Source organism: Luteimonas changyuni (assembly GCF_039548395.1).
Taxonomy (GTDB): Bacteria; Pseudomonadota; Gammaproteobacteria; order Xanthomonadales; family Xanthomonadaceae; genus Luteimonas.
The window spans coordinates 1-56820 of sequence record NZ_JBCLUZ010000020.1; the positions used below are offsets into that span (position 1 = coordinate 1).

Here is a 56820-nt window from a genome sequence, read left to right on the forward strand (position 1 = left end):
GTGGTGTTTTTTTTTGGGTGGGGTATGTTGTGTTCCTGGGGCGCGCCTCCCCCCCCCCCCCCCCCCCCTCCCCCACAAAAGCCGCTCCCACAAGGGCTGCTCCCACAAGGGCCGCTACTACAAAGGCCGCTCCCGCAAAGGCAGCGGCAGCGCGGGGTGGCGATGCTCTTCATCGTGCTGATGCTGGGCGTGGCGGTGGGCACGTCGACGCTGCTGATCTGGCACGCGGTGCGTAGCACGCAGGAGCAGCAGCTCACCATCCATGCCAGCACGCCGGCGCAGGCCAGCGCGTGGCGCGGGGTGGAGGTGCTGCGGCGCTGGCTGGATGCGGTGGACGAGAGCGCGCTGGACGGCTGGGCCGATGCCGGCGGCGTGGTGCCGGTGGCTTTTGGTGGCGCCGGTGATCCGGGCTTCAGCGCGGGGCTGACGTCGGTGCGCAAGGACGGCAGCGCGTGGCGCGTGGAGGCGGCGGTGACCGGCCTGGCGGCCGAGGGCGGCGCGGCGCAGTCGCGGGCCACGGTGGAGGTGGTGTACGAGATCGAGCCCGGCGAAGCCGGCGGCGGTGGCGGCGGCAGCGCGCCGGCGGGCGTGGTCTCGGCGATCAACATCCACCGCGACCTGCGGCTGACCGGCAGCATCAAGGTGACCGGTGCGGAGAACGCGGTGTTCAACGTCGACGGCGATGCGCTGCTGGACAGCGCATCGATCACCGGTATCGACACCCTGCGCGCCACCGGCGACATCACCGTGGGCAGCAACATCCACGTGCGCAACATCCATTCCAACGGCGACGTGGTGCTGCGCGGCAGCGCCAGCGGCACCCAGGTGCGGGCGCGCGGCGGGGCCACGGTGTCAGGCGGTTCGAGCCCGGTGGCACTGCGCGCGAACGGGCCGGTGCTGTTCACCGGCGGCGCCGGCGACCTGGTCGAATCGAAGACCGGGGTGACGGTGACCGGCGGCGGCGTCAACATCACCTCGGTGCGCTCGGAGGGGCCGGTGAACTGGACCGGTGGCGGCGGCGGTGCCAATCGGGTGCATGCCAACGGGCGGGTGGATTACAGCGGCGGCAATCGCTCGACCGTGCTGCGTTCGCGCGCGGCGGTGGCGCTGCCTGCGGGAGAGGTCAGCGAGGTCGCGGCCAACGGACGGGTGACGCACGGGGCCTACGGGAAAGTGGGATCGATCACCGCCATCGGCGACGTGGACATGGGCAAGGCCGGTGCCGGGCGGGTGCGCACGCAGGGCACGACGCGCGTGAGCGGCTATGGCGGGATCGACGCGCTGGAAGGGCAGCGCGACCTGGTGGTGTCGGGCTGGGTGTCGATCGCGGGGGTCATCGGCGGTGCCGTCAGCGGCAACGGCCGCGACAGCGTGGCCAAGACCGTGCGGGTGCAGCCGGGCTACACGGTGCCGATCGCGCCGGTGGAGCCGGTGGTGGTGGATGAGGTGCCCGAGGTGGTGATGCCGTCTTCGCAGGTGGATGCATGGCCGCTGCGCGAGCTGGCGAACTATGTGTTCGAGGTGGTGGGTGACCAGCGCCGGGTGACGGTGGCGAACGTGGCCGGGATCCCCGACGGGCAGTACGTGCTGGGCATCAAGGCGGTGAGCAAACAGCGCTATCCGGACTGGCTGTGCAGGAACGAGGACCTGGACCGGACGAGCGGCGTGTGCAGCGTGCCGGTGGCCACGATCTGCCAGGGGTATTCGCCGCAGAACGGCTGCATCGGCGGCAGCGGGGGCCGCTGGGAGATCAACGGCAAGAGCATGGCGCGCGGGGTGGCGTGGTTCGACGGCGACCTGACGGTCGGCAACGGCGTGTACGTGAACACCTTCATCGCCACCGGCAACATCGCCACCAGCGGTTCGCACCGCAATATGTCGCCCAACTACGCGGGCTTTGCCGTGAGCTGCGCCAACGCGACGCCGCCGGGCGGGTCTGCCGCGCCGGACTTCGCGCAGCTGGTGCCGGTGAACCTGTGCAATCTCGCCGGCGGCACGATGACCGGCGCGCCGGTGGCGAACATCGCCTACCTGGCCGGCGGTACGGCGCCCGGCAGCGGCGGGTTCTCGGGTGGCGACATCACCCTGGGCGCGTCGACGCGGGCGGACGGATCGGTGCTGGCCGGCAACGTGCTGACCACCGGCGGCAGCACCACCATCAGCGGCGCGATCGTGTCGGCCGCGCAGGGCGGCGGCAGTGATGTGAGCATGGGCGGCAGCACGACGCTGGACCTGTCGGGCGGCTCGGAGGATTACGATCCGGGCGGGCTGCCCTGCAGGATCGTGGAGTGTGCGGAAGACGCGGGCACGGATCCGGAAGCGCGGCGGACGCAGGTGTTGTGGACGCGGTATCGCTGATCAGCCCGCGAAAAACCTGTAGGAGCCGCTATAGCGGCGACGCGCTACCGCACTTGGCTTACTGACAGCAATCACGGCAAACCGTGGAGGCGGGCGTGCTGTTGCCTTAGGTGACACGGCGGGGAGGAGGGCGGCGGGAACCTAGTGCGCCGGTGGCCGGACCAGAACGGGGAGTGCGCTTCGTCGGATCATGGCGCTTCTTCACCGGGAAGTGGGGAGATACATCGCTCGAAAATCGACTCCAACGGCTTGTATTGGCACTCAACCGCTGCAATGCACGCGGTTATCCATTCGTCCCGCTCGACTTGGTTCCAGTCAACCGACTTGCCATTGAGCACCAGCAGATGTTCAAAAAAAAGGCGCAGTGCCCGTCCGTTGCCGTCACGGAATGGATGGATCAGATTCAGTTCGCCAAAACACTCGGCGATGAGGTTGAGCGCAATCGGCCATGGGTTGCTTTGGATGTCGATGCCATCCAAAGCTTCCATAACCTTGTTAGCCTCCGGGACGATGCGGTCGGCCGTACAGAAGCGTGTTCTGCCCTTCGAAATGTCCACGCTCCGAACCTCGCCTGCCCAGCTGTAGACGTCGCCGAACAGCTGGTGATGCAATTGGCAAAGATAGGTGAGGTTGAACGGCGGTGCGCCGATCTCAATGCGTTCAAGCGCTACGGCCGCGAACTCGGCTTCCGCATCTGCGAGGCGGGTGGCGTCTCGAATACCCAAGGTGTTGCGCAGCACCGTGGTGCCTGGCCAACAGTACGGGTCGTTCGATACGCCGTATTTGTCGCGCATCAGAGGCCGGACGCGTTTCGATATTTCTCGAGAAGTTCCGCCTTGCTGGGAAGTGGTCGAGTCGAACCTTTGGAGGCGATCGGGTGGGTGATGCCTTCCAGCCGCTGGCTCGCCGCAAAGTTCTCCCTGCGGTGCTGCACATACCAGCTACGGGCGGTTTCCGGTTTGATGGTTTTCATAAGGGCCGGCATGCATGATGACCGGCTTCGAGTATAGCGATTGACACCTGAATTTGCTGTGGGAGCTGCGGTCTTGGCGGTGATGGCGCGCTTGCCGGCACGAATCGCGGCTGTAGCCGCTCCCACAGGGCTTCGGGTCAGTGGGTGCCAAATTCTTGCGTGCCGCCCGCGGTGGCGGCATTCCATCCGGCAGCGATGGGTCTCAGGCCGCCTTCTGCGCCAGCGGCTGGATGCGTTCGAGATCTTCGCGCAGGACATCACGTGCGCATTGGGTGTCATACCTGGCCTGACCGCGCAGCCAGTAGCCGTCGGTGAGGCCGAAATAACGGCACAGGCGCAGGTCGGTGTCGGCGGTGATGGCGCGCTTGCTGGCCACGATGTCGCCGATGCGCTGGGGCGGCACGCCGATGTCCTTGGACAGGCGGTAGCGGGTGACGCCCAAGGGCTCCATGAACTCGTGCAGCAGGATTTCGCCGGGATGGATGGGGGGAAGGGTCTTGGTCATGACGGAAGCCTCAGTGGTAGTCGACAATTTCGACATCGATGGTGTCCGTGCCCTTATGCCTGATCGCGGCTATAGCCGCTCCCACAGGGGGGGGCGGCGCAGATACAGGGCTTGGGCCGTGCCGCAGGGCTTCGGCGCTTCTGCAGGTGGTGGGTCGCAGCTATAGCTGCTCCTACAGGTGGCTGGGTCAGTCGATCAGGTGGCTGGGGCAGTGGATCAGGTGGCTGGGTCAGTCGATGCCGAGTTTCTTGAGCTTGTAGCGCAGGGCGCGGAAGGTGATGCCGAGCGCGGCCGCGGCCTTGGTCTTGTTGTACTTGCTTTCCTGCAGCGCCTGCTGGATGGCGGCGCGTTCGATCTCTTCTATATAAGAAGGCAGGGCGCTGGAGGCGGTCTCGCGCGGGTTCATCGCGGCCGGGGATTGCGAATGGGCGCCGCTGCCCGCCATCGGCGGCAGCCGGCCGGGCGAGTGGATGTTGTTGTTGCCGCCCGGCAGCCGCAGGTCGGCGGCGGTGATGTGGTCGCTGTCGGCCAGGGCCATGGCGCGTTCGAGCACGTTCTCGAGCTCGCGCACGTTGCCGGGAAAGGCATAGCCGTCCAGCGCGGCCAGCGCCTCGGGGCCGAGCTTCGGCGCGCTGCGGTGCATGGCCTGCGCCAGGCGCGCGAAGATCGCGTCGGACAGCAGCGGCAGGTCGCCGTCGCGGTCGCGCAGGGCCGGCACGTGCAGTTCGATCACGTTGATGCGGTAGTACAGGTCGTGGCGGAAGCTGCCGGCATTCACCAGGGTGTTGAGGTCCTTGTGGGTGGCCGAGAGGATGCGCACGTCGACGTCGATCTCGGTCTGGGCGCCGACCGGGCGCACCTTCTTCTCCTGGATCGCGCGCAGCAGTTTGACCTGCATGGCCAGCGGCAGTTCGGCCACTTCGTCCAGGAACAGGGTGCCGCCGTCGGCGCTCTGGAACAGGCCGGGCTTGTCGGCATGCGCGCCGGTGAAGCTGCCCTTCCTGTGGCCGAAGAACTCGCTTTCCATCAGCTCGGTGGGGATGGCGCCGCAGTTGACCGGCACGAAGGGGCCGCCGGCGCGGGCGCCCTGGGCGTGGATGGTGCGCGCCACCAGCTCCTTGCCGGTGCCGGACTCGCCGCTGATGTGCACCGGCGCCTGGCTGCGCGAGACCTTGGCGATGGTTTCGCGCAGGGCGACCATCGCCGGCGAGCCGCCGAGCAGGCGGCCGGCCTCTTCGGGCTGGGCGGCGCGGCGGGCGTTGAGCTCAAGCGCCTGGCGCACCAGGCCGCGCAGCACGTTGATGTCCACGGGCTTTGAGACGAAGTCGAAGGCGCCGGCCTTCAGCGCTTCCACCGCGGCCTCGACGTTGCCGTAGGCGGTGATCATGGCCACGGGGGTTTCGGGGAAGCGGGTGGTGATGTCGCTGATCAGCTCCAGGCCGGAGCCGTCGGGCAGGCGCATGTCGGTCAGGCAGAGGTCGTACTTGCCGCGGGCCAGCAGCTCCTGCGCGGCGGCAAGGGTGGCGGCGGTATCGGTGCGCAGGCCCATGCGGCCCAGGGTCAGGACAAGGAGTTCACGGATGTCGTGCTCGTCGTCGACGATGAGGGCGCTGCGGGCGTCTGTCATGGGGATTTCTGCGTGCCTGTCCGTGGTGACCAATTTTGGCACTTTTCACCATAGTGTGACGAGTGTCAAAAGGTACAAGATCAGCCCAGCATGGCGGAGCCGTTGCGCAGGGTGATCCGGAAGCAGGCGCCGCCGCCGGGGAGGGACACGTATTCCAGGCGGCCGTCGTTGGCGCGGCAGAGCTCGTGGGCGATGTAGAGGCCCAGGCCGGTGCCGTGCTCGGAGGTGGTGAAGAAGGGCCGGAACAGCTGGTGGGCCACGGCGTCGGGGATGCCGGGGCCGCGGTCGGTGATCTCGATCACCGGGCTGCCATCGAGGATGTCGGCGTTGATGGTGATGCGGGCGGCCTCGCCGGGCTGGTGGCCGTGGCGCACGGCGTTGTTGGTCAGCGACGTCAGCACCTGCTGCAGGTGGCGCGGGTCGACCATGGCCGGCACCTCCGGGCGCTGGCCGGCCTGGCGCAGGCTGGCGTTTTCTTCCGGGCAGGTCTGGCGGTAGTCGTCGATGAAGGCGCGCACCTGGCCCACCAGGTCCACCTGCTCGGGCTGGGCGCGCTCGCGGCGGGCCAGGCTCAGCACGCTTTCGACGATGGCGTTGGTGCGCATGCACTGCTGGTGGACGATCTGCAGCAGGCGGCGGTCGCTGTCGCCGATGTCGCGCGATTCCTCCAGCAGCTGGGTGGCATAGCTGATCGCGGCCAGCGGGTTGCGGATCTCGTGGGCGAGGCTGGCGGAGAAGCGGCCCATGGCGGCCAGGGTGAGCGACTCGGCGCGGCGCGAGACCAGCGAGGTGTCGTCGAGGAAGATCAGGGTGGTGTCGTCGGTGGCCAGCAGGCGGGCGAAGCGCGGCAGCACTTCGTTGCCGTCCTCGCCGATGGTCAGCGGGGTGTCGTCGGACTGGCCGCTGCGGCGCCATTCGGCCACGCGCATGGCCAGTTGCGGGGAGATCTTCGGCAGGGTGCGCGCGGGACCCTCCGGCTCGGGGCCGGATTCGCCCAGCAGGATGCGCGCGGCCTCGTTGGCCATGCGGATGCGGCCGCTGCCATCGACCATCAGCACGCCCACGCGCATGCGGCGGATGATCAGCTCGTTGATTTCGGCGAGGTTGGCGGCCTCGGCCCCGCGCTTGTCGGCCAGGGTGCGGGTTTCGCGCATGTCGCGGCCGAGGAAGTTGGTCAGCGAGGCCATCGCCAGGTAGCTGACCGAGAACATCAGCACTTCGGCCAGCGGGCGCTCGCGGATCGGGCTGCCGCCCACCACCACCACCATGTACTGCGCCACCAGCGCGCCCGAGGCCAGCGCGGCCGCGGCCAGACCCAGGTGCAGCGGCAGCAGCAGGGCGGCCGCGCCGACGTTGAACAGCAGCATCATCGCGATGCCGGGTCCGGCGTGGGGCAGGGCGTGGGTGGCCAGGGTGGCGGCGGCGATGTCGATGATCACGCCGAAAATCACCTGCGCCGGCAGCGGGATCGATTCGCGGCCCGACAGCAGCAGCAGTACGGCCGAGGCCACGAGGTAGGTGGCGGCCACCGCCACGGCCAGGGCCGGATCCCGCGCTTCGCCGCCGAATACGCCCTGCAGCGGGCCGAAAACGGCCAGCGCCAGCAGCGCGGCCTCAAGCGTCCGGTACAGGGCCAGGAGGTACAGCTCGCGCCTCATGGCGCGATCGGTGGGGGTCGTGGGCACTCGGGCGGGCTCCGTGGGCGTTGGCGCACTATAATGGTCGGCGCTGTGTCCCACTTTCCCACGACGGACCCCACATGAACTTCCACGAGTACCAGGCGAAGCAGCTCTTCGCCGATTACGGCATTGCCGTCCCGGCCGGGCGCGTCGCCCGGACCCCTGAAGAGGCGGTTGATGCCGCCAAGGCCATCGGCGGCGATTTCTGGGTGGTCAAGGCCCAGATCCACGCCGGCGGCCGCGGCAAGGCCGGCGGCGTCAAGCTCTGCCGCTCGCTCGACGAGGTGCGCGAGCACGCCAAGGGCATGCTCGGCAAGAAGATGGCGACCTACCAGACCGCCGGCATCGAACTGCCGATCGACTCGGTGCTGGTCACCATGGCCACCGACATCGACAAGGAGCTGTACCTGTCGGTGCTGGTGGACCGTTCGACCCAGACCGTGACCTTCATCGCCTCCAGCGAAGGCGGCATGGACATCGAACAGGTGGCCGCCGAGACGCCGGAGAAGATCCAGTCGCTCAACGTCAACTTCATCCAGGGCCTGCAGCCCTACCAGTGCCGCGACATGGGCTTCGCCCTGGGCCTGACCGGCAAGCAGGTCAACCAGCTCTCCAAGATCATGCTGGGCCTGTACAAGCTGTTCAACGAGAAGGACCTGGCGCTGGTCGAGCTCAACCCGCTGGCCATCCTCACCGACGGCAACCTGGCCGTGCTTGACGGCAAGGTCGACTCCGACGACAACGCCGGCTTCCGCCACCCGGAACTGGTCGCCATGCGCGACATCCGCCAGGAAGACGAGACCGAGGTCAAGGCCAGCCAGCACGACCTGAACTACGTGACCATGGACGGCAACATCGGCTGCATGGTCAACGGCGCGGGCCTGGCGATGGCCACCATGGACGTGATCCAGCTGGAAGGCGGCTCGCCCGCGAACTTCCTCGACGTCGGCGGCGGCGCCACCAAGGAGCGCGTGACCGAGGCGTTCAAGCTGATCCTGTCGTCGGACGACGTGAAGGCGATCTTCGTCAACATCTTCGGCGGCATCGTGCGCTGCGACATGATCGCCGAAGGCATCATCGCCGCGGTCAAGGAAGTCGACGTCAAGGTGCCGGTGATCGTGCGCCTCGAGGGCACGAACGTGGACGCGGGCAAGGAGCTCCTGAAGAACTCCGGCCTGGCCATCACCGCCGCCGACAACATCAACGACGGCGCCCGCAAGGCCGTTGAAGCCGCCAAGGCCGCCTGAGCCGTCGCTGACCCCCCACATATCCCCCGCCCCCTGTAGGAGCAGCTATAGCTGCGACCGCAGGTGGTCCGAAGCCCAGGCAGGTCGCAGCTATAGCTGCTCCTACAAGGCGAGGGCCGAGGGCCGGGAAAGAGACACATCGAGGAATCCAATGAGCGTTCTGATCAACAAGAACACCAAGGTGATCGTGCAGGGCTTCACCGGCACGCAGGGCACCTTCCACGCCGAGCAGATGCTCGAATACGGCACCAAGGTCGTCGGCGGCGTGACCCCCGGCAAGGGCGGCACCGAGCACCTGGGCCTGCCGGTGTTCAACACCGTGGCCGATGCCGTGGGCGAGACCGGCGCCAATGCGTCGGTGATCTACGTGCCGCCGCCGTTCGCGGCCGACGCGATCCTCGAGGCCGCGGATGCCGGCATCGAGGTCATCGTGTGCATCACCGAGGGCATCCCGGTGCTGGACATGCTGCGCGTCAAGAAGACCCTGGTCACCACTTACCCGGACACCGTGCTGGTGGGCCCGAACTGCCCCGGCGTGATCACCCCCGGCGAGTGCAAGATCGGCATCATGCCGGGCCACATCCACATGCCGGGCAAGATCGCGATCGTCTCGCGCTCGGGCACGCTGACCTATGAAGCGGTCAAGCAGACCACCGACGCCGGCCTCGGCCAGTCGACGGTGATCGGCATCGGCGGCGACCCGATCAACGGCCTGAACTTCATCGACTGCCTGAAGCTGTTCCAGGACGATGCGCAGACCGAGGGCATCATCATGGTCGGCGAGATCGGCGGTTCGGCCGAGGAAGAAGCGGCCGAGTTCATCGCCGAGTACGTGACCAAGCCGGTGGTGGGCTTCATCGCCGGTGCGTCGGCGCCGAAGGGCAAGCGCATGGGCCACGCCGGTGCGATCGCCTCGGGCGACTCGGGCACGGCCGAAGGCAAGTTCGCCGCGATGGAGAAGGCCGGTGTGACCACCGTGCGTTCGCCTGGCGACCTGGGTGCCGCGATCGCGAAGCGCCTCGCCAGCTGACCCCGCCCCCCTGTGGGAGCGGCTATAGCCGCGATGATGCTGCAAATGGCAGCGATTGCTGCTCCTGCAAAAGAAGAAGGCTGCCCTTGCGGGTGGCCTTCTTTTTTGGTTCTTCTCCCGACTGAGTGGGGTTCGGACGGTTGCTCCGGGAGGGAGTGCGCTGCCCGCCGTGGAGGCAGGGGGGATGCCCAGCCGGAATATGCGCATCCTGCTCCCAGTTCCGGCCGCCGGCCATCCATGGCCGGCGCCCGGCCGCTGGGAGCAGGACGCGGAGACGGCCGGCGCAGCACACCCCCTGTGCACGGGACGGGCCAGCGCGCATCCCAACGGAGCGTCTCCCGACCCGACCCGACCCAACCGTCACGCCTTCCTTCTTCGTGGCGGGTTGACAGCCGTTGACGCAATGCGCATGATCAATGCGCATTCGATGGAGATGCACGATGCGCATTCGAGACGACTACGCCGGTTTCGGCAAGCGCGCCACCAACGTCAGCATCAATGAGGGCCTGCTGGAGGCCGCCAAGACCCTGGGCATCAACCTGTCCGCCACGCTGGAGAAGGCGCTTGACGCCGAGGTCCGGGCGCGCAGGCGCGAGCAGTGGCTGGAGGAGAACCGGGAGGCGATCGCCGCATACAACGAGCGCGTCGCGCGCGATGGCCTGGCCGGCGATCATGTGCGTGCATTCAAGGCATCGCTCAAGGCATGAGCCAGTTCTTCGTCTACTCGAATGCCGACGCGGCGTCGCGGCGTTCCATACCGTGCTGGCTGAACATCCAGAGCGATTTGATCGACACCGCCGAATCCCGCGTGGTCGTGCCCTTGATCGCGCCCGAGCGCGCCGGGCCGCTGCTCGCCGGCCTGATGCCCACCCTGGCCGTCGCCGGCAAGCCGCTGGTGATGGACACTGCGCAGATCACGAGCGTGCCGATGCCGATGCTCGGCAAACGGGTGGCGGACCTGTCCGCCGATCGCCTGACCATCATCGGCGCACTGGACTTCCTGACGCATGGAATTTGACATGACCGAAACCCTCCGCATCGCACTCGCCCAGTTCGACTTCCCGGTGGGCGATGTCGCCGGCAACACGACGCGCATCGCCGCCATGATCGGCGAGGCCCGCGACGAGTACGGCGCCGACATCGTGGTGTTCCCGGAGCTTGCGGTCAGCGGCTATCCGCCGGAAGACCTGCTGATGCGGCCGGCCTTCCTGGCCGAGTGCGAACAGGCGCTGCGCACCATTGCGGACGCGGCGACCGGCATCGTCGCCATCGTCGGCTGGCCGGAGTCGGCCGGCAGCGTGCTCTACAACTCCGCCAGCGTGCTGCGCGAGGGCCGCATCGAACGCACCTATCGCAAGCGCGAGCTGCCCAACTACAACGTGTTCGACGAGCGCCGGTACTTCCACGTCGATCCCGACGGTGGCAGCTGCGTGTTCGAGGTCAAGGGCGTGCCGGTGGGCCTGCTGGTGTGCGAGGACCTGTGGTTCGTCGAGCCCATCGCCGACACGGTGGCGCAGGGCGCGCAGCTCGTGCTGGTGCCCAACGCCTCGCCCTTCGAGCGCGGCAAGCACGCGCAGCGCGACGCGATGATCGCGGCCCACACGCGCGATACCGGCGCGGCGCTGGCGTATCTAAACGTCGTTGGCGGGCAGGATGCGCTGGTGTTCGACGGCTCATCGGTGGTCGCCGACGGCGACGGCACGGTGCATCCGGCCGCGGCCGCGTTTACCGACCAGTGGCTGGTGGTGGACTACGACGTCGCGCGTCGCGCGTTCACGCCCATCGTGTGGATGGACGACGGCGACGAGAGCATGGACGCGCTGGCCTGGCGCGCGGTGGTGCGCGGCATCCGCGACTATTTCGGCAAGAACGGTTTCCGTCGCGCGTGGCTCGGGCTGTCGGGCGGCATCGATTCGTCGATCGTGCTGGCGATGGCGGTGGAGGCGCTGGGCGCGGAGAACGTGACCGCGGTGCGCATGCCGTCGCGCTACACCGCCGACCTCAGCAACGACTTGGCCGCCGAGCAGTGCCGCGCGCTGGGCGTGGAGATGATGACGGTGCCGATCGGGCCCGCGTTCGATGGCCTGCTGGCCAGCCTGGGCGATGCCTTCGAGGGTCGCGAGGCGGACGTGACCGAGGAAAACCTGCAGTCGCGCACGCGGGGCGTGATCCTGATGGCGCTGTCGAACAAGCTCGGCGGCCTGGTGCTGACCACCGGCAACAAGAGCGAGTACGCGGTGGGCTACGCCACCATCTACGGCGACATGGCCGGGGCCTACGCGCCGATCAAGGATCTGTACAAGACCGAGGTCTACGGGCTTTCGAAGTGGCGCAATACCGTGGGCGGGGCGCCGGTGATCCCGCCGGGGGTGATCGCCAGGCCGCCTTCGGCGGAACTGCGCGAGAACCAGCTCGACCAGGATTCACTGCCGCCCTATGACGTGCTGGACGCGATCCTGCTGCGCTTCGTCGACCAGGAGCAGTCGCGCGACGAGGTCTGCGCGGCCGGCTTCGATGCCGCGGTGGTGGACCGCGTCGTGGCCCTGGTGCGCCGCGGCGAGTGGAAGCGCCAGCAGGCCGCGCCGGGGCCGAAGATCTCCCGCCGCGCCTTCGGTCGCGAGCGCCGCTACCCGATCACCAATCGTTACCCCCACTGACGGGATCGCAGCTATAGCTGCCCTACAAGGCCGGTGCGGGTCGCAGCTATAGCTGCTCCTACAGGCCTTGGGCTACTGGATGGCGGATTTTTCGGTGGCGAAGGGGTTGAGCTTGCGGATCGTCCACGGGTAGTCCGGCCATTCGCCGCTCAGGTACGGGTGGTCGGGCTCGTTCAGTTCGAGCACGCGGCGGGCGTCGGTGGCCAGGGTGTCGTTGCCCAGTTCGACATAGGCGGCGGCCAGCACGGCCACGGCGTCGTTCTGGTATTCGCTCTGCGGGTAGGTCTCGAGCAGGTAGCGGGCGCGCTCGGTGGCGGCGACCCAGGCCTCGCGGCGCATGTAGTACAGCGCGGTCTCGATCTCGTGGCGGGCGAAGGTATTGCGCAGCGCGGCCATGCGGTTGCGGGCATCGGCGGCATAGCGGCTGTTGGGATAGCGCTCGGACACGGTGCGCAGGTCGTTGTAGCCCTGCATGGGCGTGGCCAGGTCGCGGCGGCTGGCATCGAGGTTCCAGGCGCGCTGCAGGAACACGGTGTCGCGGCTGGAGTTCACCAGGCCGCGCAGGTAGTACATATAGGCCACGTTGCGGTGCGTGGGATAGGTGCGGATGAAGCGGTCGACCGACGACACGGCCTCGTCGTGGCGGCCCATCTTGTACTGCGCATAGGCGATTTCCATCAGCGCCTGCTCGGTGTACGCGCCGTAGGGGTACTGCGCGACCAGGCGGCGATAGGTGTTTGTGGCGGCGTTCCAGTTGCCGCGGCGCATCAGCACATGGCCCTTGTCGTACAGGGTTTCGACCGCCGCGCCCTCGTCGACGTCCTTGTCCTTGAACATGCCCTTCATCCGCGCGCAGCCCGACACGGTGAACATGGCCAGCAGCAGGAGCAGCAGGGCGCTGCGGATAAGGGTGGTGCGTCGGGTCATGGGACGTCCGGGGCGGCGAGGGCTTGAACGGGGGATAATAGCAGCCACCACCGGCCCGCCAGCCGCCACGACTGAACCCGAGCCGACACCCATGACCGACGACCACGACGCCGAGATCCCGGAAACCGCTTCCGAAGCCCCCCGGGCCGCCCGCGTGCCCGACGCCATGGCGGGGCGGCGCTTCGACGCGGTGCTGGCCGAGCTGTTCCCGGAGTTCTCGCGGTCGCGCCTGGCGGGCTGGGTGAAGTCGGGCGATGTGCTGCTAGACGGCGCCACCGTGCGCCCGCGCGAGGCGGTCCGCGGCGGCCAGGAGGTCCTGCTCACCGCCACCCTGGAGATCCAGGTCAGCGCCGAGCCCGAGGACATCCCGCTGTCGGTGCTGTACGAGGATTCCGAGGTCCTGGTGATCGACAAGCCCGCCGGCCTGGTGGTGCACCCCGGCGCCGGCAACCACAGCGGCACCCTGGTCAATGCGCTGCTGTTCCGCGACCCGGCGTTCGCCGCGGTGCCGCGGGCGGGCATCGTCCATCGCCTGGACAAGGACACCTCCGGGGTGATGGTGGTCGCCCGCACCCTGCAGGCGCACGCGGCGCTGGTGGCGCAGCTGTCCGCGCGCGACGTGCACCGGCAGTACCTGGCGGTGGTGGTGGGCGCGCTGGTGTCCGGGGGCACCGTGAACGCGGCCATCGACCGCCACCCGCGCGACCGCCTGCGCATGGCCGTGCGCGAGGACGGCCGCGAGGCCACCACCCATTACCGCCTGCAGGAGCGCTTCCGCGCCCACACCGCGCTTGAGTGCCGGCTGGAAACGGGGCGCACCCACCAGATCCGCGTGCACATGACCCATCTGAAGTCGCCGATCGTGGGCGACCAGCTGTACGGCGGGCCGGTGAAGCTGCCGCGCGCGGCCTCGGATGAACTGATCGCCGCGCTGCGCGGCTTCCGCCGCCAGGCCCTGCACGCGCAGGTGCTGGAGTTCGTGCACCCGGCCAGCGGCGAGTCCGTGCGCTGCGAAGCACCGGTGCCCGAAGACATGCAGGCGCTGATCCGTGAGCTGCGCGCCGATGCCGCCGCGCACGCGGTCACCGGGGCGGGCGTGCGCCGGTGAGCGCTGGCGCTGCGGGACGGGGCGAAGGTGATGCCGGAACCGCATCGCGCCGCCGGGCGTGGCTGGAGGCCGACTGGCCGGCGCCGGACGGCGTGCACGCACTGGTGACGCTGCGCCACGGCGCCGGTGCCTCGATGGTGCCCTTCGATCGCTTCAACCTGGGCAATGTGCACGGCGTGGGCGGCGACGAGCCGGTGATCGTGGCGGCGAACCGCGCCGAGCTGGTGGACCGCGCGGACCTGCCTTCGGCCCCGCACTGGCTGCGCCAGGTGCACGGCACCGGCGTGATGCGGGTCGACGACCTGCTTCCCTACGGCAACGCGACCAGCGAGCGCGGGCGCATGGCGGCCGAGCCGGAAGCCGATGCCGCGGTCACCGACGTTCCCGGCGCGGTGCTGGCCATCCTCACCGCCGACTGCCTGCCGGTGGTGTTCGCCGCCCGTGACGGCAGCGAGGTCGCGGTCGCGCACGCGGGCTGGCGCGGCCTGGCCGCGGGCGTGCTGGAGCAGACGGTGGCGGCGATGCGTGCCGCGCCCGGGGAACTCGTGGCCTGGCTGGGTCCCGCCGCGGGGCCGGCCGCGTATGAAGTCGGCGCCGAGGTGCGCGAAGCGTTCGTGGCCGATGACCCCGGCGCGGCGGTCGCGTTCGCTTCCACGCGTCCCGGGCACTGGCATGTCGATCTGTACGCCCTGGCGCGCCGCCGCTTGCTTGCCGCTGGCCTGACCAGCGCCGACATCCACGGCGGAGGCCTGTGCACGATCTCCGATCGGCGCTTCTTCTCCCACCGGCGCGACGGCCGCAGCGGGCGCATCGCCACGCTGGCCTGGCTGGACTGAGATTTCCCGGCGCTGCGCCTCGCCCTTGTGGGAGCGGCCGTTGTGGCAGCCACCATTGTGGGAGCGGCTATTGCGGGAGCCACTATTGTGGGAGCGGCTACAGCCGCGATTCGCCAGCGATAATGGCCGCCCCCCCACAAGGATGCCGACCATGACCCATCCCATCGCCGCCTTGGCCAACGTTCCCGGCGTAGCCGCGCGCGACGCCGCCACCACCGGCTTCGTGTTCAACCACACCATGCTGCGGATCAAGGATCCGCGGGCCTCGCTCGACTTCTATACCCGCGTGCTGGGCTTCAGCCTGGTGCGGCACAACGACTTCCCCGAAGCGGAGTTCTCGCTCTACTTCCTCGCCATCGTCGACCCGGCGGACATTCCCGACGACGAAAGCGAGCGCAAGGCCTGGGTCGCCGGCCTGCAGGGCGTGCTTGAGCTGACCCACAACCACGGCACCGAATCGCAGGACGGCGCGGTGTACCACGACGGAAACAGCGAGCCGCGCGGCTTCGGGCACATCTGCCTGAGCGTGCCGGACGTGCGCGCGGCATGCGAACGATTCGAAGCCCTGGGCGTGCCGTTCCAGAAGCGCCTGACCGACGGACGCATGAAGGACATCGCCTTCATCAAGGACCCGGACGGCTATTGGGTCGAGATCATCCAGCCCACGCCGCTGTAGCTTCCACAAACGCGGCTTCTCAAGCGGCGTCCGACCACGGCCGCGACAGCCGCATCGCGGACATCACCACGCCGACGTGGGAATACGTCTGCGGGAAATTGCCCCAGGCCTCGCCGTCGTCGAAGGCGAGGTCCTCGGACAGCAGGCCGAGGTGGTTGCGGCGGGTGAGCAGGCTTTCGAACTGCTGCCGCGCCTCGTCCACGCGGCCGATGGCGGCCAGCGCGTCGATGTACCAGAAGCTGCAGATGGTGAAGCTGGTCTCGGGCTCGCCGAAGTCGTCGGCGGCGATGTAGCGGAACAGCGAGGTGCCGCGGCGCAGCTGGGTGCCGATGGCCTCGACCGTGGCCACGAAGCGCGGGTCGCGCGGCTCGATGAAGCCGAGTTCGGCGAGCAGCAGCAGGCTCGCGTCCAGGCGCCGGCCCTCGGCGGATTCGACGAAGTGCCCGAGCTCCTCGTCCCAGGCGCGTTCGAGCGTGGCTTCGCGCATGGCGTCGGCACGTTCGCGCCAGTGCACCGCGCGCTGGGCCAGGCCGAGGTGCGCGGCGATGCGCGCCAGGCGGTCGCAGGCGGCCCAGCACATCACGCTGGAATAGGTGTGCACCTCGGCGCGGCCGCGGAACTCCCAGATGCCGGCGTCGGGCTGGTCGTGCAGCGCCCAGGCGTGTTCGCCCAGTGGCTCGAGCCGGCCGAAGGCGTCGACGTCGCCGGGACGCTCCAGGCGCTGGTCGAAGAACAGCTGGGTGGCGGCCAGCACCACGCTGCCGTAGACATCGTGCTGCTTCTGGATCCAGGCCAGGTTGCCGCGGCGCACCGGGCCCATGCCGCGATAACCGGCAAGCGCGGGCATGGCGTGCTCTTCCAGGCGGTCCTCATAGGCGATGCCGTACAGCGGCTGCAGGGTGCCGTCGTCGCCGGTGGCGAGGTTGAGTACGTAGCGCAAATAGCCTTCCATGGTGCGGGTGGCGCCAAGGCGGTTGAGCGCGCGCACCACGAAGGCCGAGTCGCGCAGCCAGCAGTAGCGGTAGTCCCAGTTGCGCTCGCTGTGCGGCGCCTCGGGAATCGAGGTGGTGATGGCGGCGACGATCGCGCCGGTCTCCTCGTATTGGCAGAGTTTCAGCGTGATCGCGCTGCGGATCACCGCCTCCTGCCACTCCAGCGGGATCGACAGGTAGCGCACCCACTCGCGCCAGTAGTCCAGGGTCATGCGCTCGGCCCTGCGCGCGAAGCCCTGCACGGATTCGGTGAGCGTTTCGTCGGGGCCCAGCACCAGGTGGCGTTCGCCGTCGAGTTCGAAGGGCAGCGATTCGCGCACCAGGCGCACCGGCACGTCGCTGGTCAGGCGCAGGGTGAAGCCGGGCAGCAGGTAGCGGATGTGGTTGCTGCCCCAGGTCTGCTCAGGCACCTCGGCGCCGTAGTCCGCCAGCGGACGCAGCACGACGCGGATGCGCGGCCGTCCGGACAGCGGACGCAGCCGCCGCACCAGCATCACCGGCCGGTAGAAACGGTCGTGCTGGTGCCAGCGCGGCATGAAGTCGGTGATCTCGACCGCGCCGCCGTGGCGGTCGCGCAGCACGGTGCGCAGCACGGCGGTGTTCTTGATGTAGGCCTGTTCGGCGCTTTCGAAGTCTTCGAGCTCGATGGCGTAATCGCCGCCGCCGGCCCTGGGCGAGAGCAGCGCGCAGAAGGCGGGGTCGCCGTCGAAGGCGGGGATGCAGCCCCAGGTCACGCGCGCCCGGGCGTCGACCAGGGCCGCGACGCTGCCGTTGCCGATCAGGCCGAGATCAAGATTGGCCTGTGCCGCTGTTGTAGGAGCGGCTATAGCCGCGATATCCGCCCCGCTCACTGCGATGCCCTGTTCATGGCGATGCCCTGCTCAAAGCCGCGCTCCGCTCACTGCGGCGTTCCGATCCATGCGCACTCCAATCCAGGCATGCACCTCCGCCGGCCCCGCCAACCCGAAGTGCGCCGCGCTTTCACGCGGTCGGCCCACCAGCACGCTGACGCCGTCGTGCGCGTTGACGGCGGCAAAGCCTGCTTCATCGGTGATGTCATCGCCGGCAAACACCGGTCGGCGACCGGCGAAGGGAGGCTCACCGAGGAAGGCGAGGATTGCCGCGCCCTTGTCTGCACGACCGCCCTTGTGTTCGGCCGGTCGCAGTTCAACCACGTCGTTGCCGGGCTGCAGGCGGTAACCCGGAAGGCGGGGCAGGGCGGCGCTGGCGAAGGCGAGCAGTTCGCCGCAGGCCGCCGGTGCCGCGCGCCAGTGCAGGGCCAGCGCCGCGCCCTTGTCCTCGACCACGGCACCGGGGAAGCGGGCGGCGACCCGGGTGGCCTCGGTGCGGACCAGGGCCAGGGCGGCCGGGATGGCGGGTGCGCGATGCCCGCGGCGGCCATGGCGGCGTTCCAGGCCATGCAGGCCCGCGGCCGGCATGGCCGGCGGCGCCAGCAAGGCGTCGAGCGTGGCGATGGAGCGGCCGCTGACCAGGGCCAGGGCGCCTTCAAGGCGCCGGTGCAGCGCGACCAGCGCTTCGCGCAGCGGCGTGGGCACCTCGACCGCGTCCGGATGCGGCGCGAAATCGAGCAGGGTGCCATCCACATCGAGGAACAGCGCGCAGCCGTCGTCGATGGCGGGCGGTGGCGGGAGCGCGAAGGTCTCTGCGGCCATGCGGGGCATTGTGTCCCGGAACATGTGAGATTTTCGCTAGGAGCGACCGCAGCCCATGTGCAGGGGCCGCCATGCTGCTCATGCAGCCATGCAGCCATGCAGCCATGCAGCCATGCTGCTCATGCAGCAGCGCTTGCCTTTGTGGGAGCCGCTATAGCGGCGATTTGCAGCGGATGTGCCAGGTCGGGTCGCAGCTATAGCTGCTCCTACAGGGGCGCGGCGGTCGGTGGCGGCTCCTACAGGTGCGCGGCGGTCGGTTGCGGCTTGAATTGCTTGTGCGGGGCCCGCATTTCCGGGGCAATGCCGGCGTGGCCGGCCATCGACAGCCGAGGCATCACCATGCGCATGGACAAACTCACCTCGCGTTTCCAGCAGGCGCTGGCCGACGCGCAGTCGCTGGCCGTGGGCCGCGACCACAACCTGATCGAACCCGCCCACGTGCTGGTCGCGCTGCTTGACGAGTCCGGCGGCGGCAGCGGGCCGCTGCTGGCGCAGTCGGGCGTGAACGTGCCGCTGCTGCGCGAACGACTGGGCGAAATCCTGGAGAAGCTGCCAAGGGTGTCCGGCCAGGCGGGACAGGTTTCGCTGGGCAACGACCTGGGGCGGCTGCTGAACGTCACCGACAAGCTGGCGCAGCAGCGCGGCGACGGCTTCATCGCCTCCGAGTTGTTCCTGCTGGCCGCGCTCGATGACAGCGGTGACGCCGGTCGCGCGCTGAAGGCCGCCGGTGCCGACAAGGCGCGCCTGGAGGCCGCGATCAAGGCCATGCGCGGCGGCGACAGCGTCAACGATGCCAGCGCCGAGGAGGCGCGGCAGGCGCTGGAGAAGTACACCATCGACCTGACCGCGCGCAGCGAGATCGGCAAGCTTGATCCGGTGATCGGGCGCGACGAGGAGATCCGCCGCACCATCCAGGTGCTGCAGCGGCGCACCAAGAACAACCCGGTGCTGATCGGCGAACCCGGCGTCGGCAAGACCGCGATCGTCGAAGGCCTGGCGCAGCGCATCGTCAACAACGAAGTCCCCGAAGGCCTGCGCGGCAAGCGCGTGCTGTCGCTGGACATGGGCGCGCTGATTGCCGGCGCCAAGTACCGCGGCGAGTTCGAGGAGCGGCTGAAGGCGGTGCTGAGCGACCTGTCCAAGCAGGAAGGGCAGGTGATCCTGTTCATCGACGAACTGCACACGATGGTCGGCGCCGGCAAGGCGGAAGGCTCGATGGATGCCGGCAACATGCTCAAGCCGGCGCTGGCGCGCGGCGAGCTGCACTGCATCGGCGCGACCACGCTCGACGAATACCGCAAGTACATCGAGAAGGACGCGGCGCTGGAGCGGCGCTTCCAGAAGGTGTTCGTGGGCGAGCCGTCGGTCGAGGACACGATCGCGATCCTGCGCGGGCTGAAGGAGAAGTACGCGGTGCACCACGGCGTGGAGATCACCGATCCGGCGATCGTGGCCGCGGCGACGCTGTCACACCGCTACATCGCCGACCGCAAGCTGCCGGACAAGGCCATCGACCTGATGGACGAGGCCGCGAGCCGCATCCGCATGGAGATCGATTCCAAGCCGGAGGAGCTGGACCGCAAGGAGCGCCGCCTGATCCAGCTCAAGATCCAGCGCGAGGCGCTGAAGAAGGAGAAGGACGCGGAGTCGAAGCAGCGCCTGGCGGATCTTGAAAGCGAGATCGCCGTGCTGGAGCGGGACTACAACGACCTTGAGGAAGTCTGGAAGGCCGAGAAGGCGACGCTGCAGGGCGCGACGAAGATCAAGGAGCAGATCGAGGCCGCCAAGCTCGAGCTCGAGGCCGCGCAGCGCCGCCAGGACTTCGCGAAAATGAGCGAGATCCAGTACGGCCGGCTGCCGGAGCTTGAAAAGCAGGCGCGCGCCGCGCAGGAGGCCGAGACCAAGGGTTTCACGCTGCTGCAGGACAGGGTGACCGCGGAGGAGATTGCCGAGGTGGTCGCGCGCTGGACCGGGATTCCGGTCAGCAAGATGCTGGAAGGCGAGCGCGACAAGCTGCTGCGCATGGAAGAGGTGCTGCACTCGCGCGTGGTCGGCCAGCATGAGGCGGTGAAGGTGGTGTCCGACGCCGTGCGCCGTTCGCGCGCGGGCCTGAGCGATCCCGACCGGCCGAGTGGGTCGTTCCTGTTCCTCGGCCCGACCGGTGTCGGCAAGACCGAGCTGTGCAAGGCGCTGGCCGAGTTCCTGTTCGACTCCAGCGAGGCGATGGTTCGCATCGACATGAGCGAGTTCATGGAGAAGCACTCCGTCTCGCGTTTGGTGGGTGCGCCCCCGGGCTACGTTGGATACGAGGAAGGCGGCTACCTGACCGAGGCCGTGCGCCGGCGGCCGTACAGCGTGATCCTGCTCGACGAGGTCGAGAAGGCGCATCCGGACGTGTTCAACATCCTGCTGCAGGTGCTCGACGACGGCCGCCTGACCGACGGCCAGGGGCGCACGGTGGACTTCCGCAACACCGTGATCGTGATGACGTCCAACCTCGGCAGCCAGATGATCCAGGAGCTGGACGGTGATGATTCGCCCGAGGCCTATATGCAGATGAAGGCGGGCGTGATGGCGGTGGTGCAGTCGCACTTCCGGCCGGAGTTCATCAACCGGCTGGACGACATCGTGGTCTTCCACTCGCTGGACAAGGTGCAGATCAAGGCGATCGCGCGCATCCAGATGCGCGGGCTGGAGAAGCGCCTGGGCGAGCGCGGCATCCGGCTCGAGGTCAGCGATGCGGCCTTCGAGCTGCTCGGTGCCGCCGGCTTCGACCCGGTGTACGGCGCACGACCGCTGAAGCGCGCGATCCAGCAGCAGCTGGAAAACCCGCTGGCGCAGAAGATCCTCGCCGGCGAGTTCGGCCAGGGCGATACCGTCCGCGTCGAAGCCGAAGCCGGCAAGCTCGCCTTCACCTGAGCGCTTTTGTAGGAGCAGCTATAGCTGCGATCGCAACCCCAAGGTAGCAACCGAGAATCCTCTGTAGGAGCAGCTATAGCTGCGACCGTAATCCAGCGAAATCACCGCAGGATCCGATCGCAGCTATAGCTGCTCCTACAGGCGTGCCGGCTTTCGTGGCGGGCTCGGATCAGGACGTGCGAACCGGCCGGTACGGCGGCGTCGCCATCACCATCTCCGCCAGCGAATAGGCGAGCTCGCGCTCCGCCAGCACCGCCCCATCCGCGCCGTGTGTCAGCAGATGCTTCACCTCGGCGTCGCTGTGCGCGCGCGCCAACACCGTGATCGCCGGGTTCACCGCTTTCAGCCGCGCGATGGTCTCGCCGGCCTCCAGCGCGTTCGGAATCGCGAACACCGCCAGCGCAGCGCGACCGGGCGCCGACTCCAGCATCACCGCCTCCGAGGCGACGTTGCCGCGCACCGCATGCAGGCCTTCCTCGCGGGCCTTGTCGACCAGGTCGGCATCGTCCTCGATCACCACCAGCGGCACCCCGCGGGCGTGCAGCAGGGCGGCCAGCTGCCTGCCGACGCGGCCGTAGCCGACGACGATGGCGTGCCCCGACAGCGACTCCGGAAGGTGATGGCTGGCGGCGTCGGCGGCCACGGCGCGCGCGGTGGCGGTGGCAGCCGCGGCGTCGGCCGTCGCGTCCTGTCGCGCCAGCCAGCGGTCGACCACGGCGAACGACAGCGGGTTGAGCATGATCGAGATCAGCGCGGCGGCCAGCACCAGGTCCTGGCCTTCTTCCGGCAGGATCCCGAGGATGACGCCCAGCGCCGCGATGATGAAGGCGAACTCGCCGATCTGCGCCAGGCTCGCCGAAATGGTCAGCGCGGTGGATTTCGGATGCCCGAAGGCGCGCACGATCAGGTACGCCGCCGCCGACTTGCCGAACATCACGATGAAGGTCGCGGCCAGCACCAGCAGCGGTTCGCGCACCAGGATCATCGGGTCGAACAGCATGCCCACCGACACGAAGAACAGCACCGCGAACGCGTCGCGCATCGGCAGTGAGTCCTGCGCCGCCTTGTGGCTGAGCTCGGACTCGTTGAGCAGCATGCCGGCGAAGAACGCACCGAGCGCGAACGACACTCCGAACAGCTCCGCCGAGCCCAGTGCGATGCCGAGCGCGATCGACAGCACCGCCAGCGTGAACAGTTCGCGCGAGCCGGTGCCCGCGGTGCGCTCGAGCATCCACGGGATCACCCGCCGCCCGACCACCAGCATCACCGCCACGAACAGCGCCACCTGCACCAGGGTCTTGCCGATGGCGACCAAGAGGGTGGTGGTGCCCACCGGTTCGCCGCCGGCACTGCCGTAGACGCTCGCGATCGCCGGCATCAGCACCAGGGCGATGACGCAGGCCAGGTCCTCGACGATCAGCCAGCCCACCGCGATCCGGCCGCGCGTGGTTTCCAGCAGCCGGCGCTGCTCCATGGCCCGCAGCAGCACCACCGTGCTCGCGGTTGCCAGCGAGAACCCGAACACGATGCCCTGCAGCGTCGGCCAGCCCATCAGCGCGGCCAGGCCCCAGCCGAGCAGGGTGGCCACGCTGATCTGCACCACGGCGCCGGGGATGGCGATGTGCTTCACCGCCATCAGGTCGCGGATGGAGAAGTGCAGGCCGACGCCGAACATCAAGAGGATCACGCCGATCTCGGCCAGCTGCGGCGCCAATTCCTGGTCGCCGACGAAGCCCGGCGTGAACGGCCCGGCGATGATGCCGGCGACCAGGTAGCCCACCAGCGGCGACAGGCGCACGCGATGCGCGGCCAGGCCCAGGACATAGGCCAGCACGAATCCGACGGTCAGGATCGCGATGAGTTCGGTGTGGTGCGGCATTCGCGTGTCCGCTGGGGGTCGCGACAGGATAGAGCCAATGTGGGAGCGGCTACAGCCGCTATCCGGCAGATCCAAATCGCGGCTGTAGCCGCTCCCACAAGGACGGGGGGGCCGTCCTTGTGGGCCTTCCTTCGGCTACCAGGCGTAGCCGATCTTGCCGTACACGTAGGCGCCGTTGAACCCGAACGGCGACAGGTTGCTGTACGGGAACTGGCCGTTGGTGGAGTTGGCGAAGATGTTCTCGTCCGGGTACTCGTTGAGCAGGTTGTCGGCGCCGAGGGTGAAGGTCCAGGCGTTCATCCGGTAGGCCGCCGACGCGTCGAGCAGCCACTTGGCGTCATAGGTCTGGTCGTTGGCGCTGTTGGCCGAGCGGCTGGTGACGCTGCCGTAGCGGGTGGCCGCCAGGGTGAAGTCCCACGCCTCCAGCGCCCAGGTGCCTGCCAGCAGCAGCTTGGTGTTCGGGAAGCCGTCCTCGACGCGCCCGATCTCGGTGCGGTCGATGCGCTCGAGGTTCAGCCCGGCCTGCTCCAGTTCGTCGGGATTGGGCGCGATGCGGGTGATCTCGGTGTCGGTGTAGTTGTAGCCGGCGGTCAGGTCGAGCATGCCGGCGCCGAGCTCGATGCCGTAGCTGGCGACCACGTCGATGCCCTGCGTGCGGGTGTCGATCGCATTGGTGAAATAGCGGCCGCCGTTGACGCCGAAGATGCCGCGTGATTCCAGCAGCGCGCGGACCGCGTCGCCGGTGAGGTTGGACGACAGCGCGATGCGGTCGTCGACCTCGATGTGGTACGCGTCGACGGTGACGTAGAGCCTGTCCACGGGCTGCAGCACCAGGCCCAGGCTGTAGGACAGCGATTCCTCCGGCTGCAGCGCTTCGGCGCCGAAGGCCTGCGCCACGGCGCTGGACGCGGGGAAGGTGCGGACCTCGAACGGATCCGGAATGCCGGGCAGGAACAGGGTGCTGACGGTCTGGAAGTACTGCTGCGCCAGCGACGGCGCGCGGAAACCGCTGGACACCGTGCCGCGCAGCGCGACCGCGTCGGTGAAGGCATAGCGCCCCGACAGCTTGCCCGAGGCCTGGCTGCCGAAGTCGTCATAGTCCTCGTAGCGCCCGGCGATGCCGCCGGAGAACTTTTCCGTGAGGTCGGCCTCGAGGCTGGCGTAGACCGCGTGGCTGTCGCGCGAGTAGGCGCCGGACACGCCGGGTGCGAAGCCGCCGAAGCCCTGCGCGCCGCCCGGCCGGCTCAAGTCGGGCTGCCCGTACGAGCCGTACTCGCCCGGCGACTGGTTCCACTTCTCGTTGCGGAACTCGACGCCCATCGCCAGCGCGACCGGATACGCCAGGCCCCAGTCCAGCTGCCGGCTGAGGTCGAAGTTGGCGATGTTCTGCGTGGTCTCCAGCGCGCCGTCGTAGAACGAGGTCGGCGAGTCGGCGCCGATGCTGGCGTTGAGGGTGTTGCGGGTGAAGAACTCGAGGTTGTTGTAGCCGTGGTTGAAGCTCAGGTCCCAGTCCCAGGCTTCGCCGAACGTGCCCGTCAGGCCGGCGACGATGGCGCGGTCGCGCGAGACGTTGTTGATCTCGGGCAGGAAGCCGTCGGGATGGATGGAGGGGATGTTCTGGCTCGGGTTGCCCGGCGCGCGGAAGAACGCGAACGAGGTGATGTCGCGGTTGCTGATGGTGCCGAAGGCGTACAGCGAGAGCGTCTCGCTGATGTCGAAACCGGCGTTGAACGACGCCGCGGCGGCATCGACTTCCGGGTCACCGATCACGAAGGCCTTCTGCCCCAACTCCGGCTGGTTCGGCGCCGGCGTGCCCGCGAAGGGGCGCGCGCGGTTGGTGCGGTCCTGCCGGTTGACCTGGCCCGAAAGGTGCAGGAAGCCGCGGCCCGCGCCCAGGGCCACGCCGGCATCGCCGGCAAGCTGGGTCTGGGCGCCGTCTCCGGCGGAGTACTGGCCGTGGCTGAGCGACAGGCTGCCGCCTTCCGATGCGCCCTTCAGCACCACGTTGACCACGCCGGCGATGGCGTCGGAGCCGTACTGCGCGGACGCGCCGTCGCGCAGCACTTCCACGCGCTCGATCGCCGAGATCGGGATGGTGTTGAGGTCCACCGGCGCCGAGCCGCGGCCGATGGTGCCGTTGAGGTTGAGCAGCGAGGAGGCGTGGCGGCGTTTGCCGTTGACCAGCACCAGGACCTGGTCCGGGGCCAGTCCGCGCAGCTGCGCCGGGCGGATGGCGCTGGTGCCGTCGGTCAGCGCCGGGCGCGGGAAGTTGAGCGAAGGCAGGGCGCGCGCAAGCGCGGTGGCGAGCTCGGTGGTGCCGGTCGCCTGCAGCGCATCGCTGCCGATGATGTCGATCGGTGACTGCGATTCGGCCACGGTGCGGTCGGTCACGCGGGTGCCGGTGACGATGATGTTGTCGAGATTGGTGGCGTCGCGCCGCGGCTGGGGCGACTCCTGCGCGTGGGCGGCAAGTGCGGGGGCGAGGGCGGCAAGCAGGGCGATGGCCAGGGGGGCGGGCTTCATGGTCGGATCCTTGTGACAGTGACAGGGAAGGGCTCAGGGGTAGGGGCGCTCGCGCATCCAGCGCGTGGCGATCCATTTCTCGCCGCGGGCGACGGGGGCGCCGGCGTGGAAGGACAGCGGGTCGGTGCGCGACTGCGCGTCGGTGTAGGCGAAATAGACGGCGCTGCCCTTGCGCGGCGTGATCGACAGGCCGCTGTCGGGGAAGGTGGTCTCGCCGCCGGCCTCGACGTCGTTGAGGTAGACCACCAGGCTCGAGACGCGCTGCCCGCCCACGGCCAGGTAGGAGGCCTGGCCTGGCTGCCCGAGATCGAAGTAGTCGAAGTGCGGCTGGTATTCGGCGCCCACGCCGTAGCGCATGACCTGGAGCGGCTCGCCGTTGGCCACCGGCACGCCGGTGATCTGTTCGATGCGGGCATCGATGCGCGACACCAGCGGCGACGCGCCGCGGGCAAGCGAGGTGAGCTCGCTGGTGCGGCGGCCGTCGATGTGCGCGCCGCCGCGCTCGGAATCGACCACGGCGGCGCGTTCCAGGCGCGGCAGGGCTTCGGCCACCAGCGCGTCGCATTCTTCGTGGCTGAAGACGTTTTCAAGCAGCACCACGTGCGGGCGCCGGCAGCGGAAGGCGATCCGGACTTCGCCGTGGTCGCAGGCGATGCCGTGGCCGATGTCGTCGGCGATGGCCGCCACGGGCAGGAAGGGGGGCTGCTTTTTTGCCGCGCCAGGGGCCGCGACCGGCGCTTCCACGAGGCCTGCGGGCAGCTTGTGCTCCACCTGGGGCTGGCCGGCGTGCACCCGCGAGAACCCGGCCTTGAAGCCGTCGGGGTCGGTCAATACCGCGTTGTAGAGCTTGCGCACCTGGACTTCGCTGAAGCCCTGCCGCGCCAGCGCGCCCTGCACGGCTGCAAAGGGCGCACCCGCCACCACCTGCGAGTGCAGCCATGCCGCCACCTGGGTGCTGAGCTGGATCGCCATTCCCGGTACCCTCCCCGACGCGCCATGAGGCGCAGTCCCGACGTTACCGCACGCGGGCCCGGGCGTGCAGCCCGGTAAACTGTGCGAATGATCTCTTTCCGCAATTTCGCCCTCCGCCGCGGCGAACGCCTGCTCCTGTCCGATGTCGACCTGTCATTGCACGCCGGCTGGCGGGTCGGCGTGGTCGGCCGCAACGGCACCGGCAAGTCCTCGCTGTTCGCCGCCGTGCGCGGCGAGGTCGAGGCCGACCGCGGCGACCTCGACCTGCCCTCGCGCCTGCGCATCGCCTCGATCGCCCAGGAAATGCCCTCGCTGCCGGACCCGGCCATCGACTTCGTGCTGGCCGGCGACCAGGCCGTGCACGCCGCGCTGCAGGCCGAGGCCAACGCCTTCGCCGCTGAGGACTGGGAGGCCGTGGCCGAGGCGCACCAGACGCTGGAAGAGGTCGGCGGCTACGACGGCGCCGCGCGCGCCGGCAAGCTGCTGCACGGCCTGGGCTTCCCGGGCGAGGCCCAGCAGCGCCCGGTGGCGAGCTTCTCCGGCGGCTGGCGGGTGCGCCTGAACCTGGCGCGCGCGCTGATGACGCCGTCCGACGTGCTGCTGCTCGACGAGCCCACCAACCACCTCGACCTCGACGCCGTGCTGTGGCTCGAACAGTGGCTGATGAAGTACCAGGGCACCCTGCTGCTGATCTCGCACGACCGCGAGTTCCTCGACAACGTCAACACCCACACCCTGCACCTGCACGGCGGCAAGGCCAAGCTGTACATCGGCAACTACACCTCCTTTGAACGGCAGCGCTCCGAGCAGCTGCGCCTGCAGCAGATCACCCACGAGAAGACCCAGGCCGAGCGCGCCCACCTGCAGAGTTTCATCGACCGCTTCAGCGCCAGCGCCGCCAAGGCCAAGCAGGCGCAGTCGCGGGTCAAGCGCCTGGCGAAGATGGCCGATACCGAAGCCGTGCGCGCCGAGCGCGACGTGCGCATCGATTTCCCCGCGCCGGCGCGGCTGCCGCATGCGCTGCTGCGCCTGAACCACGCCGACTGCGGCTACCCGGGCGCCGCGGCGCCTTCTGTAGGAGCAGCTATAGCTGCGACCCGGGCCACCGGGGAGATGCCGATCGCAGCTATAGCTGCTCCTACTGGGGGGGCGGCCACGGTGATCCTCCGGGATGCCAACTTCGGCCTCGAGGCCGGCGACCGCATCGGCCTGCTCGGCCCCAACGGCGCGGGCAAGTCGACGCTGGTGAAATCGCTGGTCGGTGACCTCCCGCTGCTGACCGGCGAGCGCTATGCCCACCCGGACCTGCGCATCGGCTACTTCGCCCAGCACACGGTCGAAGCGCTGGTCGCCGGCACCTCGCCGATCGATCACCTGCGCGAGCTTTCGCCGAATGCCTCGACCCAGGACTTCCGCAATTTCATGGGCAAGTGGAGCTTCCCCGGCGACCGCGCCTTCGAATCCATCGACGGCTTCAGCGGCGGCGAGCGCGCGCGCCTGGCGCTGGCGCTGATCGCCTGGCGCCAGCCCAACGTGCTGCTGCTGGACGAACCCACCAACCATCTCGATCTTGAAATGCGCGAGGCCCTGGCCGAGGCGTTGGCCGATTTCCCGGGTGCGATCGTTCTGGTCTCGCACGACCGCCACCTGATCGGCCTGGTTGCCGATACCTACTGGCGCGTGTCCGAAGGCGTGGTGCGTCCCTTCGATGGCGACCTTGACGACTATGCGGCGTGGCTGCGCTCGCGGCCGCAGGATGCGAAGTCGGCCGGTGCGGTGCCGCTGGCCGGGGCGGAACAGGGCGTGGAACCCGCCCAGCCCCCGCCATCCGCGCCCAAGGCGCCAGCGGCGAAGGGCAATCCGCACAAGCTGGCGAAGGCCGAGGCGGAGGTCGCAGCGATCGAGGATGGAATCGCCGAAATCGACGCCCGCCTTGCCGACCCTGCCTTCCACGAAGGTTCCGATGCCCCGGCGCGCGCCGCCGAGTCGGCGCAGCGTCGCGCGGCCCTGGTCGGCGCGCTTGCGCAAGCCGAAGAGGCCCTGCTTGAGCTGTACGCCCGCGACGCCGCGGGATAGCGCCGGAGCATTGGCCCTATAGTGCATCCATCCGGGGTGTCGGGAGGGCGCGGGATGGCGCCTTGTGCCGGCATCCCTTCGCATCCTGAAGGCGATCGCAGCGGAGTGGAATGCCATGTACAAGCAGATACTGATCCCGACCGACGGTTCGGACCTCTCGCTTGCGGCCATCGACCAGGGCCTGGCGTTCGCGAAGGAGGTGGGTGCGAACGTGACCTTCTTCACCGTGACCACGCCGCTCCGCATCTATGGCGTGACCGGCGAACAGCTGGCCGGTGGCTATGAGGCCTACGGCACGATCGCCCGTGAAGAAGGCGCGCGTCGCCTGGCGCAGGCCGAGGAGCGCGCGAAGGCGCTGGGCGTGCCCTGCCAGACGCGCATGGTCGAGAGCGAGCATGCCTGGGAGGCGATCATCGAGGCCGCCAACGAGGCCGGCTGCGACCTGATCGCGATGGCCTCGCACGGCCGCCGCGGACTCGGCGGGCTGCTGCTCGGCAGCGAGACGCTGAAGGTGCTGACGCACTCGGCAATCCCGGTGCTGGTCTACCGGCAGCCAAAGGACAAGTAGCGGTTTGCGCCGCCGCGGGCGCGGCGGTTAGGGTGTCCGGATGACCATCATCCGACTCTCCGCGCTTTCCGCCGCGCTCGTGGCCCTGGCCGCCTGTGCTCCCTCCGCCGACCAGGCGCCTGCTGCCGACGCCGGCATCGACGCTGCGCCCGCCGAGGCGCTCGACGCGCCGGTGCCCGACGCCGCCCCCGCCGACGCCTTCCTGGCCGCGCTCGCGAGCCACTGCGGCCAGGCCTTCGCCGGCCGCATCGTCGCCAACGAGCCCGCTTCGCCCGAACCCGACGCCTTCGAGGGCAAGGACCTGGTGATGCACGTGCGCGGCTGCGACGACCCGACCCGCGGGCTGCGCGTGCCCTTCCACGTCGGCGACGACCATTCCCGCACCTGGGTGCTGACCCGCACCGGTGACGGCCTGCGCCTGAAGCACGACCACCGCCACGAAGACGGCAGCTCCGACGAACAGACCATGTACGGCGGCGAGACCGCCACCGCGGGCACCGCCGTGCGCCAGGAGTTCCCGGTGGACGCCGAGTCGATCGAGCTGTTCGGCCGCACCGGTGCCGACGTCTCCACCACCAACACCTGGGCGATGGAGATCGAGCCCGACAGCCGCTTCCTGTACGAGCTTTCGCGTCCGGGCGGGCGCATGTTCCAGGTCGAATTCGACCTGACGACCCCGGTGGCCGAGCCGCCGGCGCCCTGGGGCGCGACCGACTGACCGGGTCGCGCCGCTGTTGCGGCGCGGCCAGCCGTGGAAGCCGGCCGTGGCCGCCATCGCGGCCATGGCCGCTCCCACAAAAGCCATGCGACCCCGCCGTGGCGCAGCTCCCACAAAAGCCATGCGACCCCGCCGTGGCGCGGCTCCCACAAAAGCCATGCAACCCCGCCGTGGCGCGCTCTTGTGGGAGCGGCCACGGCCGCGATTGGCCACTACGGGGCTTTCACAAGTAGGCCGTTGATTCGTCGATGAAGGCGGCTCTCAAGGAGCCGCCAGCGGGCGCACAGCTTGATTTGTCGGGGGCTGGCCTCAAACTGCGCGCAGTTCCCGCCCTTGCCAGTCACCGACCATGCCCATCTATGCCTTTCGCTGCGCCGCCTGCGGCCACGCTTTCGACCGCCTGCAGAAGCTCTCGGATGCCGATCCGGACACGTGCCCGGAGTGCGGCGCCGTGGGCGAGGTCGGCCGCCAGCTGACCGCGCCGTCGTTCCGGCTGGCGGGCAGCGGCTGGTACGAGACCGACTTCAAGAAGGACGGCGACAGGAAGCGCAACCTGGCCGAGGGCGGGGAAGGTGCCGGCAAGGCGGATGCCACGCCCGCCGTCACGCCCGCCGCCGCCGCGACGCCCGCGAAGGACGCGCCCGCCAAGGCTCCGGCCGCGAAGGCCCCCGCCACCCCGTCTTCAGGCACCACTCCTCCGCCGGCAAAGCCGTAACCGGCCATGACCCGGGAACTGCTGTATCTCATCCTGATCTTCGGCCTGCTGGTGGTGCCCCGGGTGCTGCAGCGCTGGAAGCTGCCGGCGCCGCTGACCTGCCTGCTGTTCGGGCTGCTGGCGATGCTGGCCTTCGGCGATCGCGTGCACGACCCGGTGCTGGTGCTGCTGTCCACGCTGGGCATTTCTTCGCTGTTTCTTTTCGCCGGCCTGGAAGTCGACCCGCGCGAGCTGCGCAAGGGCGCCGGCCCCCTCATCGTCCACCTCGTCATTCGCTGCGCGACCCTGGCCGGAGCGGCATGGCTGGCCTGGCGCTACCTCGACCTCAACTGGCAGGCCGCGACCCTGCTGGCGCTGGCGGTGCTGACCCCGTCCACCGGCTTCATCCTCGACACCCTCGAACGCCTGGGGCTGGACGAGGCCGAGCGCTTCTGGGTGACCAGCAAGGCCATCGCCGGCGAGCTGCTGGCGCTGGCGGCGCTGTTCGTGGTGCTGCAGGCCGGCGATACGTCCGCGATGGCGATCAATACCGGCGTGCTGCTGGCGATGCTGGTGGGCCTGCCGCTGCTGTTCATCGCGCTCGGGCGCTGGGTGGTTCCGCACGCGCCCGGCTCGGAGTTTTCGCTGCTGGTGATGGTGGGCATGGTTGCCGCCTACATCACCTATTCGATGGGCGTGTACTACCTGGTCGGCGCCTTCATCGCCGGCCTGGTGGCGCGGCTGCTGCGCGTGCGGATGCCGCGGCTGGCCTCTGACGACAACATCCATGCGCTGCGCCTGTTCGCGAGCTTCTTCGTGCCGTTCTACTTCTTCCACGCCGGGACCGGGATCCCGCGCGAGGCGCTGTCGTGGGAGGCGGTGCTGCTGGGCGTGGTGCTGACGATGGTGGTGCTGCCGCTGCGCATCGGCGTGGTCTGGCTGCAGCGGCGGGTGATGTTCCGCGAGGCGCACGCGGGGACGCTGAAGGTCTCGGTGGCGCTGGCGCCGACGCTGGTGTTCACCCTGGTGCTGGCGGGGATCCTGTACCAGCGCTTCGACCTGCCGCCGGTGATGTACGGCGCGCTGCTTCTCTACACCGCGATCAACACGCTGCTGCCGTCGCTGCTGTTGAAGGCGCCGTTCGACGTCGATCCGGCGGATGAGGCGCTGGCACTGGCGCGCGGCGAGGCCTTGGCCGATGCCCTGGGCGAGGGCGAGGGCGAGGGCGAGGGCGGAAGCGCGTTGCCCGGGACGCCTCCGGCCGCAGGCGCCAGGGTGCAGGTGGCGATCGCGGATGGGGCGGCTGGCGAACGGTCCGGTGGCCAGATCGCCGACGGTCAAATCGCGGCTGGCGAAGGTCACGGCGACCCGGCGGGCGCTCCGCTCAGGCATCCGTCCTGACGGACGGCGCCTTGGCGCGGTCGGCGTCGTTGCGATCGCCCTCGCTGTCCGCGGCCGTTGCGTCGGCATCCGGCAGCAGCTCGAACGCGGTCGGCGTGGTCCGCAGCATGACGTGGAACGCGGAGGGGTGGTCGTTGTCGCGATGGCGCAGCAGGCGCCTGCCGCCGGCAACCAGCGCGACCAGGGCCAGCGTGGCGGCATAGAACGCCGGCAGCGCCTCGGGGCCGAAGCGGGTCATCGCCACGCCCGCAACCGCCGGGCCGATCGCCGAGCCCACGCCGTTCAGCAGCAGCAGGCTGCTGCCCGCGGCCAAAGTGCTTTCCGGCGGCAGGTGATCGAGCAGGTGCGCCATGCAGATCGGATAGATCGCGAATGCCAGGCCGCCGAAGCAGAAGCACAGCGCGTACAGCGGCAGGCCGGACTGCCCGAACGGCAGCATCATCGCCAGCGCCGTGCCGGCGGCCAGCACGCAGACCACGACCAGCGTGGTGCGGCGGTCGCCGCCATCGGAGAAGCGGCCGATCGGCCACTGCAGCGCCGCGCCGCCGATGATGGTCACGCTCATGAGCAGCGCCACGCCGGTGACATCCAGTCCGATGCGGGTGGCATAGACCGCGGCCAGGCCCCAGAAGCCGCCCAGCGTCATCCCGGCCAGCAGGGCGCCGAAGGTGGCGGCGGGCGCCGCGCGGAACAGCGCCTTCAGCGCCAGCCGCGGCATCGGCGGCAGCTCGGGCTGGACCATCCGGCTGGCCGTGACCGGCAGCGCGCCCAGGCAGATCAGGATCGCGACCAGGCTGAAGAGCATGAAGCCCTCCGCCGGCGCGACGCCGATGAACCACTGGCCCGCCGCCAGCGCGAACAGGTTCACCGCCATGTAGATCGCGAACACCTGGCTGCGCTGCCCGGGCGGCGCCTGCACGTTGAGCCAGCTCTCGATCACCGTGTACAGCCCGACCAGCGCGACCCCGGTCAACAGCCGCAGCAGGCCCCAGGCCCAGGGCGAGACCAGGACCGGATGCAGCAGCACGGTGGCGGCGCACAGCGCGGAATAGAAGGCGAACGCGCGGATGTGGCCGATCCGCTGGATCAGCCCGGGCGCGGCATACGTGCCCAGGAAGAAGCCGGCGAAGTAGGCCGACATGACCAGGCCCAGGACCTGGTCGTCATAGCCCTCGATCCGCCCGCGCACGGCCAGCAGCGTGCTCAACAGCCCGGCGCCCATCAGCAGCAGCGCCGCGCCTGCGAGCAGGGCAGCCAGCGGGCGGACGGTGGCGATCATGTCGGAGCGGACCGCGGGGGCGGGGGCACGCGAAGTGTCGATGCGGGAGAGGCGTGGGGTGGAAGCGGACCCCGAAGCTTAGCCGGTCCGGCATGACTCCTGCCTTGGTGGGAGCCGCCTTTGTGTGGGAGCCGCTCTTGTGGGAGCCGCTATAGCGGCGAAGGATTCTCCGCGGCCAATCGCGGCCATGGCCGCTCCCACAGTCAACAAGCCGTGCCCACAGTCAACAGGCCGCTCCCACAGTTAAACTAGGCGGCTCCGCCTTCCGGCGGCCCGTTTCCCGCGTCCGGAGTCCACATGCGCACCCATTTCTGCGGCTTGATCGACGAGTCGATGGTCGGCCAGACCGTCACCCTCTGCGGCTGGGCCGACGTTGCCCGCGACCTCGGCGGCCTGTGCTTCATCGACCTGCGCGACCACGAGGGCATCGTGCAGGTGGTGGCCGAGCCGTCGGACGCCGAGGGCAATGCCGGCGTGGTCGCGACCGCGGCGAAGGTCGGCTACGAGGACTGCCTGCGCGTGACCGGCACCGTGCGCCGCCGCCAGTCGGTGAACCCGAAGATTCCCACCGGCCAGGTGGAAGTGGTGGCGACCGCGATCGAAGTGCTGAACAAGGCCGAGCCGCTGCCCTTCCACGCGCACGAGAACCCGGGCGAGGACATCCGCCTGAAGTACCGCTACCTGGACCTGCGCACGCCGGAAATGCAGCGCCGGATGCGCACGCGCACGAAGCTCGTGGCCGCGCTGCGGCGCTGGCTGGACGCGCGCGACTTCCAGGACATCGAGACGCCGATCCTGACCAGGGCCACGCCCGAGGGCGCGCGCGACTTCCTGGTGCCCGCGCGCATGCATCCCGGCGAGTTCTACGCGCTGCCGCAGAGCCCGCAGCTGTTCAAGCAGATCCTGATGGTGGCCGGCTTCGACCGCTACTACCAGATCGCGCGCTGCTTCCGCGACGAGGCCCTGCGCGCCGACCGCCAGCTGGAATTCACCCAGCTCGACATCGAATTTGCGTGGGTGGACGAAGCCGCGGTGCAGGGCACGGTTGAACAGATGATGCAGGACGTGTTTCGCGAGGTGATGGACGTCGAGCTCGGCGCCTTCCCGCGCATGACCTGGCACGAGGCCATGCGCCGCTACGGCTCCGACAAGCCGGACCTGCGCATCGCGCTGGAGCTGGTGGACGTCGATGACCTGGTGAAGGATTCGCAGTTCAAGGTATTCACCGACGTTGCCGGCGTCGACGGCATGCGCGTGTGCGCGCTGCGCATCCCGGGTGGCGCGTCGCTGTCGCGCAAGCAGATCGACGAGTACGCGGCGCACGCGGCGAAGTACGGCGCCAAGGGCCTGGCCTACGCCAAGCTGTCCGAGGACGGCGCGGTGAATTCGCCGGTGGCGAAGTTCTTCGACGAGGCGGCGTTCGCCGCGCTGCTGGCACACGTCGGCGCGGGCAGGGGCGACATCGTGTTCTTCGGCGCCGGCGCCTACAACACGGTCAGCGACTTCATGGGCGCGGTGCGCCTGAAGGCCGGCAAGGACTTCAGCCTGGTCGAGGCCGGCTGGAAACCGCTGTGGGTCACCGACTTCCCGATGTTCGAGTTCGACGACGAGGCGCAGCGCTACGTGGCCCTGCACCACCCCTTCACCGCGCCCGCGGTGGACGACGTCGACGACCTGCGCGCCAACGCCCGCACCGCCACCAGCCGCGGCTACGACATGGTGCTCAACGGCAACGAGATCGGCGGCGGCTCGATCCGCATCCATCGGCCGCAGATGCAGTCGGCGGTGTTCGAGCTGCTGGGCATCGGCGCAGACGAGGCGGAGGCGAAGTTCGGCTTCCTGCTCGACGCGCTGAAGTACGGCGCGCCGCCGCACGGCGGCATCGCCTTCGGCATCGACCGCATCGCCGCGCTGATGGCCGGCACCGAGTCGATCCGCGACGTCATCGCCTTCCCCAAGACCACCGGCGCGCAGTGCCCGATGACCGGCGCGCCGTCGCCGATCGACGACCCCCAACTGCGCGAACTCCACATCTCCGTGCGCCCCTCCGAGTAGAAGCAGCTGCGGCTGCGGCCCTTGCCCTGTGGGAGCGCCGCATCAGCGATTCGCCGCTATAGCGGCTCCCACAAAAGCCCGCACCAGGCACTCAAAAGCCCGCACCAGGCACTCCTGTGGGAGCAGCGATAGCTGCGATCCGCCCACCCCGGAGCCCGCCAGGCACGGGTCGCGGCGATAGCCGCTCCTGCACCAGGGAGGAATACGACATGGCCCCGACCATCCGCCGAGCCACCCCCGAAGACGCCGCGACGCTGTCCAGCCTGGCGGCGCGCAGCTTCACCGAAACCTTCGGCCATCTGTATCCGCCCGAGGACCTGCAGGCCTTCATCGACGAGGCCTATGCGGTCGAGCGCCAGCGCGTGATCCTCTCGCACCCCGACTACGCGGTCTGGCTGCTTGAAGACGAGGGCGAAGCCGTCGGCCACGCCGCCGCCGGGCCCTGCGGCCTGCCGCACCCCGACGTCGCGCCCGGCGACGGCGAACTCAAGCGCCTGTACCTGATGGCCACCCACCAGAACGGCGGCTGGGGCGCGCGCATGTTCGACGCCGTCATGGACTGGCTGCAGCGCAACGGCCCCTGCACGCTGTGGATCGGCGTGTGGTCGGAGAACTTCGGCGCCCAGCGCTTCTATGCCCGCAGGGGTTTCGAAGCCGTGGGCGAATACCTGTTCCCCGTCGGCCGCGTCCTGGACCGCGAGTTCATCCTGCGCCGCGTCGCATCGCGCCCGGATCCTGGTGGGAGCGGTCATGGCCGCGATGGCCGTTCCGATGGCGCCTGAATCATCCGCGGCGAAATCCACGGGAACACCGGCGGTCCGCCAGGTCCTCCTGCTCCACGGCCTGTGGATGCCGCCCTTGGCCATGCGGCGCTTCGCTTCGCAGCTGCGGTCCGCGGGCTGGACGACTGCGATCCTCGGTTACCGCAGCATTATCGGCAGCACCGGGGCCGCGGTCGGGAGCGTGCGCGAACTCCTCCGTAACGGACCACCGACCCACATCGTGGCCCACAGCCTCGGCGGCCTGATGGCGTTGGAAGCATTGCGCGCGGAGCCATCGCTGCCGGTCGCGCGCGTGGTCTGCCTGGGCACGCCGCTTTGCGGCAGCGGCGTGGCCAAACGTCTCTCGCGCCATGCCCTGACCACGCTCTATCTCGGCCGCAGCGCGGCGCTCCTGCGCAGCGGCTGCACGACCCTGCCCGCCGGCGTTGAGGTCGGCATGATCGCCGGCAATCGCCCGCGCGGACTCGGCGCGCTTGTTGCGCGCTTCGAGGGCGCCCACGACGGCACCGTGGCGATGGAGGAAACCCGCGTCCCGGGACTTACCGACCATGTCATCGTCGATGCCTCGCACAGCGGGCTGCTGTTCTCGGCCGAAGCAGCACGCCAGGCGGTCGGCTTCCTCCGGGATGGTCGTTTCCCGGGCTGATGCGGGGGGGGCTGGCGGGGCGGCTGGCGGGGGCGGAGGGTGGGCGGGTACTCCGCCGGCGTCGCGGTGGGGCTGCTCCTTATTGCCGGCGGAATACCCGCCCACCCTCCGCTGCCATCAGCGCGGTGGGGGGTAGGAAGAGCAAAGGCGCCGTGCTTTTGACCTTTTCGGCGGGCTGCGGGAAGGCGCTGCAAGGTGGGTTGGGGGGTGCGCAGTGGGCATGAAGGCCCGCGCAGCGGGACAGCCCACGGAGTACCCACCGGCCCGCCGCACCGCGCGCCTTCGGCGAGATGACGCGACATGTGGGAATCGCAGCTATAGCTGCTCCTACAACGGCAGGGCCGACGATGCGAGCTGTTGCTTTCCGGCAGGCCGCGGGGAAGGCGCTGCAAGGCGGGTTGGGGGGTGCGCAGTGGGCATAAAGGCCCGCGCAGCGGGACAGCCCACGGAGTACCCACCGGCCCGCCGTACCGCGCGCCTTCGGCGAGTTGGGAAAGGGGTAAAATCGGGCGCTGCAATCACTTTCAGGATGGGTAATACGCATGGGCAGGGGTCCCTCCATCGAAACCCGCAAGAACGCAGAAGACGCGCGTCGCGGGAAGGTCTTCACCAAGCTGATCCGCGAGATCTCGGTCGCCGCGCGCGCCGGCGGTGGAGACCCCGGGGGAAATCCGCGCCTGCGCAGCGGCATCGACAAGGCGCTTGCCGCCAACATGACCAAGGAAGTCATCGAACGCGCGGTCAAGAAGGCCACCGGTGAGCTCGAAGGCGTCGACTACGAAGAAATCCGCTACGAGGGCTATGCCCCGGGCGGCGTCGCCGTGATCGTCGACTGCCTGACCGACAACAAGGTCCGCACCGTCGCCGACGTGCGCCATGCCTTCGGCAAGTTCGGCGGCAACCTCGGCACCGACGGCTCGGTGGCCTTCATGTTCCGCAAGCAGGGCATCCTCCGCTACGACGCCGGCGCGGACGAGGAGGCGGTCACCAACGCCGCGATCGAGGCCGGTGCCGATGACGTCGTGGTCTATCCCGACGACGGCGCCATCGACGTGCTCACCAGTCCCGAGGATTTCAGCGCGGTACGCGACGCCATGGCCGCCGCCGGGGTCGCGGCGGGACATGCCGAGGTCACCATGCGCGCCGACAACGACGTGGCGGTGGAAGGCGAGACCGCGCAGCAGGTGGTCAAGCTGCTGGCCTGGCTCGAGGACATCGACGACGTGCAGGCCGTGTACTCCAACGCCGAGCTCGGCGACGACGCGTACGCGTAAGCTGTACCCGTGACCAGGATCCTCGGCATCGACCCGGGCTCGCAGCGCACCGGCGTCGGCATCATCGACGTCGACGCCGCCGGCCGCTGCACCCACGTGTTCCACGCGCCGCTGGACCTGCTCGCCCGCGCCGCGGCGGCGCCCGGCGACCTGCCGCTGCGCCTGCGCAGGCTGCTGGACGGGCTGCGCGCCGTGATCGAGGAACATCGCCCGGACGAGGTGGCAATCGAGCAGGTGTTCGTGTCGAAGAACGCGGACTCCGCGCTCAAGCTCGGCCAGGCGCGCGGCGCGGCGATCTGCGCGGTGGTCATGCACGACCTGCCGGTGAGCGAGTACGGGGCGCGCCAGGTGAAGCTGGCCCTTGTCGGCAGCGGCGCCGCGGACAAGGTCCAGGTGCAGCACATGGTCGGCGCCATCCTTGGACTCAAGGGCCGGTTGCAGGCGGACGCCGCCGACGCGCTGGCCATCGCCATCACCCACGCCCATACCCGTGCCAGCGCGCAGCGGATGGGCATCGATGCACGACTGGCCTGGAGCCGCAGATGATCGGACGCCTCAGGGGCCTGCTGGCGCACAAATCGCCGCCGTGGCTGGTGCTGGACGTCAACGGCGTCGGCTATGAGCTGGAGGCGCCGATGAGCACCTTCTACGAGCTGCCGGTGCTGGGCAAGGAAGTCTCCCTGTTCACGCACTACGCGCAGAAGGACGATTCGGTGTCGCTGTACGGCTTCGCGTCCGAGGCCGAGCGTCGCCTGTTCCGCGACGTGCAGCGGGTGACCGGCATCGGCGCGAAGATCGCGCTGGCAATCCTGTCCGGCGCCAGCGTCGAGGAGTTCGCGCGCCTGGTACAGGCTGGCGACGTGAGCGCGCTGACCCGGATCCCGGGCATCGGCAAGAAGACCGCCGAGCGCATCGTGGTCGAACTGCGCGACCGCGCCGAGGCGATCATGGGCGGTGCGATCGCGATGCCGATGGCCGGCGTGGCGGCCGATCCGCTGAGCGAGGCCACGGTGGCCCTGCAGCAGCTCGGCTACAAGCCGGCGGAAGCCCAGCGCATGGCGCGCACCGCGCATGCCGAGGGCGACACTGCCGAAGCCATCATCCGAAAGGCGCTACAGTCCGCGCTTCGCTGAACCGGCACGGCGCCTCCAATCGCATGTCAACAGGTACATCCCAGCCGGTCGCTCCGGTACAGGACGGACGCGGCCAGGCCCATGGCGACGGCACGGGCCAGGGCCGCGGCAGGATCGGGCTGGCCGGGCTGGTGGTCGGCGCCATCGGCGTGGTCTTCGGCGACATCGGCACCAGCCCGCTGTACACGCTGCGCATGGCCTTCAGCGAGAACTACGGCCTGACCGCCAACCACGACACTGTGCTCGGCATCCTGTCGCTGATCTTCTGGGCGCTGACGGTGGTGGTGACCTTCAAGTACGTCACCATCATCATGCGCGCCGACAACGAGGGCGAGGGCGGCATCATGGCGCTGATGGCGCTGGCCCAGCGCAGCCTGAAGCCGGGTTCGCGGTCGGTGTACCTGGTGGGCATCTTCGGGGTGTTCGGCGCGTCGCTGTTCTTCGGCGACGGCGTGATCACGCCGGCGATCTCCGTGTTGTCGGCGGTGGAAGGCCTTGAGGTCGTGGCGCCGGGACTCGACGACTGGATCGTGCCGATCACGGTGCTGGTGCTGGGCGCGCTGTTCGCCACCCAGCGCTTCGGCTCCGGGATCGTGGGGCGCGTGTTCGGGCCGATCACCATCCTCTGGTTCTTGGTGCTGGCAGCGCTTGGCGTGCTCAATATCCTGCACGAACCCGAGGTGCTGAAAGCGATCAACCCGTGGTGGGGCGCACGCTTTTTCATCGAGCACAGCTGGGGCGGGGTGTTCATCCTCGGCGCGGTGGTGCTGGCGGTGACCGGCGGCGAGGCCATCTACACCGACATGGGCCACTTCGGCGCGCGCCCGATCCGCCTGGGCTGGTACTGGTTCGTGCTGCCGGCACTGATGCTGAACTATCTGGGGCAGGGCGCTCTGGTGCTCGAGGATCCCGAAGCGATCCGCAATCCGTTCTTCATCGGCGTGCCCGAGTGGGGGCGCTGGCCGATGGTAGTGCTGGCGACCCTGGCGACGGTGATCGCGTCGCAGGCGGTGATCACCGGCGGCTTCTCGGTGGCGCGCCAGGCGATGCAGCTGGGCTACATCCCGCGCATGCACATCAAGCACACCTCCAGCGAGACCATCGGGCAGATCTACATCCCCGCCGTCAACTGGTCGATGGCGGTGATCGTGATCGCGCTGGTGCTGACCTTCCGCACCTCGTCGGCGCTGGCCACGGCCTACGGCGTGTCGGTGTCGATGACGATGCTGATCGACACCCTGCTGCTGGCGATCGTGGCGCGCGCGCTGTGGCCGAAGGCGCGGCGCTGGGTGCTGCCCTGCTGCGTGGGCTTCGTGGTGATCGACCTCGCGTTCGTGGTCGCCAACGGCGCCAAGATCATGCAGGGCGGCTGGTTCCCGCTGGTGCTGGGCATCGTGCTGTTCACCCTGCTGCGCACCTGGCGCCACGGCCGCCAGCTGCTGCGCGCGGGCGTGCAGGCCGGCGGCCTGCGCCTGGACACCTTCATCAGCGGCCTGATGCTGGCGCCGCCGGTGCGCGTGCCGGGCACGGCGATCTTCATGTCCAGCGATCCCGGCGTGGTGCCGCACGCCTTCATGCACAACCTGAAGCACAACAAGGTGCTGCACGAGCGCAACCTGTTCCTGACCGCCGAAACGCTGGCCGTGCCTTACGCGCCGCGCGAGCGCCGCCTGGAGCTGCATGTGATCGGCGACGACTTCTACCGGGTCACGGTGCGCTTCGGCTTCATGGAGATCCCCGACGTGCCGCTGGCGCTGATGCGCGGCTGCGACATGGAAGGGCTCGACATCGACCCGATGGACACCACGTACTTCGTCGGCCGCGAGACCGTGGTCGCCAGCCGGCGCGTGGGCATGCCGGTGTGGCGCGACAAGCTGTTCGCGGTCATGCATCGCAATGCGGCCCCGGCGAATGCGTACTTCCGCATTCCCGGCAACCGCCTGGTGGAGCTGGGGGCGCAGGTCGATATCTGAGGTATTCCCGCTTGGCCTATTCATGGCAGCGGGCTAACCTAGGGGCCAGCCAGCCAGCCCTCCGCAAGGGAGTGACGCGCCTTGGAAACAGGCCAGTCGAGCAAGCGCCGCGAGTTGTACATGTTCCTGTTCATCACCGTAGTTCTGTTTCCGGTGCTGTCGGTGATGGTGGTGGGTGGTTACGGCTTCGCCGTGTGGTTCTGGCAGATGTTCGTCGCCGGCCCGCCCACGGGTTGAGGCATGGGTGCAGCCTTCGCCGACGCCGTCATGAATAAACCCCCCGACCTGGGGCGCAGGGCGCTGCTGCGCGGGCGGCTGCATGCGCCGCCGCCGCTGCGCCCGCCGTGGGCGCTGGATGAATCCCGCTTCGTGGATGCCTGCACGGGCTGTGGGGATTGTGTTGCCGCGTGCCCGGAGCAGGTGCTGGTGCCCGCGGGTGGGCGGCTTCCGGAGTTCGATCCGGCGCGCGGGGAATGCACGTTCTGCGGTGACTGCGCAAGGGCATGCACCCGCTCGGCGTTCGGCCCGGTCACTGGGCTTTCCTGGACGCTGCGTGCGCAGGTGGGCGATGCCTGCCTGGCCGCGCGCGGCATCGTCTGTTCAAGCTGCCGCGACGCCTGCGGCGAGGCGGCGATCACCTTCCCGCCCACGCGAACGGTCCCGGTGCCGCACGTGGCTGCCGATCGCTGCACCGGCTGCGGTGCCTGTGTCGCCGGCTGCCCGACGGCGGCCATCACGCTGGCGCCCGGCCGGCAGGGAGCAGCTGATGAACTCTGATGCCGAGCGCGAATGGCACCTCGCCAGCCTGCTGGTTCGCCACCATCCGGAAGCGATTCCCGGGCTTGCCAAAGCCATCGCTCTGGCCGAGGGGCTCGAGCTCGCCATCCAGGACGACACGCGCAGCGTGCTGGTGCAGGAAAGCCACGGCACCGCCGGCCTGATGGCCAACATCGACATGCTGCAGGCGCTGCCTGGCGTGGTCACCGTCAACCTTGTCTATCACCACGTCGAGCGGCCGCCGCTGCCCGGCGATGTCCCCGCATCTGCCACCCAGGAGTCCACCGGATGACCACCAGCCGTCGCGAATTCATCCGCACCAGCGCCATTGCCAGCGCCGCCGTCGCCGCCGGACTGCCGGTGCCCGGCGGCGCCGCCGAGGCGGTGGTCGAGGATGACAAGGGTCTGAAGTGGAGCAAGGCGCCGTGCCGCTACTGCGGCACCGGCTGCGGCATCAACGTCGCCGTGCGCAACGGCCGCGTGGTCGCCACCCACGGCGACGTCAAGGCCGAGGTCAACCGCGGGCTCAACTGCGTCAAGGGCTACTTCCTGTCCAAGGTGATGTACGGCACCGATCGCCTGACCACGCCGCTGCTGCGCAAGACGAATGGCGTCTACGACAAGGAAGGCGACTTCACCCCGGTGGGCTGGGACGAGGCCTTCGACGTGATGGAGGAGAAGTTCAGGGCGACGCTGAAGGCCAAGGGCAGCGACGCCATCGGCATGTTCGGCTCCGGGCAGTGGACGGTCTGGGAGGGTTACGCCGCCAACAAGCTGATGAAGGCCGGCTTCCGCAGCAACCACATCGATCCCAATGCGCGCCACTGCATGGCGTCGGCAGTCACGGGCTTCATGCGCACCTTCGGCATGGACGAGCCGATGGGCTGCTACGACGACATCGAGGCCGCCGATGCCTTCGTGCTCTGGGGCTCGAACATGGCCGAGATGCACCCGATCCTCTGGACGCGGGTCACCGACCGCCGGCTGTCGAACCCGCACGTCAAGGTCGCGGTGCTGTCGACCTACGAGCACCGCAGCTTCGACCTGGCCGACATCCCGATGGTGTTCACGCCGCAGACGGATCTCGTGATCCTGAACTACATCGCCAACCACATCATCCAGTCGGGCCGGGTCAACAAGGACTTCGTCGACAAACACACCACGTTCAAGCGCGGCAACGACGACATCGGCTACGGCCTGCGCCCCGAGCATCCGCTGGAGATGGCGGCGAAGAACGCCGGCGACGCCAACGGCGGCACGCCGATCGACTTCGACGAATTCGCGCGCTTCGTGGCGCCCTATACGCTCGAGAAGGCCGTCGAGATGAGCGGCGTCGAGCGCGGCTGGCTGGAAAAGCTGGCCGAGCTGTACGCCGATCCCGACATCAAGGTGATGTCCTTCTGGACCATGGGCTTCAACCAGCACACGCGCGGCACCTGGGCCAACAACATGGTCTACAACATCCACCTCCTGACCGGGAAGATCGCGACCCCGGGCAACAGCCCGTTCTCGCTGACCGGGCAACCTTCCGCCTGCGGCACCGCGCGCGAGGTCGGCACGTTCAGCCACCGGCTGCCGGCGGACATGGTGGTGACCAATCCCGACCATCGCGCCATGGCCGAGGACATCTGGAAGATCCCGCGCGGGATCATCAAGGACAAGCCCGGCTATCACGCGGTCGAGCAGAACCGCGCGCTCAAGGACGGCAAGCTCAACGCCTACTGGGTGCAGGTCAACAACAACCTGCAGGCGGGGGCGAACATCCTCGAAGAGGGCTATCCGGGCTATCGCAACCCGGACAATTTCATCGTGGTCTCCGATGCCTATCCCACGGTCACCTGCCAGGCCGCCGACCTGATCCTGCCCACGGCGATGTGGGTGGAAAAGGAGGGTGCCTACGGCAACGCCGAGCGCCGCACCCACTTCTGGCACCAGCTGGTCGATGCGCCCGGCGAGGCGAAGTCCGACCTGTGGCAGCTGATGGAGTTCTCCAAGCGCTTCACCACCGACGAGTGCTGGCCGGAAGACATCCTTGCGGCCAATCCGGAGTTCCGCGGCAAGACGCTTTACGAGGTGCTGTACCGCAACGGCAAGGTCGATGCCTTCGGCGTGGACGAGATCGAAGACGGCTACGCCAACCACGAGGCCGATGCCTTTGGCTTCTACGTGCAGAAGGGCCTGTTCGAGGAATACGCCGAGTTCGGCCGCGGCCACGCGCACGACCTCGCACCCTTCGACCGCTACCACCAGGAGCGCGGGCTGCGCTGGCCGGTGGTGGACGGCAAGGAGACGCGCTGGCGCTACCGCGAGGGCGCCGACCCCTACGTGACGCCGGGCACCGGCTTCGAGTTCTACGGCAATCCGGACGGCCGCGCGGTGATCTGGGCGCTGCCGTACGAGCCGCCCGCGGAATCGCCGGACGAGGAATACAACCTGTGGCTGGTCACCGGCCGCGTGCTGGAGCACTGGCATTCTGGCTCGATGACCATGCGCATCCCGGAGCTGTACAAGGCCGTGCCGTCGGCGGTGGTGTTCATGCATCCCGATGATGCGCGCGAGCGCGGGCTGAAGCGTGGCGACGAGGTGGAAGTGGCTTCGCGCCGCGGTGCGATGCGCACCCGCGTGGAGACCCGTGGCCGCAACCGCATGCCGCGGGGCGTGGTGTTCGTGCCCTGGTTCGACGCCGCGCAGTTGATCAACAAGGTCACGCTGGACGCGACCGATCCGATCTCCAAGCAGACCGACTTCAAGAAGTGCGCGGCGAAGGTCGTCGCGGTGGGAGCCTGACATGCGCCGGATGCCGATCCACGCCTTCCTCCCCGTGCTGGCCGCGGTCGTGCTGCCGCTGCTGCTCGCAGCCTGCGGCGACCGCGATCCCGCGCCTGAAATCCGGCCGCCCGCGCCGGCGATCAGCGCCCGCGGCAACCCGGCACAGGACATCGACAACCTGCGTCGCAACGTCCCCATCCTCAGCGAGATCACGCCGCTGCCGATGGCCACCGTGGAGAACTTCGACATGACCCGCGGCCGCGCCTACCCGATGCAGCCGCCGACCATCCCGCACAGCATCGACGGCTACCAGGTGGACCTGAACTCCAACCGCTGCATGCTCTGCCATGCGCGCAGCAACGCGGCCCAGTTCCAGGCGCCGCCGGTCAGCGTCACCCACTACATGGACCGTGACGACCAGTTCCTGGCCGAGGTCTCGCCGCGCCGCTACTTCTGCGTGCAGTGCCATGTCACCCAGACCAACGCCCGGCCGCTGGTGGCCAACGGCTTCCGCGACATCGACGAGGTGCTGCGCTCGGAGCGCGTGCAATGAGGCTGCTGCGCCGTGGCCGCGACGGCCTGGTGTCGCTCTGGGGCCAGTTCAACCGGCCGGCCAGGTACCTGAGCCTGGGCTTCCTGACCATGGGCGGCTTCATCGCCGGCATCGTGTTCTGGGGCGGCTTCAACACCGCGCTGGAGGCCACCAATACCGAGGTCTTCTGCACCAGCTGCCACGAGATGGAAGCCAACGTGTTCGAGGAGCTGAAGAGCACCATCCACTACACCAACCGCTCCGGCGTGCGCGCGACCTGTCCCGACTGCCACGTGCCGCACGACTGGACCGACAAGATGGCCCGCAAGATGCAGGCCTCCAAGGAGGTCTGGGGCAACATCTTCGGCACCATCGACACCCGCGAGAAGTTCCTGGACAACCGGCTGAAGCTGGCCCAGCACGAATGGGACCGGCTCAAGGCCAACGACTCGCTTGAATGCCGCAACTGCCACGACTACGACTCGATGGACCTCACCCGCCAGGCCAGCCGCGCCGCCTTCGTCCACCGCAGCTACCTGGCCACCGGCGAGGCGACCTGCATCGATTGCCACAAGGGCATCGCCCACAAGCTGCCCGACATGACCGGCGTCCCCCAGGGCGTGCAGTCGCTTCCGTCCCTGCCATCCCCCCACTGACAGCGCGCCCCCTCCGTAGGAGCAGCTATAGCTGCGACCGAGGTACCCGGTGTTGACCCGGATTTCCACCCATAAACCGGGGTGCCGCCCGTCGACCAGGATGCCCGGTGGCGCCGGGTCGCAGCTATAGCTGCTCCTACAGGAGTGTCGTCGGGCATGGGCCTGTGTCGGCCGGCATGCGAACATGGGCGCATGACCGAAGAGCGCATCATCGCCGCCGGGGAGACCCGGGAAGACGCCGCCGTCGAGGCCTCGATCCGGCCGCAGCGGCTGGACGAGTATCTCGGCCAGCAGCCGGTGCGCGAGCAGATGTCGATCTACATCGAGGCCGCGAGGAAACGCGGCGAAGCCATGGACCATGTGCTGATCTTCGGCCCGCCGGGCCTGGGCAAGACCACGCTCAGCCACGTCATCGCCAACGAGCTCGGCGTCAACATGCGTTCGACCTCGGGCCCGGTGATCGAAAAGGCCGGCGACCTGGCGGCGCTGCTGACCAACCTCCAGCCGCACGACGTGCTGTTCATCGACGAAATCCACCGCCTCTCGCCCGTGGTCGAGGAGGTGCTGTACCCGGCGATGGAGGATTTCCAGATCGATATCATGATCGGCGAGGGCCCGGCCGCGCGCTCGATCAAGCTCGACCTGCCGCCCTTCACGCTGATCGGCGCCACCACGCGCGCGGGGCTGCTGACCGCGCCGCTGCGCGACCGCTTCGGCATCGTCCAGCGCCTGGAGTTCTACAGCGCCGCCGAGCTGACCCGGATCGTGCGCCGCTCGGCGCAGATCCTCGGCATCGACTGCGCGCCCGAAGGCGCCGACGAAATCGCGCGGCGCTCGCGCGGCACCCCGCGCATCGCCAACCGCCTGCTGCGCCGGGTGCGCGACTACGCCCAGGTGCGCGCCGCCGGCCACATCGACAAGGAGGTCGCGGATGCGGCCATGGAAATGCTCAAGGTCGATCCCGAGGGTTTCGACAACCTCGACCGCCGGCTGCTCAACCTGATCATCGAGAACTTCGACGGCGGTCCGGTGGGCGTCGAGTCGCTGGCCGCGGCGCTCAGCGAAGAGCGCGGCACCCTCGAGGACGTGATCGAACCCTACCTGATCCAGCAGGGCTTCCTGGTGCGCACCGCCCGCGGCCGCATGGCGACCCACAAGGCCTGGCGCCACCTCGGCCTGCAGCCGCGGGGGCCGGCTGCCGAAACCCTGTTTTGATCGGCGGCCAGCCCTGATTCCCCGCCATGAGGACCGCCGTAATGCCTCTGTTCAGCCTTCCGACCCGCGTCTACTGGGAAGATACCGATGCCGGTGGCGTGGTCTACCACGCCCGGTACGTGGCCTTCCTGGAGCGCGCGCGCAGCGAATGGATGCGCAGCCTGGGCTACGGGCAGCAGGCCATGATCGATGGCCAGGACCTGGTGTTCGCGGTGCGTGACATGCAGCTCGATTTCCGTTGGCCTGCACGCCTGGACGACGCGCTCGAGGTCACCGTGGCGCTGGCGCGGGTGCGCCGGGCCAGCGTGGAGTTCGCACAGGAGGTGCGGCGCGACGGCGAGCGGCTGGCGTCGGCGCGGGTGCGGGTCGCGGCGATCGACGCGCGCAGCTTCCGGCCGCGGGCGCTCCCGGACCATCTGTACGAACAGTTCAAATCCCTCGAATCCAACGCGGAGCAAGATTGATGAGTGCAACGGCCATCCTGATGCAGGTGAGCAGCGTCGAACCCCTGCCGGAGGACGCACCGGCGGACGCCGTGGCGCTGGCCGCGGACGCCGCCACCCAGGCCGCGGCCGTGCCGACCACCGGCGGCGAGCTCGACCTGCTGCACCTGATCCTGCACGCATCGCTGCCGGTGCAGCTGGTCATGCTGGTGCTGCTGTTCGCCTCGATCGCCTCGTGGGTGATCATCTTCCGCAAGAAGCGCCTGATCGATCGCGCCGAGAAGGAGGCCGACCGCTTCGAGGAGCGCTTCTGGTCGGGCGCCGACCTCGGCAAGCTCTACAGCGCCGCCAGCGAGCGCAACCGTGAGGTCGAGGGCCTGGAAGCGATCTTCGAAGCCGGCTTCCGCGAGTACAGCCGCAGCGGCCAGCGCCGCGGCGGCGACAGCCGGGCCAAGCTGGAAGGCGCCCAGCGCGGCATGCGCGTGGCCAGCTCGCGCGAGCTCGACGGGCTTGAGCACAACCTGGAGTTCCTCGCCAACGTCGGCTCGATCGCGCCCTACGTCGGCCTGCTGGGCACCGTGTGGGGAATCATGATCGCGTTCCAGGGCCTGGTGAACGTCAAGGAAGCGACCATCGCAAGCGTCGCCCCGGGCATCTCCGAGGCGCTGATCGCGACCGCCATGGGCCTGTTCGCGGCGATCCCGGCGGTCTGGGCCTACAACCGCTTCGCGACCAAGGTCGAGCGCGTCGCCGGGCGCTACGACGCGTTCTCCGAGGAGTTCTCCTCGATCCTGGAGCGCCAGTCCTCGGCCGGCGAGGCTTGATCCATGGCCGTCCGGTCCCGCCGCGGCAAGCGCCGCCAGCTCAAGAACGAAATCAACGTCGTGCCCTACATCGACGTGATGCTGGTGCTGTTGATCATCTTCATGGTCACCGCGCCGCTGATGAACCTCGGCGTCGACGTGCAGCTGCCCGAATCCAATGCCAAGTCGATCACCGAGCAGAAGGATCCGGTGGTGGTGAGCGTGGATGCGGGCGGCAACTATTTCCTTGCCGTTGAAGCCGGCAGCAACGAGGCCGTCGACCCGACCACGCTCACCGCCAAGGTTCGCGCGCTGGTGGCCAACAACGCCGACGTGGCGGTGTTCGTCGCCGCCGACGGCGCCGGCAGCTACCAGAACGTGATGGACGCGATGGTGCTGCTGCAGAACGCGGGCGTGGAGCGCGTCGGCCTGATGAGCGATCCCAGGCAGGGCGGCGCACCCTGATGCGGGAGGAACGCGCCGATACCACGCGCGCGGTGGTGCTGGCCGTGCTGCTCCACGTCGCTCTGTTCGCGCTGATGTTGGCGGGCGTGTGGTGGACGCGGGACGCTGCACCGCCGTCGGCCGCGGGCTCGCCGATCAGCGCCGAGCTGATCGACGGCAGCGACCTGTCGGCGGCAATGCAGCAGACCCTGCGCAACCGCCCCGAACCGGCGCCGCCGGAGCCGGTGCCGCCCGAGCGTGAGCCGGTTCCCGAGCCGGATCCGGTCGTGGTCGAGGATGCGGCGCCCGAGCCGCAGCCGATCCCGGTGCCGCTGCCCGAAGACGCACCCGTGGAGCCGCAGCCGACCCCGCAGGTGCAGGTGCCCGAGCCTTCGCCCGTGGACCAGGAAGAGGTGCGCCGCGACGCGATTGCGCGCGAGACGGCCGAACGCGAAGCGGAGGCGAAGCGCCGCCAGGAGCAGATCGACCTGACCGAGCGCAAGCGCGAGGAAGAGGCCGAGCAGAAGCGCCGCCTGGCCCAGCAGCAGAAGCTCGCCGAGCTGCGTCGCCAGCAGGACCAGGTGCGGCGCGAGCGTGAGCAGCTCGAGCGCAACCAGGAGCGGATCGCGCAGAGCAGGGCGGAGCAGGCGTCGGAGCAGGCGTCGTCGGCCGGCACGCCACCGCCCGGCAACGAGGGCGTCGACGCTGGCCTGCAGGCCCAGTATCAAGCCGCGATCATGGAGGCGATCCTCGGCAACTGGACGCGGCCGGACAACGTGCCGCTCGGACAGCGGTGCCGGATCACGATCACCCAGGTGCGCGGCGGCACGGTCGTCAGGGCCGAGGTTTCGCCGTCCTGCCCCTTCGACGACCTGGGCCGCCGCTCGGTCGAGGCCGCGGTGCTCAAGGCCCAGCCCTTGCCCTACGCCGGCTTTGAAAGCGTATTCAACCGCACCCTCAACCTCAACTTCGAAGCCCAGGACCGCTGAGCCCGGGCGCCGAGCGCACTGTGGGAGCGGCCATGGCCGCGATTGCCGCGGGGAAAGGCATCGCCGCTATAGCGGCTCCCACAACAGCAAGCCGCATCGTCGGCATGACGGCTCCCACAAGAGCCGGAATCCGTTCATCCTTGTGAGCGCCTTCACGGCCATGCTGTCACCCTTCCGCAGTCCCTCACGGAGCCTGTTACATGACCCGATCCCATCGCCGGCCGGCCACCATGCGCGCGTGGTTCGTCGCCTGCCTTGCACTCCTCCTGCCGTTCGCCGCCTTCGCGCAGCAGGGCGGCCTCGAGATCGATATCGTCGGCGGCAACGCCCAGGCGCTTCCGATCGCGGTGGTGCCCATGCCCTACCTCGGTGCCGGCGCGGCTCCGGACACCGACGTCGCGCGCGTGGTGCGCGAGGACCTCGCGCGCTCCGGCCAGTTCCGCGGCCTGCCCGAGCAGGACATGGTCGACAGGCCGACCCGCGGCGGCGAGGTGGATTACGCCACCTGGCGCACGCTCAAGCAGGACTTCCTCGTGGTCGGGCGCGTGGTCGATGCCGGCGGCGGCGCATTCCGGGTCGAGTACGAACTGTTCGACGTGGCCAAGCAGGAGCGCCTGCTCGGCGTGGCCATGACCGGCCGCGCCAACGCCATGCGCGATGTCGGCCACCAGATCGCCGACGCCATCTACGAGAAGATCCTGGGCGTGCGCGGCGCCTTCTGGACCCGCATCGCCTACGTGACCTCCACCGGCACCGGCGCGAACATCAACTACGCGCTGATGGTTGCCGACGCCGACGGCTACAACCCGCAGGTGGTGGTGCGCTCGACCGAACCGCTGATGTCGCCCGACTGGAGTCCCGACGGCCGCAAGCTGGCCTACGTTTCCTTCGAACACAACAACAATTCGGCCATCTACATCCAGGACCTGGGCACCGGCGCCCGCGAGCGGGTGGCGAGCTTCCGCGGCATCAACAGTTCGCCGGCGTTTTCGCCCGATGGCAGCAGACTGGCGCTGACCCTGTCGCGCAGCGGCAGCCCCGAGATCTACGTGATGGACCTCGGCAGCAAGGCCCTGACCCAGCTCACCACCCAGATCGGCATCGATACCGAACCGACCTGGAGCGCCGACGGGCGCAGCATCTACTTCACCTCCGACCGCGGCGGCAGGCCGCAGGTCTACCAGGTGCCGGCCTCCGGCGGCAGCGCGACCCGGGCGACGTTCCAGGGCAATTACAACGCCAGCCCGACGGTTTCGTTCGACGATAAAAAGATCGCCGTGGCGCAGGGTTCAGGAAACGTATACCGTATTGCGTTGCTGGACCGCAGCCTCGGCACGCCGCGCTGGTCCACGCTGTCGCCAGGGTCGCTCGACGAATCGCCGAGCTTCGCCCCGAACGCCAGCATGGTGCTTTACGCGGGCAGGGAAGGCAGCAGGGGAGTCCTGTATGCCGTTTCCGCCGACGGACGCGTGCGCCAGCGGCTGGTACTTGCCGACGGTAACGTCCGCGAGCCGGCGTGGGGACCGTACCGCGAGCGCTGACATCGCGTGCACGGCCGATACAGCAATGTGAAGTACTGCCCATCTGAAGGATCGACGAGAGATGAAGACCACAACCCGCGTTCTGCTCACGGCCCTGCTCTGCACGGCCGCCGTTGCCTGCACCAAGAAGGTCAAGGAAGAAGTCCCGACCGCTACCCCCACCACCCCCACCACCACCCAGCCGGCCACCACGCCGGGTGCCTACGGTCCCGAGGACCTGGACACCGACGCGTGCCTGCGCCAGCGCACCATCTACTTCGATTTCGACCAGGAGTCGGTGCGTCCGGAGTTCCAGGCGGCAATGGCCTGCCATGCCAAGTACCTGCGCGACCGTCCTTCGGCCCGCATCACGCTTGAAGGCCATGCCGACGAGCGCGGCAGCCGTGACTACAACCTCGGCCTCGGCGAGCGCCGCGGCAACGGTGTGTCGTCCGCGCTGCAGGCCAACGGCGGTTCCGCCGGCCAGCAGACCGTGACCAGCTACGGCGAAGAGCGCCCGACCTGCACCGCCTCGAGCGAGGATTGCTGGGCGCAGAACCGTCGGGTGGAGATCACCTACACCGCCCGTTGATCGGCGGCACGGCAGCAACACGTCGGCAGCTGGCGGGAACCCCGCCAGCTGCCGATTGTCTTTATGAAGTCCGAACATCAGATGCCAAGACCATGACCCGCAGCCACTTCCTGACCAGCTTCGTCCTCGTTGCCGCCGTGTCGGCGGCACTGGTGGCGCCACCCGCCGCCGCGCAGCGCGCCAGCCTGGGTGAACGCGTGGCCGCGCTCGAATCACAGGCCGCCAACAACCAGGGCAACATCGACCTTCTCAACCAGCTCACCGCGATGCGCAGCGAACTGCGTGAGCTGCGTGGACAGGTCGAGGAGCTGCAGCAGCAGAACCAGGCGCTCGAGACCGCGATGCGCAACCAGTATCTCGACGTCGACGACCGCCTGAACCGGATCGAAGGCGGGGCGCCCGCGGACGCCGGCGCCGCTGCACCAGCGGCGGCCACCCCGGCGGCCAGCGCATCCGCTGCCTCGGGTGCGGCCGCTGCGCGCACGCCGGCCACGGCGCCGGCAGAGCGCGCCCCGGTGGTGTTCGGCGACGCCGGCCTGCTGGCCAACGCCGCCGACGAGCGCAGCGCCTATGAAACCGCCTTCGCCGCGCTGCGTGCAGGCGACTACGAACAGTCGGCGGGCCTGTTCAACGAGTTCCTGGGCTTGTACCCGACCGGCTCCTACGCGCCCAACGCGACGTACTGGCTGGGCGAGAGCTACTACGTCACCCAGGACTACGCGCGCGCGCAGGCGCAGTTCGAAGCCATCCTCCAGCGCTGGCCGACCCACGACAAGGCGCCCGGTTCGCTGCTGAAGATCGGCCTGTCGCAGTACGGACAGCGGGACCTGGTTGCCGCCGAGGCCACCCTGGCCCGCGTCATCGAGCAATACCCGGGCACCGACGCCGCCCGCACCGCCGACGACCGGCTGCGCTCGATCCAGCTCAACAGCCTGCGCTGAACGCCGCGCGGCGCGACGCCCACGGGCCGGGCGCCGCCGGGCCGCGCGTTACAATGAAGGCCATGAATATCCCTCTCGCCGAGACCGGCGCGGCCAGCGTCGTGGCCCCCGACCGGCTCCGCATCACCGAGATTTTCCTGTCGCTGCAGGGCGAAGCGCGCGACGCCGGCTGGCCGACCGTGTTCGTGCGCCTGACCGGCTGTCCGCTGCGCTGCACCTACTGCGACACCGCCTATGCCTTCCATGGTGGCCAGTGGCACGACGTGGACGCGATCCTTGCCGAAGTCGCCGGCCACGGCGTGCGCCATGTCTGCGTGACCGGCGGCGAGCCGCTGGCGCAAAAACGCTGCATCGGCCTGCTGCGGCGGCTGTGCGATGCCGGCTACGTCGTGTCGCTGGAAACCTCCGGCGCGCTGGACATCGGCGAGGTCGATCCCCGCGTTTCCCGCGTGCTCGACATCAAGACGCCCGGTTCCGGCGAGGACGCACGCAACCTCTGGTCGAACGTCGACCTGCTGACGCCGCACGACCAGGTCAAGTTCGTGATCTGCAGCCGCGCCGACTACGAGTGGGCGCGGGAGGCAATGGCGCGCCATGCGCTGGACGCGCGCTGCGACGTGCTGTTCTCGCCAAGCAAATCCGAGCTGGAGGCGCGCCAACTCGCCGACTGGATCGTCGCCGATCGCCTGCCGGTGCGCTTCCAGATGCAGCTGCACAAGATCCTCTGGAACGACGAGCCGGGGCGGTGAGGCGCGTGCCGAGGCGTCACCACGCACCAGCCCAGGGTCTTGTCACCGGATCATCGGAGTCCGCATCTTGAACAACGCAGTGGTACTGGTTTCCGGCGGCATGGATTCCGCCGTCGTCCTCGCCCTGGCCCGCGAGCAGGGCTTCGCGGTGCACGCGCTGAGCGTGGCCTATGGCCAACGCCACACCTCGGAACTCGAAGCCGCCGCCGCCCTGGCCGCGAGCCAGGGTGCCGTGGCGCACAAGGTGGTCAGCGTGGACCTGCGCGCGATCGGCGGCTCGGCCCTGACTGCCGACATCGAAGTGCCCGAGGCCGGCAGTGCCGGCATCCCGGTCACCTACGTGCCGGCGCGCAATACGATCATGCTGTCCATCGCGCTCGGCTGGGCCGAAGTGGTTGGCGCGGCGGACATCTTCTGCGGGGTCAACGCCGTCGATTACTCGGGCTATCCCGACTGCCGGCCCGAGTTCATCGACGCTTTCGAGCGCCTGGCCAACCTCGCGACCCAGGCCGGCGTGGACGGTGCCGGCATCCGCGTGCACGCGCCGCTGCAGCACATGTCCAAGGGTGACATCGTGCGCGAGGGGCTGCGCCTGGGCGTGGACTTCTCGAAGACGGTGTCGTGCTACCGCGCAGATGCTGATGGACGCGCCTGCGGGCATTGCGATGCCTGCGTGCTGCGCGCCGAAGGGTTCACGGCCGCCGGTGCCCCGGACACGACGCGCTACGTCGGCTGAGGTCCGGGGTCGGAACTCCCGCCCGCGCCGTCGCCACGACGGTGCAGGCAACCGGGCTCATCACTGGCGCGCCGCAGACGGCGCAGCGGATCGATTTCCAGGCCGATGCGCAGCGAGCTGCCGATGCGCTGCGCGGTTTCGAACACGTGCCGGGCCTGCGCCTTCGGCAGCACCTCGCGCGCGGTTACGTCCCAGAGCGCCAGCCAGCGCGCGAAATGCTGGTCGTCCACGCCCAACGGGCGGTGCGCGGCCATCGGGTTGCCGCGATAGCTCCCCGCGCGCAGCAGCACCGAGCACCAGAAGCGGACCAGGGTGTCGAGGTGCGCGTCCCAGTCCTCCACCGTGGCCTCGAATACCGGGCCCAGCAGCCAGTCGACGCGGGCACGGGCATAGAAGGCGTGGACCAGCCGGGTGATGCCGGCTTCGTCGGGCAGGTGCGCGGAGTCAGCGGCCGCCGCGGGACGGGGGTCGGAAAAGGCCATGGCCCCAGTATCCGCCGGCGTCGCTGCATGCAGCCTTGACCCAGGTCACGCCTGCGGCTGGAGGCTTGGCGTGACATAATTCGCGGTTCGTGGGGCCGTTAGCTCAGCCGGTAGAGCATCGGACTTTTAATCCGCTGGTCGATGGTTCGAATCCATCACGGCCCACCAGCTTCACGTCCAACCTGGTCCAGTGAAGTCCAGAAGACAGCGCAAAACCCCGCCGAGAGCGGGGTTTCTTGTCCGTCATGGTCCAGCATGGTCCACTTGAATCCAGTCATGAAGTGAGTCAGCCTGTGAGTCAAAGGCGCCAGTCGCCCGCTCTGACTCACTTCCGGTTGACTCACACATGCTGACGGACACCAAGGTACGTACCCTCAAGCCGCGGGAAGCGGCCTATCGGATCGCCGACGCGAATGGCCTCTGCATCGAGGTGCGCCCGAGCGGCGCCAAGGTCTGGCGCTATCGGTACCGATTTGCCGGACGCGCGAGCATGGTGACGATGGGCGAGTACCCGACTATGGGGCTCTCAGCCGCGCGGGCGGAGCGGGAAAGGCTGCGGGCGCTCGTAAAGGGGGGCGGTAACCCCGCGCTAAGCGCGAAGATCGAGCGCGCCATTGCCATTGAGCAGTCGGAGTCAACTTTCGGGGCTATAGCGGAAGAACTCCGGCTCAAGAGGGCGAAGGCCGGCCTGAGTCCGGGGTCGGTGGAGCGGGAGCGCAGGCTCCTCGAGAAGGATCTCGCGCCGATCGTGCCGGTGCCGATCACCGAGGTCACGGCGCCCCTCTTGTTGGCTGCTCTCCGCAAGTTGGAAGCCCGGGGCGTGGTCGAGACAGCCCATAGAGCTCGGGCATTGGCCGGCCAGGTGTTCCGCTATGCGATTGCTACGGGTCGTGCCCAAACAAATCCGGCGGAGAGCCTTGCGGGAGCGCTCGAGCAACCCAAGAGCACGCATTTTGCGAGTGTGACTGAGCCGAAGCAGATAGGTGGGCTGCTGGCAGCCATGTACCGCTACCAGGGATCTCCCGTTACCCAGGCTGCCTTGAAGCTTGCCCCCATGCTCTTTGTCCGCCCGGGAGAGCTGCGTCAGGCTCAGTGGGCCGATGTTGACCTGAAAAGCGCCGAGTGGCGCTTCATCGCGAGCAAGACCGGTACCCCCCACATCGTGCCTCTCGCAACGCAGGCCATCCAGATTCTGTCTGACCTCAAGCCACTGACCAGCCGAAGCCCCTTCGTGTTTCCCGGCGTCCGCAATTCGAAGCGGCCGATGAGCGAGAACACCGTCAACGCCGCACTGAGATACTTGGGCTTTGATAGCGAGACGATTACCGGCCACGGGTTTCGGGCGATGGCACGCACCGTCCTGGACGAGGTGCTGGGCTTTCGGCCCGACTACATCGAGCATCAGCTCGCCCATGCTGTCCGAGATCCACTTGGTCGCGCGTACAACCGCACCGCCCATCTGGGTGAGCGAAAGAAGATGATGCAGGCGTGGGCGGATTATTTGGACGAACTGAGAGTCAAGGCGCAGGCGGCCTGATTCCCTGGTGATTCCAGTGCCGCTTGTGAAGCACCAGCGCCGCGCTTGTATCTCACACTCGCCAATGGGGTCGGCGAGCTTTCGAAGGACGCCTGTCGACTCCAGGCGGTCAATGAAGTCATTCACGGGGCTGTAGAAGTTCGGAATCAGCTCGTTCTCCTCACGAGTGATGGCCCAATGGGCCAGCCTTCGCTTGTTGTACCCGGCCCTCTGCGCTTCCGCGCGCTGCACGTGCTGGGCTACGAACAGCTGATATAGCGACCTTTCATGGGAGAGGCTGCAGCGGACCCAGTTGGCCACGTCCCTCTGGTTGAAGCGTTGGCCCGGTTGAGAGGTGCTTACGAAGTGCTGGTGTGCGAGCAGCTGCCACAGCGCTGGGTCTACGCCGAACACCCAGGCGTCCGGGTGGGATCGCAGACAGGCTGAGCGGATGGCTGGGGGCGCAGCTTCAAGCA

At 69.0% G+C, this 56820-nt stretch carries 52 protein-coding genes and 1 tRNA gene; 40 read left to right on the forward strand and 13 right to left on the reverse strand.

All coding sequences use genetic code 11. The annotated features are described in order from the left end of the window. Positions 1-162: 162 nt before the first annotated feature. Positions 163-2358 (forward strand): hypothetical protein, encoded by a 2196-nt coding sequence (locus WCD84_RS08795; RefSeq protein ID WP_343281123.1) that lies wholly within the window; start codon positions 163-165, stop codon positions 2356-2358. A gap of 188 nt (positions 2359-2546) precedes the next feature. Here the strand turns inward: WCD84_RS08795 and WCD84_RS08800 are convergent, their stop codons facing one another. From WCD84_RS08800 to WCD84_RS08820, 5 genes are all read right to left on the reverse strand, one after another. After that, on the reverse strand, positions 2547-3152 hold the full coding sequence (locus WCD84_RS08800; protein ID WP_343254254.1) for a Fic/DOC family protein: 606 nt from the start codon (positions 3150-3152) through the stop codon (positions 2547-2549). Then, positions 3152-3331, reverse strand: coding sequence for a YhfG family protein (locus WCD84_RS08805; protein WP_343254253.1), 180 nt, complete (start codon positions 3329-3331; stop codon positions 3152-3154). The genes WCD84_RS08800 and WCD84_RS08805 overlap by 1 nt, the downstream gene beginning before the upstream one ends. A gap of 202 nt (positions 3332-3533) precedes the next feature. Continuing rightward, the gene (locus WCD84_RS08810) at positions 3534-3836 is read right to left on the reverse strand and encodes a HigA family addiction module antitoxin (RefSeq protein ID WP_343281124.1); all 303 of its coding nucleotides are present in this window, start codon (positions 3834-3836) and stop codon (positions 3534-3536) included. A gap of 229 nt (positions 3837-4065) precedes the next feature. Further along, a complete protein-coding gene (locus WCD84_RS08815) occupies positions 4066-5463 on the reverse strand; it encodes a sigma-54-dependent transcriptional regulator (protein WP_343281125.1) in 1398 nt (465 codons plus the stop codon). Positions 5464-5543: 80 nt separating this feature from the next. Next, complete coding sequence (locus WCD84_RS08820) at positions 5544-7121, reverse strand: sensor histidine kinase (RefSeq protein WP_343254334.1); 1578 nt, start codon at positions 7119-7121, stop codon at positions 5544-5546. Between the two features lie 101 nt (positions 7122-7222). On the opposite strand from WCD84_RS08820, the gene sucC reads away from it, so the two are divergent. The 5 genes from sucC to WCD84_RS08845 all read left to right on the forward strand — a co-directional run bounded on the left by sucC (position 7223) and on the right by WCD84_RS08845 (position 12076). Beyond that, on the forward strand, positions 7223-8389 hold the full coding sequence (sucC, locus tag WCD84_RS08825) for an ADP-forming succinate--CoA ligase subunit beta (RefSeq protein ID WP_343279120.1): 1167 nt from the start codon (positions 7223-7225) through the stop codon (positions 8387-8389). Positions 8390-8540: 151 nt separating this feature from the next. Then, on the forward strand, positions 8541-9419 hold the full coding sequence (sucD, locus tag WCD84_RS08830) for a succinate--CoA ligase subunit alpha (protein ID WP_343281126.1): 879 nt from the start codon (positions 8541-8543) through the stop codon (positions 9417-9419). 440 nt (positions 9420-9859) lie between these two features. Beyond that, complete coding sequence (locus WCD84_RS08835; RefSeq protein WP_343281127.1) at positions 9860-10126, forward strand: type II toxin-antitoxin system CcdA family antitoxin; 267 nt, start codon at positions 9860-9862, stop codon at positions 10124-10126. Next, entirely contained in the window at positions 10123-10437 is a 315-nt protein-coding gene (locus WCD84_RS08840) for a CcdB family protein (RefSeq protein WP_343281128.1), read from the forward strand. Before WCD84_RS08835 ends, WCD84_RS08840 begins: the two co-directional genes overlap by 4 nt. 1 nt (position 10438) lies before the next feature. After that, positions 10439-12076 (forward strand): NAD+ synthase, encoded by a 1638-nt coding sequence (locus WCD84_RS08845; RefSeq protein ID WP_343281129.1) that lies wholly within the window; start codon positions 10439-10441, stop codon positions 12074-12076. 72 nt (positions 12077-12148) lie between these two features. Here the strand turns inward: WCD84_RS08845 and WCD84_RS08850 are convergent, their stop codons facing one another. Continuing rightward, complete coding sequence (locus tag WCD84_RS08850) at positions 12149-13003, reverse strand: outer membrane protein assembly factor BamD (RefSeq protein ID WP_343254244.1); 855 nt, start codon at positions 13001-13003, stop codon at positions 12149-12151. Between the two features lie 91 nt (positions 13004-13094). Here WCD84_RS08850 and rluD point away from each other — a divergent pair, with 91 nt between their 5' ends. The 3 genes from rluD to gloA all read left to right on the forward strand — a co-directional run bounded on the left by rluD (position 13095) and on the right by gloA (position 15623). Beyond that, complete coding sequence (gene rluD, locus WCD84_RS08855) at positions 13095-14111, forward strand: 23S rRNA pseudouridine(1911/1915/1917) synthase RluD (RefSeq protein WP_343254243.1); 1017 nt, start codon at positions 13095-13097, stop codon at positions 14109-14111. Between the two features lie 62 nt (positions 14112-14173). Continuing rightward, positions 14174-14947 (forward strand): peptidoglycan editing factor PgeF, encoded by a 774-nt coding sequence (pgeF, locus tag WCD84_RS08860; protein WP_343281151.1) that lies wholly within the window; start codon positions 14174-14176, stop codon positions 14945-14947. 151 nt (positions 14948-15098) lie between these two features. Further along, positions 15099-15623, forward strand: a complete 525-nt coding sequence (gene gloA, locus WCD84_RS08865; protein ID WP_343254242.1) for a lactoylglutathione lyase — start codon at positions 15099-15101, stop codon at positions 15621-15623. A 19-nt stretch (positions 15624-15642) separates the two neighbouring features. Here the strand turns inward: gloA and WCD84_RS08870 are convergent, their stop codons facing one another. Continuing rightward, positions 15643-17442 (reverse strand): glycoside hydrolase family 15 protein, encoded by a 1800-nt coding sequence (locus WCD84_RS08870; protein WP_343281152.1) that lies wholly within the window; start codon positions 17440-17442, stop codon positions 15643-15645. 54 nt (positions 17443-17496) lie between these two features. Further along, positions 17497-18288: a trehalose-phosphatase gene (gene otsB / locus WCD84_RS08875; RefSeq protein ID WP_343254241.1), complete on the reverse strand. Its 792-nt coding sequence runs from the start codon at positions 18286-18288 to the stop codon at positions 17497-17499. A 339-nt stretch (positions 18289-18627) separates the two neighbouring features. On the opposite strand from otsB, the gene clpB reads away from it, so the two are divergent. Further along, positions 18628-21207, forward strand: coding sequence for an ATP-dependent chaperone ClpB (gene clpB, locus WCD84_RS08880; RefSeq protein WP_343281130.1), 2580 nt, complete (start codon positions 18628-18630; stop codon positions 21205-21207). Between the two features lie 169 nt (positions 21208-21376). Here clpB and ybaL read toward each other — a convergent pair whose 3' ends face one another. The 3 genes from ybaL to WCD84_RS08895 all read right to left on the reverse strand — a co-directional run bounded on the left by ybaL (position 21377) and on the right by WCD84_RS08895 (position 26581). After that, entirely contained in the window at positions 21377-23086 is a 1710-nt protein-coding gene (gene ybaL, locus WCD84_RS08885) for a YbaL family putative K(+) efflux transporter (RefSeq protein ID WP_343281131.1), read from the reverse strand. A 135-nt stretch (positions 23087-23221) separates the two neighbouring features. Then, positions 23222-25609: a TonB-dependent receptor plug domain-containing protein gene (locus WCD84_RS08890; protein ID WP_343254238.1), complete on the reverse strand. Its 2388-nt coding sequence runs from the start codon at positions 25607-25609 to the stop codon at positions 23222-23224. Positions 25610-25642: 33 nt separating this feature from the next. After that, a complete protein-coding gene (locus WCD84_RS08895; RefSeq protein ID WP_343281132.1) occupies positions 25643-26581 on the reverse strand; it encodes a 2OG-Fe(II) oxygenase in 939 nt (312 codons plus the stop codon). A gap of 87 nt (positions 26582-26668) precedes the next feature. Here WCD84_RS08895 and WCD84_RS08900 point away from each other — a divergent pair, with 87 nt between their 5' ends. From WCD84_RS08900 to WCD84_RS08920, 5 genes are all read left to right on the forward strand, one after another. Continuing rightward, entirely contained in the window at positions 26669-28657 is a 1989-nt protein-coding gene (locus WCD84_RS08900) for an ABC-F family ATP-binding cassette domain-containing protein (RefSeq protein ID WP_343281133.1), read from the forward strand. A 115-nt stretch (positions 28658-28772) separates the two neighbouring features. Beyond that, a complete protein-coding gene (locus tag WCD84_RS08905) occupies positions 28773-29225 on the forward strand; it encodes a universal stress protein (protein WP_343254235.1) in 453 nt (150 codons plus the stop codon). 40 nt (positions 29226-29265) lie between these two features. Beyond that, entirely contained in the window at positions 29266-29943 is a 678-nt protein-coding gene (locus WCD84_RS08910) for a hypothetical protein (protein ID WP_343281134.1), read from the forward strand. A gap of 349 nt (positions 29944-30292) precedes the next feature. Next, positions 30293-30658, forward strand: coding sequence for an FmdB family zinc ribbon protein (locus WCD84_RS08915; RefSeq protein ID WP_343281135.1), 366 nt, complete (start codon positions 30293-30295; stop codon positions 30656-30658). Between the two features lie 6 nt (positions 30659-30664). Further along, positions 30665-32038, forward strand: coding sequence for a cation:proton antiporter (locus tag WCD84_RS08920; RefSeq protein WP_343281136.1), 1374 nt, complete (start codon positions 30665-30667; stop codon positions 32036-32038). Here WCD84_RS08920 and WCD84_RS08925 read toward each other — a convergent pair. Then, the gene (locus WCD84_RS08925; RefSeq protein WP_343281137.1) at positions 32022-33317 is read right to left on the reverse strand and encodes an MFS transporter; all 1296 of its coding nucleotides are present in this window, start codon (positions 33315-33317) and stop codon (positions 32022-32024) included. The genes WCD84_RS08920 and WCD84_RS08925 overlap by 17 nt on opposite strands. 297 nt (positions 33318-33614) lie before the next feature. Between WCD84_RS08925 and aspS the strand changes: the two genes are divergently transcribed. The 23 genes from aspS (at position 33615) to queC (ending at position 54346) form a co-directional block, all read left to right on the forward strand. Further along, positions 33615-35372, forward strand: coding sequence for an aspartate--tRNA ligase (gene aspS / locus WCD84_RS08930; RefSeq protein ID WP_343281138.1), 1758 nt, complete (start codon positions 33615-33617; stop codon positions 35370-35372). Between the two features lie 209 nt (positions 35373-35581). Next, positions 35582-36154: a GNAT family N-acetyltransferase gene (locus WCD84_RS08935; protein ID WP_343254229.1), complete on the forward strand. Its 573-nt coding sequence runs from the start codon at positions 35582-35584 to the stop codon at positions 36152-36154. Next, on the forward strand, positions 36123-36800 hold the full coding sequence (locus WCD84_RS08940) for an alpha/beta fold hydrolase (protein WP_343281139.1): 678 nt from the start codon (positions 36123-36125) through the stop codon (positions 36798-36800). Before WCD84_RS08935 ends, WCD84_RS08940 begins: the two co-directional genes overlap by 32 nt. Before the next feature lie 542 nt (positions 36801-37342). Further along, entirely contained in the window at positions 37343-38074 is a 732-nt protein-coding gene (locus tag WCD84_RS08945) for a YebC/PmpR family DNA-binding transcriptional regulator (protein ID WP_343254227.1), read from the forward strand. 9 nt (positions 38075-38083) lie between these two features. Continuing rightward, positions 38084-38620 carry a crossover junction endodeoxyribonuclease RuvC gene (gene ruvC, locus WCD84_RS08950; RefSeq protein WP_343281140.1) on the forward strand — a complete coding sequence of 179 codons (537 nt, stop codon included), beginning with the start codon at positions 38084-38086 and terminating at the stop codon, positions 38618-38620. Beyond that, positions 38617-39207: a Holliday junction branch migration protein RuvA gene (gene ruvA / locus WCD84_RS08955; RefSeq protein WP_343254225.1), complete on the forward strand. Its 591-nt coding sequence runs from the start codon at positions 38617-38619 to the stop codon at positions 39205-39207. Before ruvC ends, ruvA begins: the two co-directional genes overlap by 4 nt. Positions 39208-39230: 23 nt before the next feature. Further along, positions 39231-41180 carry a potassium transporter Kup gene (locus WCD84_RS08960; RefSeq protein WP_343281141.1) on the forward strand — a complete coding sequence of 650 codons (1950 nt, stop codon included), beginning with the start codon at positions 39231-39233 and terminating at the stop codon, positions 41178-41180. Positions 41181-41261: 81 nt separating this feature from the next. After that, positions 41262-41417 (forward strand): periplasmic nitrate reductase, NapE protein, encoded by a 156-nt coding sequence (locus WCD84_RS08965; RefSeq protein WP_343254223.1) that lies wholly within the window; start codon positions 41262-41264, stop codon positions 41415-41417. 30 nt (positions 41418-41447) lie between these two features. Then, positions 41448-41957, forward strand: a complete 510-nt coding sequence (gene napF / locus WCD84_RS08970) for a ferredoxin-type protein NapF (protein ID WP_343281142.1) — start codon at positions 41448-41450, stop codon at positions 41955-41957. After that, entirely contained in the window at positions 41947-42249 is a 303-nt protein-coding gene (locus WCD84_RS08975) for a chaperone NapD (RefSeq protein WP_343281143.1), read from the forward strand. Before napF ends, WCD84_RS08975 begins: the two co-directional genes overlap by 11 nt. Beyond that, positions 42246-44744 (forward strand): nitrate reductase catalytic subunit NapA, encoded by a 2499-nt coding sequence (gene napA, locus WCD84_RS08980; protein ID WP_343281144.1) that lies wholly within the window; start codon positions 42246-42248, stop codon positions 44742-44744. The genes WCD84_RS08975 and napA overlap by 4 nt, the downstream gene beginning before the upstream one ends. A 1-nt stretch (position 44745) precedes the next feature. Further along, on the forward strand, positions 44746-45279 hold the full coding sequence (locus tag WCD84_RS08985) for a nitrate reductase cytochrome c-type subunit (protein ID WP_343281145.1): 534 nt from the start codon (positions 44746-44748) through the stop codon (positions 45277-45279). Then, complete coding sequence (locus tag WCD84_RS08990) at positions 45276-45914, forward strand: cytochrome c3 family protein (protein ID WP_343281146.1); 639 nt, start codon at positions 45276-45278, stop codon at positions 45912-45914. The genes WCD84_RS08985 and WCD84_RS08990 overlap by 4 nt, the downstream gene beginning before the upstream one ends. Positions 45915-46106: 192 nt before the next feature. Beyond that, entirely contained in the window at positions 46107-47129 is a 1023-nt protein-coding gene (ruvB, locus tag WCD84_RS08995) for a Holliday junction branch migration DNA helicase RuvB (protein WP_343281147.1), read from the forward strand. A 26-nt stretch (positions 47130-47155) separates the two neighbouring features. Next, positions 47156-47593 carry a tol-pal system-associated acyl-CoA thioesterase gene (gene ybgC / locus WCD84_RS09000; protein WP_343254216.1) on the forward strand — a complete coding sequence of 146 codons (438 nt, stop codon included), beginning with the start codon at positions 47156-47158 and terminating at the stop codon, positions 47591-47593. Then, positions 47590-48396 (forward strand): protein TolQ, encoded by an 807-nt coding sequence (tolQ, locus tag WCD84_RS09005; protein ID WP_449280089.1) that lies wholly within the window; start codon positions 47590-47592, stop codon positions 48394-48396. Before ybgC ends, tolQ begins: the two co-directional genes overlap by 4 nt. A 3-nt stretch (positions 48397-48399) precedes the next feature. Then, positions 48400-48840, forward strand: a complete 441-nt coding sequence (gene tolR / locus WCD84_RS09010) for a protein TolR (RefSeq protein ID WP_343254214.1) — start codon at positions 48400-48402, stop codon at positions 48838-48840. Then, on the forward strand, positions 48840-49808 hold the full coding sequence (locus WCD84_RS09015) for a cell envelope integrity protein TolA (RefSeq protein WP_343281148.1): 969 nt from the start codon (positions 48840-48842) through the stop codon (positions 49806-49808). Before tolR ends, WCD84_RS09015 begins: the two co-directional genes overlap by 1 nt. Before the next feature lie 230 nt (positions 49809-50038). Further along, positions 50039-51349 carry a Tol-Pal system beta propeller repeat protein TolB gene (gene tolB, locus WCD84_RS09020; protein WP_343254331.1) on the forward strand — a complete coding sequence of 437 codons (1311 nt, stop codon included), beginning with the start codon at positions 50039-50041 and terminating at the stop codon, positions 51347-51349. Between the two features lie 61 nt (positions 51350-51410). Continuing rightward, a complete protein-coding gene (pal, locus tag WCD84_RS09025; RefSeq protein WP_343254212.1) occupies positions 51411-51920 on the forward strand; it encodes a peptidoglycan-associated lipoprotein Pal in 510 nt (169 codons plus the stop codon). A 92-nt stretch (positions 51921-52012) separates the two neighbouring features. After that, positions 52013-52861, forward strand: a complete 849-nt coding sequence (gene ybgF, locus WCD84_RS09030; protein ID WP_343281149.1) for a tol-pal system protein YbgF — start codon at positions 52013-52015, stop codon at positions 52859-52861. 62 nt (positions 52862-52923) lie between these two features. After that, positions 52924-53610, forward strand: a complete 687-nt coding sequence (gene queE, locus WCD84_RS09035; protein WP_343254210.1) for a 7-carboxy-7-deazaguanine synthase QueE — start codon at positions 52924-52926, stop codon at positions 53608-53610. Between the two features lie 67 nt (positions 53611-53677). Then, positions 53678-54346: a 7-cyano-7-deazaguanine synthase QueC gene (gene queC / locus WCD84_RS09040; RefSeq protein WP_343254209.1), complete on the forward strand. Its 669-nt coding sequence runs from the start codon at positions 53678-53680 to the stop codon at positions 54344-54346. Here queC and WCD84_RS09045 read toward each other — a convergent pair. Further along, a complete protein-coding gene (locus tag WCD84_RS09045) occupies positions 54334-54828 on the reverse strand; it encodes a group III truncated hemoglobin (RefSeq protein WP_343279159.1) in 495 nt (164 codons plus the stop codon). The two genes, queC and WCD84_RS09045, sit on opposite strands and share 13 nt — an antisense overlap. A 92-nt stretch (positions 54829-54920) precedes the next feature. Between WCD84_RS09045 and WCD84_RS09050 the strand changes: the two genes are divergently transcribed. Both WCD84_RS09050 and WCD84_RS09055 read left to right on the forward strand, forming a co-directional pair. After that, positions 54921-54996 (forward strand) — tRNA-Lys (locus WCD84_RS09050). Positions 54997-55174: 178 nt separating this feature from the next. Beyond that, on the forward strand, positions 55175-56365 hold the full coding sequence (locus WCD84_RS09055; protein ID WP_343281150.1) for a tyrosine-type recombinase/integrase: 1191 nt from the start codon (positions 55175-55177) through the stop codon (positions 56363-56365). Positions 56366-56820: the final 455 nt, after the last annotated feature.

Coding starts and splice junctions, on each gene's coding strand:
- WCD84_RS09045 (WP_343279159.1), bottom strand. CDS start 54,828: ATGGCCTTTTCCGACCCCCGTCCCGCGGCGGCCGCTGACTCCGCGCAC.
- WCD84_RS08800 (WP_343254254.1), bottom strand. CDS start 3,152: ATGCGCGACAAATACGGCGTATCGAACGACCCGTACTGTTGGCCAGGC.
- WCD84_RS08890 (WP_343254238.1), bottom strand. CDS start 25,609: ATGAAGCCCGCCCCCCTGGCCATCGCCCTGCTTGCCGCCCTCGCCCCC.
- WCD84_RS08905 (WP_343254235.1), top strand. CDS start 28,773: ATGTACAAGCAGATACTGATCCCGACCGACGGTTCGGACCTCTCGCTT.
- WCD84_RS08895 (WP_343281132.1), bottom strand. CDS start 26,581: ATGGCGATCCAGCTCAGCACCCAGGTGGCGGCATGGCTGCACTCGCAG.
- gloA (WP_343254242.1), top strand. CDS start 15,099: ATGACCCATCCCATCGCCGCCTTGGCCAACGTTCCCGGCGTAGCCGCG.
- pal (WP_343254212.1), top strand. CDS start 51,411: ATGAAGACCACAACCCGCGTTCTGCTCACGGCCCTGCTCTGCACGGCC.
- WCD84_RS08920 (WP_343281136.1), top strand. CDS start 30,665: ATGACCCGGGAACTGCTGTATCTCATCCTGATCTTCGGCCTGCTGGTG.
- ybaL (WP_343281131.1), bottom strand. CDS start 23,086: ATGCCGCACCACACCGAACTCATCGCGATCCTGACCGTCGGATTCGTG.
- WCD84_RS08820 (WP_343254334.1), bottom strand. CDS start 7,121: ATGAGGCGCGAGCTGTACCTCCTGGCCCTGTACCGGACGCTTGAGGCC.
- WCD84_RS08845 (WP_343281129.1), top strand. CDS start 10,439: ATGACCGAAACCCTCCGCATCGCACTCGCCCAGTTCGACTTCCCGGTG.
- WCD84_RS08815 (WP_343281125.1), bottom strand. CDS start 5,463: ATGACAGACGCCCGCAGCGCCCTCATCGTCGACGACGAGCACGACATC.
- WCD84_RS08910 (WP_343281134.1), top strand. CDS start 29,266: ATGACCATCATCCGACTCTCCGCGCTTTCCGCCGCGCTCGTGGCCCTG.
- sucC (WP_343279120.1), top strand. CDS start 7,223: ATGAACTTCCACGAGTACCAGGCGAAGCAGCTCTTCGCCGATTACGGC.
- sucD (WP_343281126.1), top strand. CDS start 8,541: ATGAGCGTTCTGATCAACAAGAACACCAAGGTGATCGTGCAGGGCTTC.
- WCD84_RS08925 (WP_343281137.1), bottom strand. CDS start 33,317: ATGATCGCCACCGTCCGCCCGCTGGCTGCCCTGCTCGCAGGCGCGGCG.
- WCD84_RS08940 (WP_343281139.1), top strand. CDS start 36,123: ATGGCCGCGATGGCCGTTCCGATGGCGCCTGAATCATCCGCGGCGAAA.
- WCD84_RS08945 (WP_343254227.1), top strand. CDS start 37,343: ATGGGCAGGGGTCCCTCCATCGAAACCCGCAAGAACGCAGAAGACGCG.
- ruvB (WP_343281147.1), top strand. CDS start 46,107: ATGACCGAAGAGCGCATCATCGCCGCCGGGGAGACCCGGGAAGACGCC.
- napF (WP_343281142.1), top strand. CDS start 41,448: ATGAATAAACCCCCCGACCTGGGGCGCAGGGCGCTGCTGCGCGGGCGG.
- ybgF (WP_343281149.1), top strand. CDS start 52,013: ATGACCCGCAGCCACTTCCTGACCAGCTTCGTCCTCGTTGCCGCCGTG.
- WCD84_RS08795 (WP_343281123.1), top strand. CDS start 163: ATGCTCTTCATCGTGCTGATGCTGGGCGTGGCGGTGGGCACGTCGACG.
- WCD84_RS08915 (WP_343281135.1), top strand. CDS start 30,293: ATGCCCATCTATGCCTTTCGCTGCGCCGCCTGCGGCCACGCTTTCGAC.
- WCD84_RS08840 (WP_343281128.1), top strand. CDS start 10,123: ATGAGCCAGTTCTTCGTCTACTCGAATGCCGACGCGGCGTCGCGGCGT.
- clpB (WP_343281130.1), top strand. CDS start 18,628: ATGCGCATGGACAAACTCACCTCGCGTTTCCAGCAGGCGCTGGCCGAC.
- ybgC (WP_343254216.1), top strand. CDS start 47,156: ATGAGGACCGCCGTAATGCCTCTGTTCAGCCTTCCGACCCGCGTCTAC.
- WCD84_RS08805 (WP_343254253.1), bottom strand. CDS start 3,331: ATGAAAACCATCAAACCGGAAACCGCCCGTAGCTGGTATGTGCAGCAC.
- WCD84_RS08835 (WP_343281127.1), top strand. CDS start 9,860: ATGCGCATTCGAGACGACTACGCCGGTTTCGGCAAGCGCGCCACCAAC.
- otsB (WP_343254241.1), bottom strand. CDS start 18,288: ATGGCCGCAGAGACCTTCGCGCTCCCGCCACCGCCCGCCATCGACGAC.
- WCD84_RS09015 (WP_343281148.1), top strand. CDS start 48,840: ATGCGGGAGGAACGCGCCGATACCACGCGCGCGGTGGTGCTGGCCGTG.
- queE (WP_343254210.1), top strand. CDS start 52,924: ATGAATATCCCTCTCGCCGAGACCGGCGCGGCCAGCGTCGTGGCCCCC.
- WCD84_RS08990 (WP_343281146.1), top strand. CDS start 45,276: ATGAGGCTGCTGCGCCGTGGCCGCGACGGCCTGGTGTCGCTCTGGGGC.
- WCD84_RS08935 (WP_343254229.1), top strand. CDS start 35,582: ATGGCCCCGACCATCCGCCGAGCCACCCCCGAAGACGCCGCGACGCTG.
- tolR (WP_343254214.1), top strand. CDS start 48,400: ATGGCCGTCCGGTCCCGCCGCGGCAAGCGCCGCCAGCTCAAGAACGAA.
- WCD84_RS08900 (WP_343281133.1), top strand. CDS start 26,669: ATGATCTCTTTCCGCAATTTCGCCCTCCGCCGCGGCGAACGCCTGCTC.
- aspS (WP_343281138.1), top strand. CDS start 33,615: ATGCGCACCCATTTCTGCGGCTTGATCGACGAGTCGATGGTCGGCCAG.
- WCD84_RS08810 (WP_343281124.1), bottom strand. CDS start 3,836: ATGACCAAGACCCTTCCCCCCATCCATCCCGGCGAAATCCTGCTGCAC.
- napA (WP_343281144.1), top strand. CDS start 42,246: ATGACCACCAGCCGTCGCGAATTCATCCGCACCAGCGCCATTGCCAGC.
- rluD (WP_343254243.1), top strand. CDS start 13,095: ATGACCGACGACCACGACGCCGAGATCCCGGAAACCGCTTCCGAAGCC.
- WCD84_RS08960 (WP_343281141.1), top strand. CDS start 39,231: ATGTCAACAGGTACATCCCAGCCGGTCGCTCCGGTACAGGACGGACGC.
- WCD84_RS09055 (WP_343281150.1), top strand. CDS start 55,175: ATGCTGACGGACACCAAGGTACGTACCCTCAAGCCGCGGGAAGCGGCC.
- tolB (WP_343254331.1), top strand. CDS start 50,039: ATGCGCGCGTGGTTCGTCGCCTGCCTTGCACTCCTCCTGCCGTTCGCC.
- WCD84_RS08975 (WP_343281143.1), top strand. CDS start 41,947: ATGAACTCTGATGCCGAGCGCGAATGGCACCTCGCCAGCCTGCTGGTT.
- WCD84_RS08985 (WP_343281145.1), top strand. CDS start 44,746: ATGCGCCGGATGCCGATCCACGCCTTCCTCCCCGTGCTGGCCGCGGTC.
- WCD84_RS08850 (WP_343254244.1), bottom strand. CDS start 13,003: ATGACCCGACGCACCACCCTTATCCGCAGCGCCCTGCTGCTCCTGCTG.
- ruvA (WP_343254225.1), top strand. CDS start 38,617: ATGATCGGACGCCTCAGGGGCCTGCTGGCGCACAAATCGCCGCCGTGG.